The 57,092-nt window shown below is 63.9% G+C and carries 50 protein-coding genes and 1 pseudogene (1 of these 51 running past the window's edge); 15 read left to right on the forward strand and 36 right to left on the reverse strand.

The window, feature by feature from the left end:
- Positions 1-82, reverse strand: a pseudogene (locus U1R88_RS31460) (IS5/IS1182 family transposase); the annotation flags it as partial.
- 582 nt (positions 83-664) lie between these two features.
- Here U1R88_RS31460 and U1R88_RS31465 point away from each other — a divergent pair.
- The 6 genes from U1R88_RS31465 (at position 665) to U1R88_RS31490 (ending at position 8,674) form a co-directional block, all read left to right on the forward strand.
- Entirely contained in the window at positions 665-1,171 is a 507-nt protein-coding gene (locus tag U1R88_RS31465) for an RNA polymerase sigma factor (protein WP_322434846.1), read from the forward strand.
- A gap of 149 nt (positions 1,172-1,320) precedes the next feature.
- The gene (locus U1R88_RS31470) at positions 1,321-2,283 is read left to right on the forward strand and encodes a FecR family protein (protein ID WP_322434847.1); all 963 of its coding nucleotides are present in this window, start codon (positions 1,321-1,323) and stop codon (positions 2,281-2,283) included.
- A 222-nt stretch (positions 2,284-2,505) separates the two neighbouring features.
- Entirely contained in the window at positions 2,506-4,899 is a 2,394-nt protein-coding gene (locus U1R88_RS31475; protein WP_322434848.1) for a TonB-dependent siderophore receptor, read from the forward strand.
- Positions 4,900-4,903: 4 nt separating this feature from the next.
- Complete coding sequence (locus U1R88_RS31480) at positions 4,904-5,839, forward strand: ABC transporter substrate-binding protein (protein WP_322434849.1); 936 nt, start codon at positions 4,904-4,906, stop codon at positions 5,837-5,839.
- Entirely contained in the window at positions 5,832-7,820 is a 1,989-nt protein-coding gene (fhuB, locus tag U1R88_RS31485) for a Fe(3+)-hydroxamate ABC transporter permease FhuB (protein ID WP_322434850.1), read from the forward strand. Before U1R88_RS31480 ends, fhuB begins: the two co-directional genes overlap by 8 nt.
- Complete coding sequence (locus tag U1R88_RS31490; RefSeq protein WP_425545512.1) at positions 7,775-8,674, forward strand: alpha/beta hydrolase; 900 nt, start codon at positions 7,775-7,777, stop codon at positions 8,672-8,674. Before fhuB ends, U1R88_RS31490 begins: the two co-directional genes overlap by 46 nt.
- Here the strand turns inward: U1R88_RS31490 and ccoS are convergent.
- Genes ccoS through ccoN form a run of 8 tightly spaced genes read right to left on the reverse strand, consistent with a single transcriptional unit; the run spans position 8,637 to position 15,629 of the window.
- Positions 8,637-8,891 carry a cbb3-type cytochrome oxidase assembly protein CcoS gene (ccoS, locus tag U1R88_RS35745; protein WP_425545513.1) on the reverse strand — a complete coding sequence of 85 codons (255 nt, stop codon included), beginning with the start codon at positions 8,889-8,891 and terminating at the stop codon, positions 8,637-8,639. The two genes, U1R88_RS31490 and ccoS, sit on opposite strands and share 38 nt — an antisense overlap.
- Positions 8,888-11,137 (reverse strand): cation-translocating P-type ATPase, encoded by a 2,250-nt coding sequence (locus U1R88_RS31500; RefSeq protein WP_322434852.1) that lies wholly within the window; start codon positions 11,135-11,137, stop codon positions 8,888-8,890. The genes ccoS and U1R88_RS31500 overlap by 4 nt, the downstream gene beginning before the upstream one ends.
- Complete coding sequence (locus U1R88_RS31505) at positions 11,134-11,922, reverse strand: DUF2189 domain-containing protein (RefSeq protein WP_322434853.1); 789 nt, start codon at positions 11,920-11,922, stop codon at positions 11,134-11,136. Before U1R88_RS31505 ends, U1R88_RS31500 begins: the two co-directional genes overlap by 4 nt.
- A 10-nt stretch (positions 11,923-11,932) precedes the next feature.
- Positions 11,933-12,154: a hypothetical protein gene (locus U1R88_RS31510; RefSeq protein WP_322434854.1), complete on the reverse strand. Its 222-nt coding sequence runs from the start codon at positions 12,152-12,154 to the stop codon at positions 11,933-11,935.
- Positions 12,151-13,020, reverse strand: coding sequence for a cytochrome-c oxidase, cbb3-type subunit III (gene ccoP, locus U1R88_RS31515; protein WP_322434855.1), 870 nt, complete (start codon positions 13,018-13,020; stop codon positions 12,151-12,153). The genes U1R88_RS31510 and ccoP overlap by 4 nt, the downstream gene beginning before the upstream one ends.
- Before the next feature lie 3 nt (positions 13,021-13,023).
- Positions 13,024-13,194: a CcoQ/FixQ family Cbb3-type cytochrome c oxidase assembly chaperone gene (locus U1R88_RS31520; RefSeq protein ID WP_068281561.1), complete on the reverse strand. Its 171-nt coding sequence runs from the start codon at positions 13,192-13,194 to the stop codon at positions 13,024-13,026.
- 1 nt (position 13,195) lies between these two features.
- On the reverse strand, positions 13,196-13,951 hold the full coding sequence (gene ccoO / locus U1R88_RS31525; RefSeq protein ID WP_322434856.1) for a cytochrome-c oxidase, cbb3-type subunit II: 756 nt from the start codon (positions 13,949-13,951) through the stop codon (positions 13,196-13,198).
- A gap of 4 nt (positions 13,952-13,955) precedes the next feature.
- Positions 13,956-15,629: a cytochrome-c oxidase, cbb3-type subunit I gene (gene ccoN, locus U1R88_RS31530; protein ID WP_322434857.1), complete on the reverse strand. Its 1,674-nt coding sequence runs from the start codon at positions 15,627-15,629 to the stop codon at positions 13,956-13,958.
- Positions 15,630-15,879: 250 nt separating this feature from the next.
- Here ccoN and U1R88_RS31535 point away from each other — a divergent pair, with 250 nt between their 5' ends.
- Positions 15,880-17,967, forward strand: coding sequence for a caspase family protein (locus tag U1R88_RS31535; RefSeq protein ID WP_322434858.1), 2,088 nt, complete (start codon positions 15,880-15,882; stop codon positions 17,965-17,967).
- A 62-nt stretch (positions 17,968-18,029) separates the two neighbouring features.
- On the opposite strand, the gene U1R88_RS31540 is transcribed toward U1R88_RS31535, so the two are convergent.
- The 4 genes from U1R88_RS31540 to U1R88_RS31555 all read right to left on the reverse strand — a co-directional run bounded on the left by U1R88_RS31540 (position 18,030) and on the right by U1R88_RS31555 (position 21,237).
- Positions 18,030-18,827: a phosphodiesterase gene (locus tag U1R88_RS31540; protein ID WP_322434859.1), complete on the reverse strand. Its 798-nt coding sequence runs from the start codon at positions 18,825-18,827 to the stop codon at positions 18,030-18,032.
- A 43-nt stretch (positions 18,828-18,870) separates the two neighbouring features.
- The gene (locus U1R88_RS31545; RefSeq protein ID WP_322434860.1) at positions 18,871-19,695 is read right to left on the reverse strand and encodes an SDR family NAD(P)-dependent oxidoreductase; all 825 of its coding nucleotides are present in this window, start codon (positions 19,693-19,695) and stop codon (positions 18,871-18,873) included.
- Positions 19,692-20,636: a bifunctional helix-turn-helix transcriptional regulator/GNAT family N-acetyltransferase gene (locus U1R88_RS31550; RefSeq protein WP_322434861.1), complete on the reverse strand. Its 945-nt coding sequence runs from the start codon at positions 20,634-20,636 to the stop codon at positions 19,692-19,694. The genes U1R88_RS31545 and U1R88_RS31550 overlap by 4 nt, the downstream gene beginning before the upstream one ends.
- Positions 20,637-20,730: 94 nt before the next feature.
- Entirely contained in the window at positions 20,731-21,237 is a 507-nt protein-coding gene (locus U1R88_RS31555; protein WP_322434862.1) for a DUF2165 family protein, read from the reverse strand.
- 39 nt (positions 21,238-21,276) lie between these two features.
- Here U1R88_RS31555 and U1R88_RS31560 point away from each other — a divergent pair, with 39 nt between their 5' ends.
- On the forward strand, positions 21,277-21,531 hold the full coding sequence (locus tag U1R88_RS31560) for a hypothetical protein (RefSeq protein WP_322434863.1): 255 nt from the start codon (positions 21,277-21,279) through the stop codon (positions 21,529-21,531).
- A gap of 262 nt (positions 21,532-21,793) precedes the next feature.
- On the opposite strand, the gene cuyB is transcribed toward U1R88_RS31560, so the two are convergent.
- Genes cuyB through U1R88_RS31575 form a run of 3 tightly spaced genes read right to left on the reverse strand, consistent with a single transcriptional unit; the run spans position 21,794 to position 24,811 of the window.
- The gene (gene cuyB / locus U1R88_RS31565) at positions 21,794-22,525 is read right to left on the reverse strand and encodes a cysteate racemase (RefSeq protein WP_322434864.1); all 732 of its coding nucleotides are present in this window, start codon (positions 22,523-22,525) and stop codon (positions 21,794-21,796) included.
- Positions 22,522-23,898, reverse strand: a complete 1,377-nt coding sequence (locus U1R88_RS31570; protein ID WP_322434865.1) for a dicarboxylate/amino acid:cation symporter — start codon at positions 23,896-23,898, stop codon at positions 22,522-22,524. Before U1R88_RS31570 ends, cuyB begins: the two co-directional genes overlap by 4 nt.
- A 4-nt stretch (positions 23,899-23,902) precedes the next feature.
- A complete protein-coding gene (locus U1R88_RS31575) occupies positions 23,903-24,811 on the reverse strand; it encodes a substrate-binding periplasmic protein (protein WP_322434866.1) in 909 nt (302 codons plus the stop codon).
- A gap of 783 nt (positions 24,812-25,594) precedes the next feature.
- Between U1R88_RS31575 and U1R88_RS31580 the strand changes: the two genes are divergently transcribed.
- The 4 genes from U1R88_RS31580 (at position 25,595) to U1R88_RS31595 (ending at position 32,342) form a co-directional block, all read left to right on the forward strand.
- Positions 25,595-26,776, forward strand: coding sequence for an efflux RND transporter periplasmic adaptor subunit (locus U1R88_RS31580; protein ID WP_322434867.1), 1,182 nt, complete (start codon positions 25,595-25,597; stop codon positions 26,774-26,776).
- 4 nt (positions 26,777-26,780) lie between these two features.
- A complete protein-coding gene (locus U1R88_RS31585; protein WP_322434868.1) occupies positions 26,781-29,951 on the forward strand; it encodes an efflux RND transporter permease subunit in 3,171 nt (1,056 codons plus the stop codon).
- A 226-nt stretch (positions 29,952-30,177) separates the two neighbouring features.
- Positions 30,178-30,897, forward strand: coding sequence for a response regulator (locus U1R88_RS31590; RefSeq protein WP_322434869.1), 720 nt, complete (start codon positions 30,178-30,180; stop codon positions 30,895-30,897).
- Positions 30,894-32,342 carry a sensor histidine kinase gene (locus U1R88_RS31595; RefSeq protein ID WP_322434870.1) on the forward strand — a complete coding sequence of 483 codons (1,449 nt, stop codon included), beginning with the start codon at positions 30,894-30,896 and terminating at the stop codon, positions 32,340-32,342. The genes U1R88_RS31590 and U1R88_RS31595 overlap by 4 nt, the downstream gene beginning before the upstream one ends.
- Positions 32,343-32,489: 147 nt before the next feature.
- Here U1R88_RS31595 and U1R88_RS31600 read toward each other — a convergent pair whose 3' ends face one another.
- Together U1R88_RS31600 and U1R88_RS31605 are read right to left on the reverse strand one after the other, a co-directional pair.
- Positions 32,490-32,918 (reverse strand): hypothetical protein, encoded by a 429-nt coding sequence (locus tag U1R88_RS31600; protein ID WP_322434871.1) that lies wholly within the window; start codon positions 32,916-32,918, stop codon positions 32,490-32,492.
- A gap of 735 nt (positions 32,919-33,653) precedes the next feature.
- Positions 33,654-34,757, reverse strand: a complete 1,104-nt coding sequence (locus U1R88_RS31605) for an FkbM family methyltransferase (protein WP_322434872.1) — start codon at positions 34,755-34,757, stop codon at positions 33,654-33,656.
- Here U1R88_RS31605 and U1R88_RS31610 point away from each other — a divergent pair.
- From U1R88_RS31610 to U1R88_RS31620, 3 genes are all read left to right on the forward strand, one after another.
- Complete coding sequence (locus U1R88_RS31610; protein ID WP_322434873.1) at positions 34,710-35,687, forward strand: UDP-glucuronic acid decarboxylase family protein; 978 nt, start codon at positions 34,710-34,712, stop codon at positions 35,685-35,687. The genes U1R88_RS31605 and U1R88_RS31610 overlap by 48 nt on opposite strands.
- A gap of 115 nt (positions 35,688-35,802) precedes the next feature.
- Positions 35,803-36,450 (forward strand): carbohydrate binding domain-containing protein, encoded by a 648-nt coding sequence (locus tag U1R88_RS31615; RefSeq protein WP_322434874.1) that lies wholly within the window; start codon positions 35,803-35,805, stop codon positions 36,448-36,450.
- Positions 36,451-36,601: 151 nt separating this feature from the next.
- A complete protein-coding gene (locus tag U1R88_RS31620) occupies positions 36,602-37,447 on the forward strand; it encodes a hypothetical protein (RefSeq protein WP_322434875.1) in 846 nt (281 codons plus the stop codon).
- A gap of 7 nt (positions 37,448-37,454) precedes the next feature.
- Here U1R88_RS31620 and U1R88_RS31625 read toward each other — a convergent pair whose 3' ends face one another.
- The 18 genes in view from U1R88_RS31625 to U1R88_RS31710 are tightly spaced (at most 24 nt apart) and all read right to left on the reverse strand, a layout consistent with a single transcriptional unit that may run on beyond the window.
- Positions 37,455-37,940, reverse strand: a complete 486-nt coding sequence (locus tag U1R88_RS31625; protein WP_322434876.1) for a hypothetical protein — start codon at positions 37,938-37,940, stop codon at positions 37,455-37,457.
- Complete coding sequence (locus tag U1R88_RS31630; protein ID WP_322434905.1) at positions 37,937-38,785, reverse strand: hypothetical protein; 849 nt, start codon at positions 38,783-38,785, stop codon at positions 37,937-37,939. The genes U1R88_RS31625 and U1R88_RS31630 overlap by 4 nt, the downstream gene beginning before the upstream one ends.
- Positions 38,769-40,577, reverse strand: coding sequence for a carbamoyltransferase family protein (locus tag U1R88_RS31635; protein ID WP_322434877.1), 1,809 nt, complete (start codon positions 40,575-40,577; stop codon positions 38,769-38,771). Before U1R88_RS31635 ends, U1R88_RS31630 begins: the two co-directional genes overlap by 17 nt.
- A 16-nt stretch (positions 40,578-40,593) precedes the next feature.
- Entirely contained in the window at positions 40,594-41,367 is a 774-nt protein-coding gene (locus U1R88_RS31640) for a glycosyltransferase family 2 protein (RefSeq protein WP_322434878.1), read from the reverse strand.
- Positions 41,360-42,550, reverse strand: coding sequence for a glycosyltransferase (locus U1R88_RS31645; RefSeq protein WP_322434879.1), 1,191 nt, complete (start codon positions 42,548-42,550; stop codon positions 41,360-41,362). Before U1R88_RS31645 ends, U1R88_RS31640 begins: the two co-directional genes overlap by 8 nt.
- Complete coding sequence (locus U1R88_RS31650; RefSeq protein WP_322434880.1) at positions 42,547-43,494, reverse strand: exostosin domain-containing protein; 948 nt, start codon at positions 43,492-43,494, stop codon at positions 42,547-42,549. Before U1R88_RS31650 ends, U1R88_RS31645 begins: the two co-directional genes overlap by 4 nt.
- A gap of 24 nt (positions 43,495-43,518) precedes the next feature.
- Positions 43,519-44,955: a DUF8712 domain-containing protein gene (locus U1R88_RS31655; RefSeq protein WP_322434881.1), complete on the reverse strand. Its 1,437-nt coding sequence runs from the start codon at positions 44,953-44,955 to the stop codon at positions 43,519-43,521.
- Complete coding sequence (locus tag U1R88_RS31660) at positions 44,955-46,145, reverse strand: glycosyltransferase family 4 protein (RefSeq protein WP_322434882.1); 1,191 nt, start codon at positions 46,143-46,145, stop codon at positions 44,955-44,957. The genes U1R88_RS31655 and U1R88_RS31660 overlap by 1 nt, the downstream gene beginning before the upstream one ends.
- Before the next feature lie 2 nt (positions 46,146-46,147).
- Positions 46,148-47,431, reverse strand: a complete 1,284-nt coding sequence (locus U1R88_RS31665) for a glycosyltransferase (protein WP_322434883.1) — start codon at positions 47,429-47,431, stop codon at positions 46,148-46,150.
- Positions 47,428-48,690: a glycosyltransferase family protein gene (locus U1R88_RS31670; RefSeq protein WP_322434884.1), complete on the reverse strand. Its 1,263-nt coding sequence runs from the start codon at positions 48,688-48,690 to the stop codon at positions 47,428-47,430. Before U1R88_RS31670 ends, U1R88_RS31665 begins: the two co-directional genes overlap by 4 nt.
- Entirely contained in the window at positions 48,687-49,976 is a 1,290-nt protein-coding gene (locus U1R88_RS31675) for a glycosyltransferase family 4 protein (protein ID WP_322434885.1), read from the reverse strand. Before U1R88_RS31675 ends, U1R88_RS31670 begins: the two co-directional genes overlap by 4 nt.
- Positions 49,973-51,013 carry a glycosyltransferase family 4 protein gene (locus U1R88_RS31680; RefSeq protein WP_322434886.1) on the reverse strand — a complete coding sequence of 347 codons (1,041 nt, stop codon included), beginning with the start codon at positions 51,011-51,013 and terminating at the stop codon, positions 49,973-49,975. Before U1R88_RS31680 ends, U1R88_RS31675 begins: the two co-directional genes overlap by 4 nt.
- On the reverse strand, positions 51,010-52,386 hold the full coding sequence (locus tag U1R88_RS31685; RefSeq protein WP_322434887.1) for a glycosyltransferase: 1,377 nt from the start codon (positions 52,384-52,386) through the stop codon (positions 51,010-51,012). The genes U1R88_RS31680 and U1R88_RS31685 overlap by 4 nt, the downstream gene beginning before the upstream one ends.
- A complete protein-coding gene (locus U1R88_RS31690; RefSeq protein WP_322434888.1) occupies positions 52,383-53,315 on the reverse strand; it encodes a glycosyltransferase family 2 protein in 933 nt (310 codons plus the stop codon). Before U1R88_RS31690 ends, U1R88_RS31685 begins: the two co-directional genes overlap by 4 nt.
- Before the next feature lies 1 nt (position 53,316).
- Positions 53,317-54,204, reverse strand: a complete 888-nt coding sequence (locus tag U1R88_RS31695; RefSeq protein ID WP_322434903.1) for a glycosyltransferase family 2 protein — start codon at positions 54,202-54,204, stop codon at positions 53,317-53,319.
- Between the two features lie 5 nt (positions 54,205-54,209).
- Positions 54,210-55,046, reverse strand: a complete 837-nt coding sequence (locus U1R88_RS31700) for an FkbM family methyltransferase (protein ID WP_322434889.1) — start codon at positions 55,044-55,046, stop codon at positions 54,210-54,212.
- Positions 55,043-56,269 carry an ABC transporter ATP-binding protein gene (locus tag U1R88_RS31705; protein WP_322434890.1) on the reverse strand — a complete coding sequence of 409 codons (1,227 nt, stop codon included), beginning with the start codon at positions 56,267-56,269 and terminating at the stop codon, positions 55,043-55,045. Before U1R88_RS31705 ends, U1R88_RS31700 begins: the two co-directional genes overlap by 4 nt.
- A gap of 24 nt (positions 56,270-56,293) precedes the next feature.
- Positions 56,294-57,092, reverse strand: partial view of an ABC transporter permease gene (locus U1R88_RS31710; RefSeq protein WP_322434891.1) — the 3' portion only. Its footprint extends 74 nt past the window's final position; the window shows 799 of its 873 coding nt (coding positions 75-873); its start codon lies beyond the right edge, outside the window; its stop codon occupies positions 56,294-56,296.

The raw sequence follows: 57,092 nt of genomic DNA on the forward strand, positions 1-57,092 counted from the left end.
GCGTCCGCTCGTCACCGATAATATGCGGCGAAATCCGGTCCCACTGATCGTCTCGAAGTATCAGGCGGTCCAAAACACCCATCGCTGCCTCCAAAAGACAGCTTTGAATCACATACCCGCACTCTTGGGAATCCCAAGAGTCCACAGCTCCTAGGGCAAAGCGAGTTCAAGACTGAACGCTTGCTTGCTCTAACTCTTTGGTTCGACGCGTCTTTGCGATTCCAGATGACCCCGTCCAATCGCAAAACGCTGTAGGAGCCTTCCCTGCAGCCGGGAATTCGAGGGGCCCGCACCAGTCTTTGCAAAGATGGACGGCACGACGGGCAAGCCACCAGATCCGCGTTGCCTCGTGGCCGCCCGACGGCATCAAGTCCAGGCATGGCTTGGAAATGGGCCGCGGGTTTGAAGAAGAACATCCCCCCGAATGTAGTTGGCGCACAGTCTAGAATCTGTATAAATTATTGTTATTGCGAGACAATTCAGAGGATGGCAAAGGGAATTGAGTTGTCCTCTTTGATTGGCTGTCGTCGTGCCTCAAGCCCTGCGCTTCTTCCTCCTCCGCTCCAGGACAGCCTGCCGGGATGCATGCAAACGGGTGTCGTCGCCGATCATGCCGCGAGACTGGATCGCAGCCAGGCAATTCGGCCTCGTGGAGGATTGCTAGATGGTGCTGGACATCCACACGTTGTTTCTGCGCCACGCCAAGGAGATCTCCAACACGCTGCGGCGTAGGGGCGTTACGGCCGACAATGCCGCCGACTTGACGCAGGAGACTTTTCTCAGGCTGCTTTCGGCGGACTCACATGCCGAGGTGCATCACGCCAATCCGCGAGCCTTGCTCCATCGCATCGCGCGCAATCTGCGCATCGATCAGCAGCGTCGTGAGCGATTGGTGCTCAAGGACGACCTCGCCGACGAGGCCTTCGCTGCGATCTCGGACGACAAACCGTTACCCGAGACCATCGTCATCGATCGCCAACGCCTTGCGATCGTCACGGCTGCGCTCGCGGACTTGCCGGACCGCACGCGCCAGGCTTTCCAGATGCATCGTCTGGGCGAAAAGACCATCAGTGAGATTGCCCAGGAACTCGGCCTGTCGACAACCAGGACCTGGACGCTGATCCGGGAAGCCTACCTTCATGTTCGGGCTCGGCTGCACGAGAAGGCCTAGGCAAACCAAAAGGCAATGCGGTCGCAACATGTGGCCGGGCGGCCGGCGTGCAGCTTTTTGTGCATTTGGAAAAATGTTTCCGCTCATCCGTTTGATTGATGTAGTCAGGGTGGCTGGCTGGTGCCCGCGCGCCTGCCCAAGGAACGTCAATGAACGAAACTTCCCCCCAGGAAGGTCGGCTGTTCGAAGAGGCGGCCGATCTCATGATCCGTCTGCAGAATGATCCGGGCAACCCGGTGTCCAGGCAGATGGTGAAGCGCTGGCGCGCCAGGGGCCCGGCCTATGAGAGGGCATGGCTCGAGGTTTCGGAAATCCATGGCCTGACAGGCAGGGTTCTTGCTCCAGCCCATCGGGTCGAACCGCGCTCCAAGCCGGGAATGACCCGCCGCAGCGTCGTGGCGGCGGGTGTGGCCGGGGCAGGGGCCTTGGCTGGCGGCTATCTCGCGCTGCCCGGCCTTGTCCTGCGCGCCAGGGCCGACCATCTCACTGGGACAGCCGAAATCCGCCGTATTGCGCTTCCCGACGGCGGTACGGCGACACTGGGCCCGGACAGCGCCATTGGCCTGCACTACGACGACCGCCGGAGAGAGGTTGCCTTGCTGGCAGGCATGGCATTTTTCGAGGTTGCCAAGGATCCCTCGCGCCCCTTCCGGGCCACGACCTCCGAAATGGCCGCGACCGCCCTCGGCACCGCCTTCGATCTCAGCAACGATGCCGGACTTGTTTCGGTTTCCGTGGAACATGGGTTGGTCGAGATAGATGTTCCCGGTTCAGGTCCCGCCGATGGCAACAGGCTGGCGGCCGGGCAATGGGCGACCTTCGACGAAGGCACCCGCCTTACCACGCGCGGCAACCGCGATGCCCGCCAGATCGGCGCCTGGCGCAGCGGCCAGATCCTGGTCGAAAACGAGCCGGTGCGGGCCGTCGTGGCGAAGATCGCGCGCTGGCAGGCGGGGCGCGTGGTGATCGCCGATGCAGGTCTTGCTACCAACCGCATCAGCGGCGTTTTCGATCCCGGCAATCCTTTGCGCGCCCTGGAAGCCGTGGTCCATCCCTTCGGGGGCCGCGTTCGTTCGCTCGGCCCCTACCTCACCGTGATATCGTCGGTCTAAAGCGTTTTCCAGAAAAGTTGATAGACTTTTCGATGAAGAAAACACGTCAAAACAAGGCGCTAGAGCCGAATGACGATTCGGAGCAAAGCCATCTTGCTCTAAAAAGCTTCGCAGAAGGGAGAAATTTCGCGGCCCCCATTCGTCTTCACTCAAGGGGCAGGCTTGCGACGCGGTCGTCGAGCCTTGCAGCCCCCTTGGTGTCGGTGAGTGAGGAGGTTGTCGATGGAATTGGCTCGAGGCTTGCGTGTGGGCCTGTCTGGCTGGGCGTTGAGTTCCGCCCTGATGGCTTCGAGCGTTATCGTCTCCATGCCGCTTCTTGTTCCGGCAAGCGCGCAGGCGGCACAGGTTCAATTCACCATTCCGAAGGGACCACTCAGCCAGGCCCTGGCAGCGTTCGGACGCCAAAGCGGCCTGCAGATAACCTATCTGCCCGCGATCGCACGGGACAAAACCTCACCCGGCATCGCCGGTTCGGCCACGCCGCAACAGGCGCTGTCGCGCCTGTTGCGCGGCACGGGCCTGTCCTACACCTTCACGAATTCGAGCACGGTTGCGATCACGGCGCCTATCGTCCGGGACGGAACGGCCAGCATCTCCGGTGCCATCGAGCTCGATCCTGTCGTGGTCGATGGCAATGGCGACGGCAGCACCGGTTACGTTGCCACGCGCAGCGTGGCAGGCACAAAGACAAACACCCCCCTGATCGAGACCCCGCAGTCGGTGACGGTACTCACCCGCAAGGAGTTGAACGATCGCAATATACAATCCCTGACGCAGGCCGTTGCCTACACCCCCGGCGTGCGCACGGAATCCGCGGGTTTCGACTCCCGTTACGACTCCTTCTCCATCCGTGGCTTCGACGTCACCTATAACGGCATCTATCGCGATGGGTTGCGCTTTCCGGGCGCCAACATGGCGGTCTTCAAGATCGATCCCTACAATGTCGAGAACATCTCGGTGCTGCGCGGTCCGAGTTCGGCTCTCTACGGATTGGGATCGCCCGGCGGACTGGTCGACGTCACCTCCAAGCTTCCCGTCGACAAGTCCTTTGGCGAAGTGGCACTGGAAGGCGGCAACAGGAACCACATCCAAGGCAATTTCGATGTCGGCGGGCCGCTCGATGCCCAGCAAACCTTGCTCTATCGCCTGACCGGAACCCTGCGGGACGGCAAGACGGCCAACGTCCTGGGTGGCGGCGATGACAAGCTGGCCAGCCTGGCGCCAGCCTTCACCTGGCGGCCGAACGACCAGACGACGCTGACCATCCTCGGTGAATATCTCCAGGCCAAGACACCCGCCGCCTTCCCGTATTACGAGTGGTTGGGTTCGCCTTCCAACCAATATTCGCAAAGCGATCCCGATTATAACAGCCTGGAACAGAAGCAATATCGCATCGGATATCAGTTCGAGCACAAATTCAACGACACCTTCACCTTCCGCCAGAAGCTCCGCTATGGCGGCGTCGACACGAAGGTGCGCTTCACCGGCATCAGCGAAATCGATGCAAACGCGATGGTCGCCAAGCGCTACACCGGCTATGTGCATGACAGGCTGAAGGCCCTGGCGGTCGATAACCAGCTGCAGGCCGATTTCTCGACCGGTCCCATCCAGCACAAAACCCTGGTGGGCCTGGATTATTCCAATCTCACGCTACGTAGCGGCCTCGGCTATGGAACGGCGCCCGATCTCGACCTGACCACGGGCGCCTCGCTGGGGGCATTCACCGATCCGCCCTTCAACACCTCCAACATGTCCCAAAGGCAGAACCAGCTCGGGCTCTACGTGCAGGAGCAGGCCAAATACGACAACTGGATCCTGACCCTGACTGGTCGGCAGGACTGGGTCCAGACCAAGACCTATGAGCGTATTGACAATTCCACCCAGCACGCCTCCGACAATGCCTTCACCGGGCGCGTGGGCCTGACCTATCTGTTCGACAATGGCCTCGCTCCCTATGTCAGCTATTCCACCTCCTTCAATCCCAATCTCGGTTCTGCCGATGGCGTTGCATTCAAGCCCACGACCGGCCGGCAGATCGAGGGTGGCGTCAAATACGCCCCCACCTGGTTCGACGGGATGTTCACCGCTTCCATCTTCGACGTCACGCAGGATGGCGGCATCGTGTCGATCCAAAATGTCTCGGTGCAGCGCGGCAAGATCCGCGGGCGCGGTGTCGAATTGGAGGCCGTGGCCAATCTCGGCGCCGGCTTCAGCCTGCGCGGCGCCTATACCTTCCTGGACCTGAAGACCATCACCGGCGATGTCGGCACCGTCGGCAAGGTGCCGACCGCGACGCCGCGCAACAGCTTCTCGACCTGGGTCGACTACCAGGCGCCCGGTGACATTGCCCTGGCAGGCTTCGGCGCCGGCTTCGGCCTGCGCTATATCGGCGAAAGCTACGGCGACGCCAAGAACACCTTCAAGAACGATGCGGTCGCGCTGGTGGACGCCAAGCTCAGTTACGACCTCGGACAGATCCGGCAAGGGTTAAAAGGCTGGGACGTGCAAGCCAATGCCCGCAACCTGTTCGACAAGAAATATGTCACCTGCGAGTCCGGTTTTTGTTACCAGGGCGCTCGTAGGGTGATGACCGCCAGCCTGCGCTATCGCTGGTGACGCCTTGCAGTTCGGCAAGGCTTCCTGTCTCTCGCCCAGCCGGCGGACCTTCCTGACCGGCGGGCTGGCCGCGCTCGCGTCTGGCCTTGGTTCCGCCTCGGCAGCGCCAACGGGTTTGCAATCGGCTCCTTATCCCACGCGCATTGTTTCGCTCGACGATGGCCTGACCGAAACCCTGCTCGGCCTGGGCGTGACGCCGATCGCCATGCCGCAGGTCGAAGCTTGGAACGACTGGGTGGTCGAACCACGCCTGCCGCCCGGCATCGTCGACCTGGGGACCGACCGTGAGCCCAATCTCGAACTTTTGACGCAGCTTGCGCCGGACCTCATCATCACGACGCCCTACCTGGCTGCGATCGAACCCGTGATGGCGCGTATTGCTCCCACACAGACCTTCTCCATCTACGCTCCGCCGGGGGGGCACCCCTATGAACTGAGCATCAAGGAGACACTCCGGCTTGGCGCCTTGCTTGGACGCGACAGCCAGGCACAGGCCCTGATTGCCAGGGGTGCGGCTACAATGACGCAACTGCGCTCCCGTTTTCGCAAGGCTGCCGACAGGCCGGTGCTGATCGTCAACTTCCTCGACGAGGGGCATCTGCGCATCTACGGCCAGCGCAGCCTGTTCCAGGATGTGATCGACCGCTGCGGCCTTGCCAATGGCTGGACGCCGCCGACCAACTATTGGGGCTTTTCCACCATCGGGCTGGAGGATCTGGCCGTCAGTCCTGAAAGCCGATTTTTCTATTTCGAACCGGTCGCCCCGGGCATCCTCCAAAGCCTCGAAACCAACCCCGTGTGGAACAGCCTGCCGTTCGTTCGCGCCGGGCGCATCCATCGTCTGCCTGCCGCATCGGCTTTCGGAATGCTGCCTTCCGCGATGCGCTTCGGCACGTTGCTGAGCAGCCATCTTGCAGATGTCGAAAACACCCATGGTTGAGACTGCACGTCATAGGGGAGCCACCGTTCTCACCGCGAGCCTGCTCGTTGCAGCGGGCGCCTTGAGCTGGTGGCACATTGCCGGATATTTGCCTGTGGGGTTTGGGCTCGACGCCTTGTGGGCAGGAAATCCCGCCGACACCGCACAGATGCTGCTCGCCTATAATTTCCTGCCGCGCCTCGTCGTCAGCCTCCTGTGCGGAGCCACGTTGGGCCTGGCCGGTGCGCTGTGCCAGCTTTCCTTGCGCAACCCCATCGCCTCTCCGACCACGCTCGGTATCGAGGCCGGGGCGAGCCTTGCCCTGAGCGTCGCGATGCTGTGGGCCCCGTGGCTGTTTGCCTTCGGGCGGGTCTGGCCGGCCCTGGCGGGCGGCATGCTGGCGGCGGGAAGCGTACTGGCCCTGTCGTGGCGGCTGGGCCTCGCCCCGATTTCCGTCATTCTGGCCGGGCTTGTGACAGGGCTTTTCTGCGCGGCCCTCGCGGCCATGCTGACCCTGTTCAAGACTGACTATCTCGCCGGGCTCTTCATCTGGGGCAGCGGCTCGCTCAGCCAGCAGGGTTGGACGGTGCCCGCCAAGCTCGCGCCCATCCTGCTGGCGGCCGCGCTGGCCGCCGGTTTGCTCGCGCGTCCCCTGGCGTTGCTGGGATTGGACGATGCCAAGGCACGAAGTCTCGGGCTTTCCGTTGCTACGGCAAGGCTGTGCGCGCTGGCACTTGCCGTCGTGCTCAGCGTCAATGTCGTTAGCGCGGTCGGTGTCATCGGTTTCGTCAGCCTTGCGGCTCCCGTGCTCGCTCGCGCCCTCGGTGCCCGGCGCGCGGGCCATCAACTGGCCTGGTCGACGGCGCTGGGGGCGGGCCTGCTGTGGCTCGTGGACCAGGCCGTGCAGTCGGCGGATGCTTTATCGGGCCTCAGCCTGCCGACGGGAGCCGTCACGGCCCTGCTCGGCGCGCCTCTTCTCATCGTCCTGCTCATGCAGCAAAGGAGCGTTCCGCTGGTGCCCCCGCCTGCCGCGGTGGAAAAGGCCTTGCTGACGTCCACGACCAGGAGCCGTCTCATTGCCCTCGGGCTTCTTTTGGTCATCCTCCTGGCGCTGTCCACGACGGTTGGGCGCGATGGCGATGGATGGCATCTGAGCCTCGGGCAGGAGCTCGACAGGCTTGTGGCGCTGCGCCTGCCGCGCGCGATCGCTGCCCTGGCCGCAGGCGTGATGCTCGGTTTGGCAGGGTGTCTGCTGCAGGGCCTGACAGGCAACCCGATGGCCGGCCCCGAGGTTCTGGGTGTCAGCGCGGGGTCGGCCTTCGGCCTTGCCATTGCGTTGTTCAGCCTGTCCACGGTCGGGCCGGGCATGCAATTGCTTGCAGCCTCGATCGGTGCCTTCGCCGCGCTGGCGGCCATCCTGGCCCTCGATCGCAAGGCGAGCCCCGACAGGGCTTTGATCGCGGGCATTGCGTTCGGCGCCATGTTCGATGCCGTGATCAACGTCCTGATGGCCGGCGGCGATCCGCGTGCGATGCTCCTGTTGAACTGGATGATGGGCTCGACCTATGCGGTGGACGCCACCGCGGCTCTCGTAAGCGTCACGGCGGCGCTGCTGCTCCTTGGCGGACTATTGCTGACCGCGAGAATGCTGGCCATCCTGCCGCTCGGCAGGGGCATGTCGTCGGCCCTCGGTCTCAATCCCACGCACAGCCATATCCTCACCCTGGCCCTGAGCGCCCTCCTTGCAGCCGCGGCGACCCTGATCGTCGGGCCGCTGAGCTTCATCGGGCTGATGGCGCCGCATCTGGCGCGCCGCCTCGGCATGCGCCGCGTCTCCGCGGAGCTGGTGGGGGCTGCCCTCGTCGGCGGGCTGGTGATGGTCGCCGCCGACTGGTTCGGCCGCACCATCGTCTTTCCACGGCAAATTCCTGCCGGATTGGCAGCATCCCTGATCGGATGCCCGTCCCTGATCTGGCTTCTAGCGCGAAGGTCACCATCGTGAGTACAGCAGCCCTTATCGCCGACACGATCCATTTCGATCTGGCTCCTGCGCCGGAAATGCCGCCCTATCGCATTTTCCTGCGCATTCCCAGGGAGGTGCCACCGCCCCAGGGCTGGCCAATCCTCTATTTCCTCGATGCCAATGCCATTGTCGGGACGGCGGTCGATATCATGCGCGTCCAATCGGCCTATCCGCGCGGCACCGGCATCATGCCCGGGGTACTGGTCGGCATCGGCTATCCGACGCCGGAAGCCTATGACAGCGTGCGCCGATCCTGGGACATGGGACCGCCGCCCGGCCAGACCTATCCGCCCCACACCGAGAGCGGCCCCGACGTGCGAACCGGGGGAGCCGACGAGTTCCTGACGTTCATCGAGGACGAACTCAAGCCCGTGATCGCGTCTCGAGCCCCGATCGACGGGAAGAGACAGGCCCTGTTCGGGCATTCCTTCGGCGGCCTGTTCGTCCTGCATGCTTTGTTCCGCAAGCCGGAAGCTTTCTCAGCCTGGATCGCGGCTAGCCCCGCAATCTGGTGGGAAGGAGCAGGGATCGTGGACGAAGCGAAACGTTTCGCGGCGCGGGCGGACGCGAAACCTCCGGGGCGCGTGCTGGTGATGGCCGGCGAGTACGAGCAGCGCCTGGCGCCCTTCCAGATCGGCGCCAGCGACGCGGCCGAGCGCGCGCGGAGCTATGAGGAAAGCCGGATTGTCGACAATGCGCGAGCCATGGCCGAGCGCCTGGCGAGCGTGCCGGGTCTCGCTGCATCCTTCCACCTGCTGGTAGGCGAAAACCACATGTCGGTCCTGCCTGGCTCCGTCAATCAAGCGATCCGCCTGGCGTTCGGTCCATCCTGAGCCCCGCGGAACGTGCAACGGAGCCTTTCGCCTCCAGGCTCCCCAGGCGCAACGGGGCGGAGCCTGCCGCGGGTCTGTCGTCGTCATGGAAGAGAATGCGCTCGCCGGCCCCATCGAGATCGTCGTACTGGTCGCTGCTCATCGACCAGAAGAAAGCGCCCAACGCGGCTGCGCCGAGGATGAGCGCGATCGGGACGAGGAAGACGAGGCTGTTCATTTTGCCGTCACCATGCGCAGGCGTTCGCTGCGCGTCGAGGTCACCTCTTCGACCGTTCGGCCGGTAGGGCGAAGACGAAGCGCGTTGGCAACGACGATGATCGACGAAACGGACATGGCGAGCGCGGCCAGCAAAGGCGTGACATAGCCGGCCATGGCGACAGGGATGGCGAGCGCATTGTAGCCGATGGCGATCGCGAAATTCTGCCGAACCAGGCGGCCGGCCTTGTGCGCGATGTCGAGGGCCGCGGGAATGGCGGCGAGGCTGTCGTAGAGAAAGACGAAATCGGCTGCGCTACGTCCGATGTCCGCCGCGGTCGCGGGGGCCATCGAGACATGAGCGGCCGACAGGGCAGGGGCGTCGTTGAGTCCATCCCCGACCATCAGCGTACGGCGCCCCTCGGCCTTTGCCTGGGCGAGACGGGCCACCTTGTCACCCGGCATCAGGCCGGCTGCGAAATCCTTGATGTCCAGGGCCTTGGCGATGCCGGCAACGGCACTCGATCTGTCCCCGGACAGGATCTCGACGGACAGCCCCGCATGGCACAGGCGCTTCACCGTCTCGACAGCTCCCGGGCGCAAGGTTTCCGCGATCTCGAAGCGGGCAATCTCCTTGCTATTGCATGAGAGAACGGTGCCATCCGGGGCACTCTGCGCATCGAGAGCCCAGCTGGCCCGGCCCAATCTATAGCGTTGGCCGTCGAGAATGGCTTCGAGGCCGAGCCCGGCCTCCTCGCTCACTTCGGAGAGATCGGCTCGCCGTCCCGCGGTGTCCGAGGCCGCGATGGCGATGGCCTGCGACACCGGATGGTTCGAATGCCGGGCCAGCGCGCCCGCGATCTCCAGGGCTCCGGGAGATACGCCGCGAAGATCGATGCGAGGCGTTCCGATGGTCAACGTCCCGGTCTTGTCGAAGCAGACGGCCTCGATCTCGGCGAGGCGTTCGATGGCCGATCCATCCTTCATCATGATGCCGGCGTCGAACAGGCGGCGCGCGGCGACAACCTGGACGATGGGAACGGCGAGGCCGAGGGCGCAGGGGCAGGTGATGATCAGCACGGCAATGGCGATGCTGGTCGCGTTGTGCCAGTCCCCGCTTACGGCCATCCAGCCCAGGAAGGTCAGGAAGGCGGCCAGATGCACCACCGGCGAGTAGAGGCGGGCCGCCCGGTCGGCGATCCTGCGGTAACGCGCCCGCCCGTCTTCGGCGGCCTCCATCAGGCGTGTCATCTCCGCGAGAAAGGAGTCTCGCGCATGGGCCGTGGCGATGAACCTGACGGGAGCACCCAGATTGAGCGCGCCGGCCTGGACGAAGGAGCCGGCTGCCACCGCTACCGGCATGCTTTCTCCTGTCGCCAGGGCACAATCCAGGCTGGAGGTTCCGGACACGATCCGCCCGTCCACCGGTACGCGGTCGCCGACAGCGAGGATGATCGTCATGCCCGGCTCGACCTCGCCGATGGGCAGGTAGTCGCGGCTTCCGTCGGAACGCTCGACGGTCGCGCCGCGGGGAGAGAGCCGCAGCAAGGAACCTATCACGCCCCGCGCGCGCTGGCGCATGGCATGGTCCAGGGTGCGGCCGATCAGCAGGAAGAAGATCAGGCTTGTCGCGGCATCGAAATAGGCCTGGTGGCCATGGTGCAGCGTATCATAGAGGCTGAGCCCGAAGGCAAGCGTGATGCCGATGCTGATCGGCACGTCCATATTGGTGCGGCCATGCCTCAATGCGGCCCAGGCCGAGCGGTAGAAGACGCCGCCGGAATAGAGCAGGGTCGGCAAGGCCAAGGCTGCCGATATCCAATGGAAGGCCTGCCGGGTTTCCGCCTCGGCCCCGGACCAGATCGAGACCGACAGCATCATGATGTTCATGGCCGTAAAGCCCGAGACGGCCAGGGCGCGGATCAGATAGGCCATTTCCGGATCGAAGCTCCGTTCCTCGGCCTCGTCGAGATGCGCCTTGTAGCCTACAGCCGCGAGGGCGCCGATCATATCGGGCGGCGCCGTGCCGCGCCAGGTGACGGCGACGCGGCGGGTGGTCAGGTTGGCGCGGGCGCGTTCGACTTGGGGAAGCCGCGAAAGCGCGTCCTCGACGCTCTGGATGCAGGCGCCGCAATGCATGCCGGGAACGGACAGACTGGTTTGCCGGGATCCGTTGCCCAGATCACGGCTGGCCAGCGCGATCTCGTCCTGGGAACTCGCCCGCCCGATGGCGGCGGTGAGCTCGACGCCATGTGCACAGCAGCTCATTCGATGGCCCGGTAGCTGTGCCAGGTCGCGTGGCCGAGCAATGGGAAGATCACGATCAGCCCCAGCATTCCCGTCGCGAGGCTGGCTAGAAAGAGAGCCAGAACGATGGCACCCCACATCAGCATGACCGGCAGGTTGCGGAACACCATGGAGATCGAGGTGCCCATGGCCGTGAAGGCATCGACGGGCTTGTCGAGCAGCATGGGAATGGAGAAGGTGCTGATGGCGAAAGCGAAGGCGGCGAAGAGGCCGCCGACGGCGGTGCCCGTCAGCAGCATGGCCCAGCCGATGGGCGTGGTGAACAGCATTTCGGCGACATGGTCGAGACCCGGGAAAGGGCGGTAGCCGAAGAACAGGGCGTAGATGATGACGGCCGCCCGCATCCAGACCAGCATGAGCAGGCACAGGATCGCCCCGGTATAGAGCACCTGGCCGCCGGATCGGGCCTTGACGAACATCATGCTGGAGAGCGTGAACGGGCTGCCGGTTTCGATGGCACGGCTCTTCTCATAGAGACCGATGGCCAGCAACGGGCCGAGCACCATGAAGCCGGCCAATGCCGGGAAGAGGATATAGTCGAGCCCGAGTGCGCCGAGTGCCCACACGATGGCGATCGAAACCGCGAAGACGACAAGGCCATAGGCCAGGCTGGGACCGGGCCGACGGGTGAGGTCGCGCCAGCCGGCGGCGAGCCAGCCGAACGCCGCGGATGCCGGCAGATGCCGCCGGCGCCTTTCCGCAGCCGAGGGCAGGATGGTTTCGAGGTGGCCGTTGGAACGTATCATGGAATCCCCCTCAGCATGAGGATTGGGCGGCGCCGAACGAACCCGCATTGCGTGCATCGCCCGTTGCCTTGTCATGGGCGACGCAATCCGGTCGCGAGGCGAAAGCCACGTAGATCAGATGCGCATTGGCACCGACGAATACCGCGACGATCAGCGCGCTCAGCATGATCGCCGCCAGGCGCCAGGGGCGGGCACCAGGGCGGAGCTGCGAGCCGGTCGATCGCCCGGTCATGGCTTGGCCGCCTCGAGCGTCGAGACATAGAGCGCCAGGATCTTGCGATTGGTCTCCGACAGGCGCCCTTCCCACTGCGGCATGTATCCCTGCCGGCCGGCATAGATCGTGGCGTAGAGGGCCTGGCTGTCACCGCCATAGATCCAGAAGTGATCGGTCAGATCCGGAGCCCCCACATCCGTCTTGCCTTTCGCGTTGGCGCCGTGGCACGCGACGCAATTGGCGGCGAACACCTCTTGCCCCGCCTTGATCAGCGCGGCGTTGCCCTGCTTGCCGGAAAGCGACTGCACATAGGCGACGACATCCTCGATCTTTGCCGCATCGAGTACGTGCTGGCGGCCGAAGGCCAGCATCTGGGAAACCCTTGTATCGGGATGGCTCGAATTGATGCCGATGCGAATGGTCTCGGCAATGGTTTCGGGCGAGCCGCCCCACAGCCAGCTCTTCGATGTCAGATTGGGGAAGCCGGGACCGCCGGTCGCCTTGGCGCCGTGGCAGGCCGCGCAATTGTCGCGAAAGAGGGTCTGGCCGGTTTCCCTGACCTTCTGCATCAGCGCGGGATCGGCCTCGATTGCGGCGAAGTCCTTGGAGGCGATCTCCGCCTCCCAACTGCTGCGCTCGACGGCCGCCTGCTTGACCTGGTCGGTCACCAATTGCTGCTGGTCGATTCCAAGCAGGCCCTTGGTATAGGTCGTGACCAGCGGAAAGGCCGGGTAGAGCAGCCAGCAGATTAGCGAAAATGCAAAACCGAGGGCCAGAAAGACGAGCACCACCTTTGGCACCGGGGTGTCTAGTTCCTCGATGCCGTTCCATTCATGGCCGGTCGTCATGCGACCGGTGACGCTATCGCGTTTGCCTTCCTGCATGGCTCACCGTCCCGGCCGATCGGTCGTATCGAGGATGCTGCTTGCGGCCCTGTCGAATTCCGCCTTCTTGCCCGGCCACAGGGCGTAGATCGTGACCGCGATAGAAAGCCCGACGAGGTAGAAAAGGCCCCAGCTTTTGGAAAAGGCGACGACGCTCTGGTGATCGAAATCCATCTCACTTCTCCGCGACGGTCGGCGCCGGCTGCTTCGCGCCAGCCGTCGGCTTGTAGGGAATGTCGGTTTGCCGGCCGAGGATCTGCAGATAGGCGACCAGCGCATCCATTTCGGTCAGCTCGCCCGGATTGCCGTCGAAATCCCGGACATTGGTGGCCTCGCCATAGCGCTCCTTCACGCCGGTGGAGGCGTCGGCATCGGGAGCAGCCTGGCCATAGGCGTCCGCCGTCGCGTTCTTGACCATGGCGTCTGTATAGGGAACGCCGACCTTGCGCTGGGCGGCGAGATTGAGCGAAAGGCCGTCGATCTTCAGGGCGTTGGTTGCCAGCCAGCCATATCTAGGCATGACCGACTCCGGCACCACGGTCCGAGGGTTGATGAGATGGGCCACGTGCCAGGCATCCGAATATTTGCCGCCGAGACGGGCGATATCGGGGCCGGTGCGCTTGGACCCCCACAGCATCGGGTGGTCGTATTTCGACTCCACCGCAAGCGAGTAGGGGCCGTAGCGCTCGACTTCGTCGCGCAAGGTGCGGATCATCTGGGAATGGCAGGCATAGCAGCCTTCGCGGATGTAGATATCGCGCCCTGCCAGTTCCAGCGGTGTGTAGAGGCGCATGTCCGGCGCCTTCTCGACCGTCTGATCGATGGTGAAGAGGGGAGCGATCTCGATGAAGCCGCCGATCGACGAGACGACGAGGATGGCAGCCAGGAAGGCGATGGAGTTGCGCTCGAGCTTGCGGTGAATTTCAGGCATGTCGTTACTCCGCCGGCATCGAGGCAAGGCTGGGCACATCTTGGGCCGGCACGTCTTGGGCCGGCACGTCCTGTTCGCCGCTGCGCCCGGCTTCGGCCTGGCTTGCGCGAATGGTCATCCAGACATTGAGGGAGCCCACCACTGCGCCGGCCAGGAAGAACAGGCCGCCAATGGTGCGTGCGATGTAGTAGGGATGCATCGCGACCAGGCTTTCGATGAAGGAATATTGCAGCGTGCCGCTGTCATTGTAGGTGCGCCACATCAGGCCCTGGATGATGCCCGAATTCCACATGGCGAAGACGTAGATGATGGTGCCGGAGAGGGCGAGCCAGAAATGCAGCTCGATGAGCTTGGGCGACCACATGGCCTCGCGCTTCCACATCCAGGGTACCAGCGCGTAGATCGAGCCGAAGGTGATCATCGCCACCCAGCCCAGCGCCCCGGCATGCACATGGCCGATGGTCCAGTCCGTATAGTGCGACAGCGCGTTGACGGGACGGATCGCCATGAACGAGCCTTCGAAGGTCGACAGGCCGTAGAAGACGGCGGCGACCATCATGAAGCGCAGCGTGGCGTCGTCGCGGACCTTGTGCCAGGCCCCGTTCAGCGTGGCGAGCGCATTGCCGGCAGACGCCCAGGAGGGGACCAGCAGCATCACCGAAAAGGTCATGCCGAGGGTCTGCACCCAGTGGGGAAGGGCGGTGTAATGAAGGTGGTGCGAGCCCGCCCACATATAGAGGAAGGTGATGCCCCAGAAGCTGATGATCGAAAGCCGGTAGGAGAAGATCGGCCGGCCGGCGCGCTTGGGCAGGTAATAATACATCATGCCCAGGAAGCCGGAGGTCAGGAAGAAGGCCACCGCATTGTGGCCGTACCACCACTGCGTCATGGCATCCTGCACGCCCGAGAACAGCGAGTAGCTCTTGGTCGAGCCGAGGGAAAGCGGCACGGCGAGGTTGTTGACGATATGCAGCACCGCCACGACCAGGATGAAGGCCATGTAGTACCAGTTGGCGACGTAGATATGCGGCTCCTTGCGGCGTGCCAGCGTGCGGATGAAGATCGAGAAGTAGACGACCCACACGACGACCAGCCAGAGATCGGCATACCATTCCGGTTCGGCATATTCCTTCGATTGGGTCACGCCCATCAGGTAGCCCGTGGCGGCGACGATGCAGAACAGATTGTAGCCGAGCAGCACGAACCAGGGGCTGACCTGGTCCGGCAACCGGGCGCGCGAGGTGCGCTGCAGGACGTGGAAGGAGGTCGCGATCAGAGCATTGCCGCCGAAGCCGAAGATGACCCCGCTGGTATGGACGGGGCGAAGCCGGCCGAAGCTCGCCCAGGCGGCATCGAAGGTCAGGTCCGGCCAGGCCAGGAGGGCGGCCACCCACACCCCGACGAACATGCCGACGACGGCCCAGATCATGGTGAGGACGATGCCGACCCGGATGGGATCGTCATAATATTCCTCCAGCTGCGAAGCCGGCGGCTCGGGATCGAAGTAATGCCCGATCAACGCGAAGATGAAGCCCAGGGCCGCGACCAGCACGATGAAGCCGTGGACCCCCAGCGGCTCGCCGCGGCCGCCGATCGCCATCGCCAGGCCGAAGACGCCAAGCAGGACTACAATCGCCAGGGAAAGCTGGCGTTCGCTCAAGGTGAGGCGGGAGATCATGCCATCGGCTCCATCGGCCTTCCACTCCGTTGCCGGACCGACGGGTCAGGCTCGAGGATTGACGATTGGCAGATCGCTGGCTGTGCTCCCTTGATGTAGATCAAGGTCGAGGCGGGGAAATGGGCCGGTTCACAGGATTGAAGTTTGATCGCGGCGTTGATCGGTGGTTCGAGAAGGGGCGGCTGGAAGAGGCGGTTCAATTCCGGCTATAGAACGTCGGGGGCCTCACGCCATCGATCGACTGCAGAAAATGCCCAACCTGCTCATCCGCCTCAGCCTGCTTGTATGGATCCTGCTGCAATTCGGTATCATCGAGAGAGCCAGCGCGGCCGCGCCCGAGGCGGGCGTCTGCCGTGAGATTCCGGCGGGTCGCGACAGCGGCGACAAGCGCGTGGCGCTGGTCGTGGGCAATGCGGCCTATCGGCATGGCCTGCCGGCGCTCGCCAACCCCGCCAACGATGCCGCTGCGGTCGCCAGGACATTGAGCAGGCTTGGCTTCGATGTTCTCCTCGTCACGGATGCTTCGGACAGGCAATTGCAGGCCTGCCTGGCGCGCGCCAGTGCCCGGATGTCGCAGGCCGCCATCGGCCTGTTCTATTACTCGGGCCATGGCATCCAGATCGATGACGAGAATTATCTCGTCGCTCTGAATGCGCGGGCGGGAAACCTCAAGACGGGCTTCGTGCCCGTGCAGCCGATCGTCGACGAGATCCAGCGTCGGGCCGCCGCGACACTCGTGTTCCTCGACGCCTGCCGGAACAATCCGCTGGCGCCCAGGGGGCGGGAAGGCCTGTCGGTATCCACGGGCCGCGGCATTCAGGTCGTGGCAAGCAAGGCGCCCGTCCCGAAGCCCGCAGCGCCGCAGGCGCGCGGCCTGATGGTGGCCTATTCGACCTCGCCCAACTCGGTCGCCGTGGATGGCGACGGCGACCTCAGCCCGTTTACGGATGCCTTCATTCGCAAGGTTCTCTCGCCCGGCTATTCGATACAGCGGGTGATGAGCGAGGTGACGAACGCCGTCGGCGAGCAGACGACATGGGCCCAGACTCCTTGGATGAAGTCCTCGCTCACCCGCGAGCTCAAGCTCGACGGTGAGCAGACTTTGGCAGAGGCCCAGGCGGTGTCGCAAAACTGGGCGAACCTGTCGCTGAAGCTCCTCTGGACGCATGAGGGCCGGCAGGCCGCGCTGGTTGCCGCCTTGAAGGGATTGCCGGCCGAGCCCAGCGAGGCGACACTCAGGGCATTTCCTGATGCCTATCTCGCCGTCTTCTCCGCCATGCATGCCAGCATGTCGAAACTGCCCGTGAACGGCTTGCCCCTTGGCGATATCCACGGCGATCAGGTCGCGGTGTTGCGCCTGCTCGAGAACGGTGCCTCGAGCCTGGAGCTCTGGTCCCAGTCACGCCAGGTTCTTCTGCGTCCGGTGCAGCAATATCCCGCAAACGAGGCCCATGGCGCCAGGTTCAGTCCCGACGGCACCCTTCTGCTGAGCTACGGCAACGGAACGGTGGCGGGATGGGACGTGGCCACGGGCGTCAAGCGTTTCGAGACCGTGGTTGCACATGAGGCTGCCGGCGGCCTGCTCGGCCAGCGCAAATGGGTCTTCGATGTCGGCTTCAGTCCCGATGGGTGCTTCTTCTATGTAACGGCCACCGACGAGAAGATCCTGCAGATCCTCGACGCCCGCACGGGCAATGTCGTCGAAGCCTTCGACGGCGCCGCGTTCGCGCCCGTTGCAGACGTCACCCAGTCTCCTGCGGTGAAGTATATAGGCGAAGACAAGTTGCTTCTGCTGCTGACGTCCAGCCAGCAGCCCGAACGGCCGGTGATTGCGACCTATGATCTGAAAGAGCATCGGTTGGCGCTGATCGATCATGTTTCCGCGAAGTCGGTGACACATTTCGGTTATGACCCCGCGGGGCGCTACGTCGCTCTCACGATCATGCCCGACAATGGCTTCAGCGGACAGGCCGACTTCATGGTCTGGGATATCCGTTCCAAGAAGAAGGTCTTGTCCGCCAAGGGCATGGTGATGGACGTCTCCTTCGATCCGACGGGGCGCTTCGTGCTTGCGAGCGCCGGAACGTCATCGACGGTGTATGACCTTTCCGACGGCAAGGAGACCAGTGTGGCGGCAATACCATCCGGGTTTCGGGCTATGCCTGGCTATATTGCCTCGTCCACGGGGCTGTCGCCCGTGGTGATGCCGTCTGGTCCCTGGTTTTCCTGGGATCTGCCCTATGGACGGGCGCTCGTCGACCTGGCCTTTTCGACGCTGCCCGCGGAACAGCAGGCGCGCGTGGCCCAGGAACGGGTTTCATACGTGGGAAATGACTGAGTAAGCGCGTTCGGGCGCGAATAGCCGCTTGTCCTCATTGGTCGGTTCGGTCCGACTTGCGCTCAGAAGAAGGGCAGCGGTCCGGGGAAGTTTCCGATCGGTACCCAATGGGTCAGCAGGCCGTGCCCGGGCCGCCAATGATGCAGCAGGAAAGCCGGCGGCTCGACATAGGAGGCCGGGATGGAGTCTTCCGCGAGGCGGAGCGCGATGGAGGTCGTGGTGCTCGGCGCGGTCACGAGCATGGTTCCGGCGAACCGCACCTGCATGAAACGATGGACATGCCCGCACAGGACGCGTTCGATGTTGACGTGGCGAAGCAGGAGCTCGGCCAGCCGCTCGCCACCAAGGCATTTATAGGCGTCGATGAAATGGATGCCGCTATCGATCGGCGGCTGGTGCATCAGGATGACGGTCGGCTGGTCCGGGCATTTGGTCAGCGCCTGCTCGAGCCAGAAGAGCGCTGCGTCATCGACGTCGCCGTGATGCTGGCCGGGAACGGTGATGTCGAAGCCGATCACACGCACCGGCCATCGCGCGCCCGTATCAAAATGGAGCGGGCCCGCTGCCGTCATATGCCCTGCTTTACGAAAACAGGCCCTGAACGCTTCGCGCTCGTCATGGTTTCCCGGGATCGCATAGACGGGCTGGCGCAGTCTGGCCAGGGCATGCCGGACGGTCTCATATTCCGCTTCGGTGGCTTCATCGACCAGATCGCCGCCGATAATCACGATGTCCGGCTCCGGCCTGAGTGCGCTGAGCGTTTCGATCGCCAGATCGAACATCGAATTGGAGTCCACCAGTCCCTGATAGAGGTGACCTTTTTCCCGCAGGTGGAGATCCGACAAATGGGCGATCAGCACTCTATAACCTCATCAAAAGTCGCGGTACGTCCTATGGCCCTTCTCAGCCGGCCAGGAAGCCACCATCCGCACTGAGCACATGGCCGACGATATAGCCCGCCTCGTCCGAGAGCAGCCAGACGACGGCAGCGGCGATTTCCTCCGGATGGCCCATGCGCCGAAGCGGCAGTCCGGCGGCGACACTCCGCATGTCGGCGATGCCGGAGGACAGCATCATGTCCGTGACCACCCGGCCTGGCGCAATAGCATTGATCCTGATTCCCTTCGGAGCATATTCCATCGCCGCGGCGCGCGTCAGCGCAATGGCGGCTGCCTTGGAGGCCCCATAGAGCGACAGACCGGGATTTGGGTTTCGGATCCCGCTGACGCTGGTGTTGTTGACGATCGCGCCGCCGCCCGAGGCAAGGAGCGATGCAATCTCATGTCGCATGGCGTGGAAGATAGCCCGCACATTGGTATCGAATACCTGGGCGTAGACGCTATCGGTCTGCTCTGCGAGCGGTGCGCGTCTCTCCTGGAAGCCGGCATTGTTGAACACGGTATCGACGCGGCCGAACCGTCGCATCATCTGTTCCATCAGCCTGGCGAGATCGGCTTCTTGCGTGACGTCGGCAGGGATGAACAGACTCTCGACGCCCGAGCACTGCAGTTCTTCCTCGAGCCTGATGCCGAGCTCCTGCCGCCGGCCGGCGACCACCACGGTGGAGGCGCCTTCCCGTGCCATGCGCAGCGCAGTCGCGCGGCCAATGCCGCTGGTCGCACCGACGACGAGGCAGATGCGCCCGGCAAGCCGTTCGGCCGCTGCGTGAATCGGAGGCGGGCCGGCGAGGTCGGTCAGCGCAGCGGGCGTCGTCTCAGTCGACGTCATGGGCGGCGCCTCACGAAACGCTGCTCCAGCACCTCGCTGCCCCATTGCCTGCCGGAGCGCTCTTCGACACAGACGAAACCATGCGCCTCATAGAGATGCCGCGCTGCCGCAAGACCGGCAAAGGTCCATAGATGGGTCTCCTCGAACCGGTTCTCGTCCGCGAAGTCGAGCGCAGCCGAGAGCAGGCGGCGGCCGGTCCCCCCGCCACGCACCGCCCCTTCCACGATGAACCAGCGCAGATGCGCGATGCCGGATCCCAGATCCTCGCCATCAATGGCGATGGAGCCTATGACCCCGTCGTCACGGATGGCGGACCAGACATCGTTGCCGGGTCTGGCGAGGCGGTCACAGAAATCGGCGAGGCCGCCGGCGACGACGGATTCGAAGGCTTGGCCGAAGCCCGATGCGCGCGCGTAGTAAAGCGCGTGCATTTCGGTGATGCGGGCTATCAGCCCAGGCCGATAGCCCGTGACGATGCGAACCGGCGGCACGGGGGCGTACCCGGCCGATTTTGCGGCGAGGGACCCGGCGTAGAGGCGAAGGCCGTCCAGGACAGTGGTACATTGTTCGGGCGACAGACGATGCAAGGCACGTTCGACCTGCTCCCGGGCGAAGGCGTGAATGGCCGCAACGCGCCTTCGGCCCGCGGCGCTCAGGGAGAGTTTCCTTTCCCGCCCGTCCTGGTCCCCCGGCTCCTCGAGGACGTCGCCGGAAAGGATGAGCTTGCGCAGCATGCGACTGACGCTGGACTTCTCCAGACGCAGGATTTCGCTGAGAATCCGCGCGGTGATGCCCTCATGCGCCTCGATTTCCAGCAGGGCGTGGACGGCGGAGGGCGAGAGCTCCGTTCCGGCCAGAGACTCGTTCATGAAGCCGAGTTCGCGGACGAGCTGGCGAGAGGCCTCTCGCACGGGCTCGATGATGGACGAGGGCTCGGACATGATGGTGGGCCTTATTTAGTTGTACGATACAACTGTAATGGCTTTTACCCGTTTGTCGAGCCGGATCAGCTTTGCGAAAAGGAGTGCCGGATCCTCACGCCGTCGGGCGTTCGACATCCTCGTCGGCTTGCATGATGAAGATCAGCACCAGGAGAATGGTGACATAGAAGCGGAAGGCGGGATTCTGGCCATTCCAGGTCGATGACTGCCACATGGCAAACCACTCGCCGCCGATCACCATGAAGCCGAAGAACCAGACGAGAAAACCGATCGTCGACGCCATGACGGCGTAGTTCTTGGCGGCATGAAAGCGTCTTGCCGGCGCGTGGCGGGCACGCCAGAGCGAAGCAGTGGCCGCCAGGTACAAGATGCAGGTCACGGCTTCGCCGACTATGATCAGAATATAGGCGGCATTCCACAGAACGGGATTGCTGATCGACCGGTACATCAGGCTATTGCCCGGAAACGTACTGTCCATGGACAGGACGTGCTTTACGAATTCGTAGTTGGAGCCGTAGTCGGTGAGATTGCCGAAGGTGACGAGAAGGGCAAAAGCCGCGAGGCAGAGGCACATGACGATCTTGGCGTAGCGCGTGGACATAACCTGTATTTCCTCGATTGAGACGGATGGGTCCTCGACTTGAACAATTCTCCAGCCAGCCCGCCTCGGAGCGGCAGGATTGTTCTCACGGCCAGCGCGAAGGCCTTTGCCGACGGGGCGGGGTTGGGGGAGGCTCTTGCCGCCCTGACCCTGCCGCTGGAATGCGCGGTCGGCGATTGGGTGAGTGTCTCCGGTTTTGATTTTGCCGTGATACGCCGCCGCTGGGTCTGCGCGGACGATGTCGCCAGCCTGGAGATCACGCTCGACCATCCCGCGGGGCACGGTCGGCGCTGACAGGGCTTGCCCAGTTGCGGACCATGACCGCCAGAGCAAAGCGCGTTTAGACGGAAACGCTGCATTGCTCTAACTCTTTGGTTCGACGCGTCTTTGCGATTCTTGGTGATTCCACCAAACCGCAAAGCGCTCTAGGGGACACCTGTCGCCGGCCCTGAAGTGAACCAGCCCTGCGGCAGTGCATGCGGAAAGACCTTCGCCCTCCGGCAAGATGGCCTCGTGACCTCGGGTCTCCTTCGGAAACCTTGGACATCCGAACACCTCAGGCGGTATTGCGCATGCGATCTGGATTGCGAAGTCGTCGAACGCAGGTCAGGGCGAGGGCGCGGGAGGCGTCGACCACCAGCGTGCCCTCTGGCGCCACATCCTCTGCCGCGATGGGAAGCTCCGTGCAGGCGAGGATGACCGCTTCCAATCCGTCCTTCCTGCAGTACTCGAAAGCCGCCGCACAGGCGCGTTTCGCCCGCTTCAGGTCACCGAGCTTGACCTGCAGGATCGCATCGTCGACGGCGTGCTGAAAGGCAGGCTCGGTGGGGTTGCAGCAATCGAAACCGGCTTCCTGCAGGCGTTTCTGGTAGAAGCCGGAACGCAAGGTGCCGCGGGTCGCCATCACGGCCACCCTGCTTGCCTTGGACCGGCGGTGCAATTCATCGATGGCCGCGTCCGCGATGTGGACGATCTCGGCCCTGGAAGCCGCGGCGAGGGCATCGTACCAGTGATGGGCCGTATTGCAGGCGATCGCGATGATTTCGACATCGAGGCTGTTGAGCATGTCGATCGCCTCGATCAGCCAGGGAAGAGGCTTGTCGTTGCCCTCGCGGATTGCCCCCGAACGGTCCGGTATCTGCGGCACGCTCAGGATTGCCATGGAGATATGGTCGGCATCGGTCTCGGCCGGCACCGCGTCGATGGTCTTGCGATAGAAATCCGCAGTGGCAAGCGGGCCGAGGCCGCCGACGACGCCGAGACGCGGTCGCAGGAGCCGGCCGGTCATGCCGCTGCTTCCGCCTTGGGGACGTTGAGCGCGAACCCCTCGCTCTCGTCGACCGGATGCTGGGCCGAATCCTTGGGCGCGATCGCGGCCGTCGCCGCGGCGATGGTCGATACGACGGTCAGCGTTCGCATGGTGTCGGTCAGCGCGTCGATGGTGAGAAACAGCACGAAAGGCGCTTCGAAGGGCAGGTTCAGGTGCGCGCACAGGATCACCATCTGCGAGAGCGTGACCGCGCCGCTCATCCCGGCCGTGGTCATGCCCACCAGGATCGAGGCGCCGGCGATGTAGACATAGTCGTTCATGCTCAGCGAACGGCCATAGAGCTGCGCAATGAACAGCGAGCCGCACACGAACAGCATGATCGGCCCGGCGCGCAGCATGGTGACGTGAAGCGGCACCAGCATTTCCACGACGATGCGGTTGAAGCGCAGGCGCTCACCGACGAGGCTGATGATCCAGGGGATGCTCGCCGTGCTGGAGCGGGTCGCGATGGCGATCATGAACAAGGGCTGATGGGCCTTGAAGGTCGCCCACAGGCTCTCGCCGCTGCGAAACCACACCACGAGCAGCGACAGCACCATGATGATGCCGGTTGCGATGGCAAAGGTGGCGATGAAGCCGACCATCAGCATCAGCGGCTCGACGCCGGTCAACGCTGTCTGGCTGGCGATGATCGCGAAGGAGGCGAGAGGCAGCAGGACGTTGAACCATCCCGTCATGATCAGGCAGGCACGGTAGACCGTCTCGAGGGCATTGGCGAAGCTGAGGGAGGTGGCGGCCGGCACCCGGCCGATGCCGATGCCGAACAATATGCAGAAGACCAGCACCTGCATGGTGTTGCCGACCGACAGCGAGTTGAAGATGTTGCTGGGGATCAGCTCCAGCAGGCCTGAGAAAACGCTCTCGTTCGTGGGGGCCTGGCCGGGCGGTGCCAGCGTCATCTGCAGGTCCGTGCCGATGGCTCCCCGGTTGTTGAGCACGGTGCCGAGCTCGATGCGATCCTGCACGTCGGTGATCACCCCCGGCTGCAGCACCAATGTCACGGCTCCCGTGATGGCGACGGCTGCCACGGATACCAATGCGATCGCCATGACGACCCTGGAAAGGTAAGCCGCCGTTTGTGGATCCCGGGTCATCGATTTGATCGCGAAGACCGTCGCCGAGACGATCAGCGGCAGGACCACCATCTTGAGCAGATTGAGATAAGCGTCGCTGATCGGGGCGAGGGACTTTGCGAAATCCGGCAGGTAGGCGCCGCAGAGGGCCCCGAGAACCACCGATGCGATCACCGTCCAGGGCGATTGGGAGATACGCCGCAAGCCTGCATTCCAGGTCGACGATTTGTGCTCGCTCGGAATGGACATGGAGCTCATGGGGTCAGGCCTTGCGCAGATAGCGGTTCACCAGTTCGTCGGCCGTCATGGGCTTGTCGCGCCCCGACAGCTCGAGGAACAGATTGACGAATTCCAGGAGGTGGGGAGCGCCGCGGCGCACGCCGATCGCAATGGTGTCGGTCAGATCGGTTAGGGTAACGGATCGCGCCACGATGGTGAGCGACGGGTCCTCGTGCAGCAGGCGCTTGATTTCCAGATCGTCACGATAGGCCGCGTCTACGTGGCCCTCCCGCACCGCTGCGACCAACTCCTGCCAGGCCAGGAAAGTCCGCACCTTCGCCTTGGTGAAATTGTTTCGCGCGTAATATTCGAACGAGGATCCGGCGATCACGCCCAATTCGCCATCGAAAGAGCGCACGACGTCTTCCGGTTGCCTTCCATTGGCGAGGATCGCGAAACGAACCCGATTGATGATCAGGGCATGGCTCAACTGGGCATAGGGACGCGAATAACTGATGTTTCGTGCCCGACCGAGGGTACGGCTCAGCTTGGCGACGACGATGTCGGCTCGGCCCTGCTCGATCAGCGCGACTGCGCCATCGAAAGTGGGAGAGCTGCGGTCGAGCACCAGCTTCACCCCAAGGGCGTCGGCAAGCTGCTGGCTGGTATCGGCATCCATACCCTGCGGCGTGTCGCTGCTCCCCCCAAAGAAGGGCGGCGATGCAAAGCCGGGCATGGCGACGACCAGCGATTTGCGCGCGAGAATCTCTTCGACATCCCCGACCAACGGCGTTGTTGCGAGAGACTCGTCGGGCTGGGTTGCTGCCACAACGGGCGATACGGCAAGAGCAGGTGCTGCTAGAAAAAGAATTCGCCTGGTGATCATGACGTTGTGCAATCCCGAAAACAAACAAGACTCACATGCAATCCGAATAGGCAGCGCAATCAGCACATGACCTGCAGAACAACGTGCTACCCTTTCGCTCTACACTGCATCCTCGCTCGGAGATCGGACACTTGAGGCGGGTGGGTCATAGGGCTTGCACAATGAATTCCCATCCGGTCAGGTCATACCGGCGAAAAGGTGTCGGCGCCATCTTCCAGGTGCTGATGTCATCCCCTCAATCCGAATTTCTCAAACCTCGGAAACACTGCGGCTGAACGCATTCGGCAAATTTATATCTAGTCTAGCGATAGGTTAGCTTAGATGGTGCCTGGATTTTTACAAGGTGCCGCAGTGGCGAAAATTCCATCAGCTATGGCTATCCATGACCTTTTACAATTTATCCCGGAGATGCACACGTTCACGCTCCTCCATCGTGTCGGCGATGATGGTTTATCGGTACGGTATGGAAGTTTAATGATTTAAATTAAATATATAAAATTCCCATAGTAAATGAATAATTTCAATTATACAAAATAATATTTGGAGATTATTCTTATATGAGTTGGTGTTATCTGCAATAATTTCAAGAAAAATTCATAATTACAAAATTTTTAAGTGGGAAATTACTTCGAATATCCGCGGCTCAGGCTCGAAGGGCGGCGCCGTATAATCCTGGGACAAAAGATATCGACTTTGTCGCAAATTGTGCGGTGCAACAAAATCGTCACATCCTTCGACAATCTCTGCCCTCGACCGGCATACTTTCAGGACAGGCTTCGATCAATCTGGCCCACGACAAGGGCGTTCCGCGGACGGAACGCCGGCAGATGCAAGGCGCGGAGCACGGAATTGAAGAATGCAAAGGCAATCACAGGGCTGGCTGGCCTGACAATCCTGGTGGGCATGAGCGCTGCCGGATGGAGCTTCTATCAGGCACGGGCGGCCGTAACGCAGACACCTGTCCGTCCCGCACCCACGGTCGTCGTCTCCCAGCCCCTGCAAATGCGTGTTGCCGACACGCAGGAATTCGCCGGCCGCTTCCAGGCCAGTGCGATGGTCGAGATCAGAGCACGGGTGCCTGGCTATCTGGATGCCATCAATTTCGAAGACGGACAATTGGTCGAAAAAGGCCGCGTGCTCTTCGTCATCGACCAGCGCACCTATCAGGCCTCGCTCGACATGGCCAACGCACAGCTCAAGAGCGCCAGGGCGCAGGCGGAGCTGGCGGGCCAGGAACTGGACCGCGCCCGTCAACTGGCCGGCACGGCTGCCGTCTCGCGCTCAACGCTCGACCAGCGCCTGCAACAAAAGGCGGCGGCCGATGCGGCGATCGAGACGGCACGGGCCACCCTGCGCCGCGCGGAACTGGATCTCGAATTCGCAACCATCCGGGCCCCGATTGCCGGGCGGGTCTCCAATCGGCGGCTGGATGTCGGCAGCCTCGTCTCCGACAGCGGCACAGTGCTCACCACCATCGTCGCGCTCGATCCGATCGACTTCGTCTTCGACATGAGCGAACAGGATTTCCTGCGCCATGAGCGCGCCATGAAGGCAGGTGCCATGCCGTCCATGCGCGACAAGGGCGTTGCGGTCCAGGCCCGGCCGGATGGCGAGGCGGCCTGGTCCAATGACGGGGTCATCAGTTTCGTCGACAATCGGCTGGAGCCGGGCGCCGGTACCATCCGCGCCCGCGCCACGCTCCCCAATCCGAACCTTTCCATCACACCGGGCCAGTTCGGTCGGATTCGCATGGCCGCCTCCGGAGACTATGCGGCGTTGCTGATCCCGGAAACCGCCATCCTCGCCGACCAGGCAAGCCGCATCGTGCTGAAACTCGGAGCCGACAGCACGCTGCAGGCCACCACCGTCGGGCTGGGTCCCAGCCGGCCGGATGGGTTGCGGGTGGTGACCGGCGGGCTCGGCCCGGACGATCGTATCGTCGTCAACGGCTTGCTGCGCGCCCGGCCCGGCCAGAAGGTCGCGCCCCAGCCGGGCAACATCGCCACGCAGACGGCCGGCCTCTCGGAGTAGACGGATGCGCATCGCCCATCTCTCGATCGATCGCCCGATCCTGGCGACGGTCATGTCCGTCCTCGTCGTGATCATCGGCGTGGCCGCCTATTTCACCCTGCCCTTGGCGCAATACCCTGAGATTGCGCCGCCGACGGTCGTAGTACAGGCCCAATATCCCGGTGCTTCGGCCGAAACGGTGGGCGATACGGTGGCAGTGCCACTCGAACAGGAGATCAACGGTGTCGAGAACATGCTCTACATGTCCTCGCAGGCCACCGGTGACGGCCAGCTCACCCTCACCGTGACCTTCCAGCTCGGTACCGACCTCAACGAAGCCCAGGTGCTGGTGCAGAACCGCGTGGCCGTGGCCGAACCTCGTCTGCCCGAGGAGGTCCGCCGCCTCGGCGTGACCGTGCGCAAGACCTCGCCTGACCTTTTGATGGTCGTGCAGCTCTTCTCCCCGGACGGCTCGCGCGATCCCCTCTACATGGCCAACTATGCCACGCTGCGTATCCGCGATGCCTTGCTGCGCCTGAACGGCGTCGGCGACGTCCGTCTCGTCGCCTCCCGCGATTACGCCATGGTCGTGTGGCTCGATCCGGACAAGGTCTCGGCCCATAATCTTTCGGCGGGCGAGGTGGTGGCGGCCCTTCGGGCTCAGAATGTCCAGGTCTCGGCAGGGGTGATGAACCTGTCGCCGGTTCCGCGCCAGGGGGCCTTCGAACTGAACGTGGAAACGCTCGGGCGGTTGACCGACAAGGAGCAGTTCGAAAACGTCGTCGTGCGCACCGATGCCGAGGGACGCGTCATCCGTATCCGGGACATCGCCCGCGTCGAGCTGACGGCGCAGAGTTTCCGCGGCACGGCCTATCTCAACGGGCAACCGGCCCAGCCGATCCAGATATTCCAGCAGCCCGGATCCAACGCCATCGAGACGGCCGAGCGCGTGACGGCGACGATGAAGCGTCTCGGCGCGGAGATGCCCGGCGGCCTGAGCTACGCCATTCCCTTCAATCCCACCGAATTCGTCGGGGAGTCGGTTCGCGAAGTCTACAAGACGATCTTCGAGGCCGTCGGCTTGGTCGTCCTGGTGGTGCTCCTGTTCCTGCAGACCTGGCGCGCCGCCATCATTCCCATCCTGGCGATCCCGATATCCCTGGTCGGCACCTTCGCCGTGATGGCGGCACTGGGCTATTCCCTCAACAATATCTCCCTGCTGGGCCTGGTGCTCGCGATCGGCATCGTGGTCGACGATGCCATCGTCGTCGTCGAGAATGTCGAGCGCCATCTCGCTGCCGGCCATTCGGCGCGAGAGGCCGCCCACCGCTCCATGGACGAGATCGGCGGCGCGTTGATCGCCATCACCCTGGTCTTGTGCGCCGTCTTCGTGCCCGCCGCCATGATGTCGGGGATCTCGGGGCAATTCTTCCGGCAGTTCGCCGTCGTCGTCGCCGCGGCCACCGCCATTTCCGCCTTCGTTTCGCTGACGCTGAGCCCGGCCCTGTGCGCGCTGCTGCTGAAGCCGCATGCAGCCGAGGGACCGTCGCACCGCCGCTTCCTGCCGATGCGCCTGCTCCACGGCTTCTTCGGCCTCTTCAACCGCGGTTTCGACCGTCTCTCCATCGCCTATGGCAGCATGACAAGGCGGCTCCTGCGTGTCAGCGTTCTCGTCCTTGTCGCCTATGCCGGCCTCGTCGGCTTCTCGGGCTGGCAATTTGCCCGCGCACCAACCGGCTTCGTTCCGGTGATGGACCAGGGCTACATCATCAATGCCGTGCAATTGCCGCCGGGCGCGGCCCTGAGCCGGACCGATGCGGTGATGAAGGAGGTCTCGCGCCGGCTCCTCGCCACGGAGGGGGTGGCGAATGTCGTGGCCATCGCCGGGCTGGATGGCGCCACCTTCACCAACGCGTCCAGCAGCGGCATCGCCTTCACCATCCTCAAGCCCTATGCGGAACGCGAGCGCCAGGGGCTGACCACCGATCGGATCATCGCCTCGCTGCAATCGCGTTTCGCCGATCTCTACGAAGCGCGCATCATCCCGATCAAGCCGCCTTCCGTGCGCGGAATGGGCAATGCCGGCGGCTTCAAGCTGATGGTGCAGGACCGCAACGGCCAGTCGCCCCAGGCGCTGGAAGCAGCAGCGCAGCAGGTGCTGGCCGCCGCGGCGCAGGCGCCCGGAATTGCCAATGCCTTCTCGCCGTTCAACACCGCTACCCCGCGGGTCTATGCCGATGTCGACCGCCTCAAAGCGCAGATGCTGGGGGTATCCGCCGGAAGCATCTTCGAAGCCCTCGAAGTCTATCTGGGCTCGGCCTATGTCAACGACTTCAACATGCTCGGACGAACCTTCCAGGTGCGAGCCCAGGCCGATGGGCGCTACCGCACGGATCTTGCCTCGATCGGCAATTTCAAGATGCGCGGCGACGGGGGAGCGATGGTCCCGCTGAGCGCGGTTGCAACCTTCCAGGAGAAGTCCGGTCCCTATCGCATTCCGCGCTTCAACCAATATCCGGCGGCCGAGATCCAGGGGGCCGCGGCCGTGGGAACCTCGACCGGCGCCGCCCTCGACAGAATGGAGCAGATCGCGCGCGATAACTTGCCCGAGGGCTTCGGCTTCGAATGGACGGAGGTCGCCCTCCAGGAACGGCTAGCCGGCAATACCGGCCTTCTGATCTTCGGCGCGTCCGTCGTCTTCGTCTTTCTCCTGCTGGCAGCCCAATATGAGAGCTGGACGCTGCCGCTTGCCGTCCTGCTGATCGTGCCCGTATGCCTACTCTCGGCCGTGAGCGGCCTGCTGATCTTCGCCATGGACGTCAACATCCTGGCCCAGATCGGCTTCGTCATCCTGATCGGCCTGGCGGCCAAGAATGCCATCCTCATCGTCGAATTCGCCCGCCAGGCCGAAGCGGAGGGACTCGGCCGCGTCGAGGCGGTCGTGCAGGGCGCCCGCATCCGCCTGCGACCGATCCTGATGACCTCGCTCGCCTTCATTCTCGGCGTCCTGCCGCTGTTCCTGGCCACCGGCGCCGGCGCCGAGATGCGGCAATCGCTGGGTACGGCCGTCTTCTTCGGCATGATCGGCGTGACCGCCTTCGGCCTTGTCTGCACACCGGTTTTCTACGTGTTGTGCCGGATGCTCGAAGGGGGAGGCCGTCGGAAACCCGTCACGACCGCGATCGAGGTTTCGTAGCCGGAGTGACAGGGATCAGCAGAATTTGCCAGGCGCAGGAAAAGTGTCACAAGCTATGGCGCGATATAGACCGGATACAATTCGATACAGTTCAAGGCGATCTCCAGGCGTGGCCGGTCTACCCAGTCCGCGACGACGCCATTACAATAGAGCCTGGAACAGGTGGCGATGGGCGCGGCGCGAGGAGCCTGCCTCCTTGAGCCCGCCCTAGGTCGGAGTGTCATGCATGGAATCGGTGCCCCATATCGCGGTGGTCGACGACCACCGCGACATTCGTGACCTCGTCGGCAAATATCTCACCCAGCATGGCTATCGCGTCAGTGTGGCCGAGAACGCGGCCGCCCTGCGGCGCCTGCTGGAGCGCAATGCGCCCGACCTCATCATCCTCGACGTGATGATGCCCGGCGAGGACGGGTTGAGCGTCTGCCGCCACCTGCGCAGTACCACGCTGGTGCCGATCATTTTCCTCACCGCCATGGTCGATGACACCGACAGGATCATCGGTCTCGAAATGGGGGCGGACGACTATCTCACCAAGCCGTTCAATCCACGCGAATTGTTGGCGCGGATCAAGGCGGTGCTGCGCCGGGTCAATAGCCTGCCGCCGCAGCGCGGTACCTTGAAGGCCAAGACCCTGCGCTTCGATCGCTGGCAGCTCAATGTCGGCCGCCGCGAGCTTGCCGGTTCGGATGGTGTCGCCATTCCCCTCAGCACGGCCGAGTTCCGGCTGCTGACGGCCTTCCTCGACCATGCCGGTTTGGTGCTGAGCCGCGATCAATTGCTCGATCTCACGGTTGGCCGGGCCGCCGACACTTTCGACCGCAGCATCGACAACCAGGTCAGCCGGTTGCGCAAGAAGATCGAGTTCGATCCGAAGAATCCCATGCTCATCAAGACCCATTGGGGCGGCGGCTACAGCTTTACCGCGGAGGTTGAACAAGCATGATGGCGTTGTGGCGGCGCAGCCTGGCTGCCCAGATCATCACATTCATGTTGCTGGCCCTGGCGGTGTCGCAGGGTATCGGCTTTCTCGTCTCCTGGGACGAGCGCGGCCAGGCCATGCGCGCGGCGGCCAAGGGGGAGTTCTTCAGCCGCGCCGCTTCACTCGCCTTGTCGTTGAATGCGACGCCGGATGCGGTCCATGGCGACATCCTCGCCGTCAGCGGCACCATCTATTCGCGCTTCTGGTTGTCCACCCAGGAGCCAGTCGACGCGACGGCCTGGGCCAAGGACGCCTGGAAGCGCCTTCATGAGCCCCTCCCGCCCGCCAAAATGCCTGTCCATCCCAAGCCGAACCGTGGCCCGGCGATCGCGGCCGTCCCGGAAATACCAACCGGTGCCGCTTTTGCCAGCGAACCGGCCCGCTGGATGGAGATCGCACCCCAGTCCTGGCTGCTCGCCCGGCCGGCGAAGTTTCAATATCTCGACACCGCGATCGGCATGGGGCTGGCCGTCCAACTTGACCGTGGTATGTGGCTCAATGCCGCCTATGCCAAGAATTATCACAACGCCTTCTGGACCTCGCAATCGGCTGTCTCCCTCGGCATCACCGCCTTGGTCCTGTCGGTCATCGCCATATTGGTGGCGCGGGGCATCGCCCAGCCGATGCGGCGCCTGGCCAGTGCGGCGGAGCTGCTCGGGCGAGGCGAGGCCGTGCCGCCTTTGCCGGAGTCCGGGCCCGACGACATCCGCCAGACCGCCGAAGCCTTCAACCGCATGCAGGCCCGGCTGCAGCGCTTCGTCGAAGACCGCACCCGCATGCTCGCGGCCATCGGGCACGATCTGCGCACGCCGCTGACCTCCTTGCGCCTTCGGGCCGAGTTCGTTTCGGACCCGGAGATCCAGGACAAGATGCTCAAGACCATTGCCGAGATCCAGACCATGACGGAATCGGCGCTGGCTTTTGCGCGCGAGCAGGCAACGGCCGAGACCACCCGTACGGTCGATCTTTCAGCGCTGGTGGAGAGCCTGTGCGATGATCTGGTCGATATCGGCCAGAACGTTGCCTTCCTCGACGGTCCGAAGATCAGCTATCGTTGCCGTCCCGATGCACTGCGCCGGGCCGTCCGTAATCTGGTCGAGAACGCCGTGCGCTATGGCGAGCGTGCCCGGGTCACGCTCTCGCGCACGGCCGAGAGCATCGACATCGTCATCGAGGACGATGGACCGGGCATTCCGGAGAATCTCGGCGACCAGGTGTTCGCTCCCTTCTTCCGCCTCGAGCATTCGCGCAACCGTGAGACAGGCGGGGTCGGTCTTGGTCTCTCGATCGCCCGGGCCATTGCCCGCCATCATGGTGGCGACATCCGGCTCTTCAACCAGGCCAAGGGGTTGCGGGCGGTGATCGGCCTGCCGCTCGTCACCAGCCGTACTGCCCGGGCCCCGGCGTGACGGCAAGGCCGTAGCCAACGCTGCTGCCGCCTCTCATGGCACCCTTGCGGGGGCTCAACGCATGAATGGCGTTGCCAGCCCTTTCGTCCAATAGGATAGGCCGGTCTTGCGGCCATCAAGGCGCCCTTGCGATTTGACGAAGTTCCTTCAAATCGCAAGGGCGCATGGAGCCTTGGCCGCTTCAGTCGATGGCAGACTTATTCGGTGCGGCGGCGACGAAACGGCGGCTGTGGCGACCGAGGTGAAACCTGTCGTGTCTTTGGCATGAGGGGCTGGCGAGACCAGCAGGTTCAAGGCGATGATCGCCGGAATCGAAGCGATGACGAGGATATCGAAAAACACGCCGCCGGCGCGGCGATAGGCGATGGCCGCGGGGCCATCCAGCGTCTCATAGGCCGGGTCGCCGACGAAAGGCACTTCGTCGTCGACGATTTTCGATCGCGTCGAAAAATCAGCAAAGAATGTCATGGCTTTGCCTCCAGTTGCAGGGCGCGACCGTAAGCAGCCTTTGTCGTGGGACTTCGCCGCCAGGGCGGAGATTTGTCGAAAAGCTTGTACCGGCGCGTCCCGTGACATTTGGATACGGTTGAGGCTACCTGCAGGGACGCTCGGCGTGGCAGGATCCGTTGGTGGTATCACTGGCGCTTCAGCGCATGTTCGCGGCAGCCCCGTCGCTTTCACCGTCCGGCATCGCCCGGACCAGAATTCGTTTCAGACGGTGCTTGTTCCCTGAAACCGGCAAAAGCCTGGGACCTTTACTCGCCCTGGTTTCAACGAAGGCCTGTGACAATTTCTTACAAAACAGCCTGCTTCCCGACAAACTTGTGAGGCAGTTGCCGGCTATTCTCAAAACAACGGCGATTAGGAATGTGGCGTTCGGTCGATGATGTTCGAAGATAAGGTCAGGATTGCGCTTTTCTTCAATCTACCGATGCAGATTGACACTGTCTAAATTGCAGGATTACTTTCAACCTCGCTCTTTAGATTTACAGGAAGTTGTGTTTTCGTTGGAGCGAAAATCTATCTGTGAGGTAATATGAGCGATCAGATCATCAACGCCATTCTCCCTGCTGCAAAATATATCTATATCGTTTCTGTATTAACTTTTCTTTCGGTACAGATTTTAATCACCTATCGTTATTATAAAGGTTGAATAAGGTATTATTTCACTCTTCTGGTTGATTTCAGCGGAAGACATTTCTCGGCCCGTATCGGTGATACGGGCCGAGTGTGTTCCTGAAGCTCTCATGCCCATCACCCTTTAGCCATCCTCAAAACACCATCCTTCGAGATGTTTCCCTTGGGGAAGGGTTAGAATCCGTCCGGTTTTGACGGAAGCGTAGCTGCGGCCGGAGGAAGAGCGAAAAGCGCGTTGGAGACACAGAACATCTCGCCTTCGGCGACGATATAATCGTTGTAGGATGCGACGAAGCGATAGCCATGGGGCCGCAGCAGCGTATCGATGGAGATCAGGTCGCCGCCCACCGCGTTCTCCTTGGGCTGCAAATCGTTGAACTCCACATAGATGAATTTGATGGCCCGCCGTTCCAGCAGGGCGCTACTGCCCTCGAGAACCATGCGGTCGAAACCCTCGGTGTCGAGCTTGAGAATGTCTACCGCCTCGAAGCCGTTTTGCTGGCAATAGGCGTCGAGGGTTATCGACCGCACGCTGATCCGCGTGGCGTCCTGAGGGTAGCGCAGTGCATATTGCGCGCAGTCGCTGAGGCTGTTGATCTTGGAAGAGGGGTATTCGAACATGTCGACGGTGCCGGTCTGCGTGCCCAGGGCGGTATTCACGCCGGTAAACCGGTGCTGCCCGCCGAGCCGCTGCATCAGGATTTCGAATGTACCCGGGTGCGGCTCGAAGCCGACGATTCTCGCGCCGGGGAATTTGCGCAGGGCCAGGGCGGCCGTCTCGCCATCATTGGCACCGACATCGAAGACCGTGGCAATGGGATAGCGCCAATCCTCGGCAAGATGCCGAATGTCGGCCCAGGGATCATGGCCGAATTTGGCGCCGGCCCTGATCAGGAGCAGTCCGTGCCGGGCCAGCACCCGTTTCACCAGCCTGGAGATTTGTGCGCGAAGAAAATCCATCGCCGTGCTGCACTCCAAGCTCGCCCGCCTTGACCGCTGGGCGGGCGGGGATGATCGACGAAGGCTTATTAAGTCATTTTGCCCGGCATGGCAGCCCTGTTCCAGCCATTGCGGGGAATGTTCATGAGGCAAGGGAGAAGAGGAGCGCCGACGGGCGGTGGTGCATAGTCTCCCGCGTGATTTGACGACTCCCCAAAAATCGATAGGTTTCTTGGTCATGAAGGTCTTGAATAACGGCATCGCGCTGGCGAGACGAACAGGAATGCGGCTTTGAGCAGCGTCTTGGTGACGGGGGGCGCCGGATTTCTCGGTTCGCATCTGTGCGAGCGCCTGCTGAAAGAAAATAAAGAAGTACTATGCGTCGATAATTTCTTTACCGGATCTCGCCGCAACGTGGACCAACTTGTCGGCAGCGCTTCTTTCAAGCTGCTTGAACACGACATTACAACGCCCCTTCATGTCGAAACCGGCGAGATCTACAATCTGGCCTGCCCGGCCTCGCCGAGGCACTATCAGTTCGATCCGGTCCAGACGACCAAGACGAACGTGCTGGGTGCGATCAATGTGCTCGATCTGGCGCGGCGCCTGAAAATCAAGGTCCTGCAGGCCTCCACCTCCGAGGTCTATGGCGACCCGCATATCCATCCCCAGGTGGAGGACTATTGGGGGAACGTCAATCCAATCGGGGCGCGTTCCTGCTATGACGAGGGCAAGCGCTGCGCCGAAACCTTGTTCTTCGATTATGTCCGCCAGTACCACGTCCCGGCCAAGGTCGTGCGGATCTTCAATACCTATGGTCCGCGCATGCAGCCCGATGATGGGCGCGTGGTGTCGAACTTCATCGTGCAGGCCCTGTGCAACCAGGACATCACGATCTATGGCGATGGCGGGCAGACGCGTTCCTTCTGTTATGTCAACGATTTGATCGAAGCGCTTGTTCGCATGATGGCGACGCCGGCCGATATTCACGGACCGGTCAATATCGGCAATCCGGTGGAGATGACCGTCCGGCACCTCGCCGAACTCATTATCGAGCTGACGGGCTCCTCGTCCCGGCTCCGATTCCGAGCCTTGCCGACGGACGACCCGCGCCAGCGCCAGCCCGATATTTCCAAGGCGCGCGAGCTTCTGGGCTGGGCCCCGTCGGTGAGCCTTGGTGATGGCCTCGCTAGGACGATTGCCTATTTCGAGGATCTGCTGAGATCGGACGAACACAGGGTGCTGCGCAGTCTGAGCCCGGCCCAATGAGTTTTTGAGGCCGACCCTCGGGACTGGCCGCGATCTCAATGCGATTGTTGATTTGCCGGGCTTGGTCTAACTTGCCAAGCTGACCTGACGTGGGGACTGGCGCCGGGAGAGTGGCATGAAATTTCTGCTCAAGGCATGGGGCCCGTTGCTTCTGGCATTCGCCCTCGTTGTTTCGCCAATTCTGCTTGCACAAGCCCGCGCCCAGCTCATTACGAATGGCGGCTTCGAGACGACGACGGGGTGGACTTACGCCGGGGGATCTACGCGCACGCAGGAAGGAACACTGGCTCTCAACCCGCCGGCGCATAGCGGAAGTTTTTATGGCACGATTGCTACGGGTGGCGGCACGATTTCGCAATCTATTAGTATTCCTACCGCCGGTACCTATCAATTGAGCTTCTATCTTGCGCCGCAGCTTTCTCTGTCTCTCGGGACGTTGAATTTCAGCGTGCAGATAGGTGGAACGACTTACAATTTGACCTATAATATAACGATACTTGGTCTGGGTGGGTACAATCTTTATACACTTACGGTCAATTTGCCGGCTGGCGTAACAAATCTGGTCTTCACAAATCTACCTGGCCTTTTAACCTCCCCTTTGCGTCTGGACGACGTCTCCCTGGTGCAGATCCCCGGGCCTGTGCCTGGTACGAGCACAATTTCCTATCTGGTCGTGATGTTCCTGGCCCTGATGCTGGGACGAAGGCAGATGAAGGATGGGCTGAGATGGCTCAGGGGCCTGTTATCGATGCGTGGCTCGTGATCTTCGTCAAAACGGCATCGTGATGCCGGCCATAGGAAGATTCGATTGGGGTTCAGCCGACACAAGTCCGATTGTGAATTGTCATTCCGTTGCGTAATCTCAGCTTTGCAACCGCGCTCCATTTCGACGACATGCGTTAGGGCGAATCCGTATGCCTTCTCCCTCTATCGAGGTTTCACTGGTCGTTTTCGTGATCCTGGTGGGTATCGGTATCGCCGGATTCTTTGCTTCGTCACGGCCCTACAATATTTTTGCCGAAAGCTGGCGGCAGGCCTTCGCGACCATTTTACGCCAGCCGGGGCTCTTCCTTGCAGCCTGGTTGATTTTTGCGATTCAGGAGTTGGTGCCACCCATGTCCTTCCTGGTGGCATGGTCTTCGGGGCTGGTCCAGATCGGCCTGCTGATCGCCTTTCATGCCCTGACGACCTATCTGCTGGCGCGCATCGCGCTACGCCTGCATCGGGGCCTCATTCTTGACGAATGGCGTCCCGTACTGGCCACCGGCGCACGGGCCAGGCGCATGGGTTTTTACGTATTGCTGTGCTGGGCGATCATCGGCCTGCTCAAGCACCCACCCCTGCCCAATCCGCCCGTGCCGCATGAGCAGCTCGTGCGCGCGGCCGTCTTGCTGTCCTATGCGCTCGGTTTCATGGCAACCATTGGCCTCGCACTGGTGGGACCTGCCGCGTCCCTCGACGAGCGTCAACCGATCCGGACCTCTTTGAGGACGGTGCTGCGTGAACCGATATCCATGTTGGTGATCATCATCGGCATCAGCCTGCAGATCGGCCTGGTGATGGAGGGGGCCAATCTGGCCCTCAGCCACTACCCACAAATCGGTGATATGCGCCTGCTCGCAGCACCGATCATCTGGGCGTTCATGGCGCTCGTCCTGTTCATGTCGGAATTCGCGTTGGTGATCTTCCTCACGCGGATGTGGGAGGACCGCTATGAAGAGGACACGCGCAACGCGGCCCACAATTTCAATTGGACCTGAGTGCTCCTCAGGGATTGGTGAGCAGGGCTGACCAGTCGAGGCCGTTGTTCCGGCACTGTCGGGGCGAGAAGACGGCGAGGCCGATTGAGTCCCAGGCGCTCGCCCTGGAAAGGCCGAGCATGACGCCGAGCTTGCGCCGCAACCACGGCCAGGCGAGATCTCGCAGATGCAGGCTTGGCACGGCGGCGCCGCCATAGACGGTGATCAGCTCTTCATCGGCGCCCGACATGTCGGCGAGGAACTGGGTGGCATCGCGGTGGATGGTCTCCGTCAGCACAGCCCGTGTCGGCACGCCACAGCCGGGCCGGGTGAAGGAGAGTTCGGGCCCGAGCGCGGTCTTGCGTTGGGCCGAGAGCGCAAAGCCGGCTTTCGCGAAAGCCGATGCGATCTGGGCTTCCGGAGCAGTTTGGAGGGGAAGACGAGCCTGGCGGATGGCGAGGGCGAGGGAACACGCCACGAGCGCGGCAGCCAGGACATGGAACAGGCGGGTCATGCCGGGGGCCGCATCTGCGCAGGCCTGGCCCGGTGGTAGGCGAGGGCGAGGATCAGGACGGCATAGAACGCCGCCAGGAAGCTCGCACCCGTGCCCTCATGCCAGACCAGATAGCCCTCCTTCGAGGCGCAGATCAGCACCAGCCGCAGCCAGTTCAAGGCGAAGGTGATGCCGATGATGAGCAGAAATGCCGGGCGGTCGGAACGGCGGAGCGGCCCCCCGAAGCCGACGGCGATGATGGCATAGGCCGTGAGGTTCTGGACCAAAGTGGTCGAGGTGGCGCAGCCCCACATCACGTCGAAGCCGATATTGTCGGCGGGGCGGAGGATATAGGTGCCATAGCCCGAGACGTTCTGCCCTACCATCTGGAGCGCGGCTCGGGCGACCGTGGCATCGAGCAGGCCGACGACATTGTGAAGGATGAGGAAGGGCCAGCCCAGAAGCACGAACTGGGCAATGAAGGCCAGCAGCGCAAGGGCGGAGGCGCGGCAGGAAGGGCACTTTCGCAGCCGCCACGCCGCAAGGATGGCGAGCGCCAGCGCGGCCGCGAGTGGTATTTGGCGCAGCACGAGCACGCAGGTGGCCATCGCTGCGAGAGTGAAGGCGGCCTCACCGGCCCGGAAAGGGGTATCGCGCTGCTCGCGACCGATCAGGCGGACGATCATCGCGATCTCGATCACTTCCAGGACCGAGATCACATTGGGCAGGTCGCCGATCTGCCGCAAAGGCTGCTGGGCCAGCCGATAATACAGCCATTCCAGGCAGACGAGGACGAGGCACCAGCCATAGACGGCCTGGCAGGAAACGGTACGCAAGGGCGCTTTGGCTTCAGGAACCGGCGACATGCTTATCGGCGGCGTGCCGGCTGTCGGGCATGGCGGCAGGCGCTACGTCCTGTCGGCGCCGGATCATCACGTGCCCGAGCACCAGAATGTCCATGCGCGTGCGCAGGAAGCAGTCGAGCGCCTCGCGCGGGGTGCAGACGATGGGCTCGTTCTCGTTGAAGGAGGTGTTGAGCACCATGGGAACGCCGGTCTGCTCGAAGAAGGTGGAAATCAGCGCATGATAGGTCGGGTTGGCCTTTTGCTGCACCGTCTGGGGCCGCCCCGTGCCATCCACATGGGTGATGGCGGGCACGAGGGCACGCTTGTCGGGCCGGACCGGGAGGACCTCGGTCATGAACGGCACCTCGTCGATGCCCTCGAACCAATCGGCGGCATGCTCGGCGAGAATAGAGGGCGCGAACGGCCGGAACGACTCGCGGCGCTTTATCTTGTGGTTGAGAAGCTGCTTGATGTCGGCCCGCCGGGGATCGCACAGGATGGAGCGGCTGCCGAGCGCGCGCGGTCCCCATTCCATGCGCCCGTCGAACCAGCCGACGACATGGCCGGCCGCGATGGCTGAGGCCGTCTCGCGGCAAAGCTCGCCATCATCGCCAAAATGCCGGATGTCACAGCCCATGGCGGCCAGATTGGCGGTTTCAGCCGTCAGCAACTGATTGATGTCATCGGGGGCATAGGCCGGCCCCCAATAGGCATGGTCCATCGCGGCTGTGCGCCTGCCCCCCGTTTGGTGCCACAGAGCCAGGGCGGCGCCGAGAGCACCGCCGGCATCACCGGCTGCGGGCTGCACATAGAGATGCCGGAAGGCGGTGGTTTGCCGGATCTTGCCGTTGGCCACCGAATTGAGGGCGCAGCCGCCGGCCAAAGCGAGGTTCGGCAGGCGATATTTGTCCCAGACGGCCTGCAGGATGTGGTCGAGGACCTCCTCATAAAGGGCCTGGACCGAGGACGCGATGTCGTGATGGCGTTCGGTCAGTGCCTCGTTCGGCGCTCTCGCCGGGCCGAGCAGGCCCTCCAGGGCAGCCGAGTAGAGCGGGGCGAAGACCGGGGCACCGCCCTGCCAGTCGAAGGCGATCTTCTCGCGATGGTGCCGGAAATAGCAAAGATCGAGAGCGAAAGTTCCCGCCGCTTCAAGCCTGACGACGCGCCGCAGCCTGTCGAGGAAGGTGGGCCTGCCATAGGGCGCCAGGCCCATGACCTTGTATTCGTCGCCATAATGCGGAAAGCCGAGATATTGGGTGAGCGCCTGGTAGAACAGGCCGATGGAATGGGGAAACAGCACCCGTTTTTCGATGGCGATCGCACTGCCATGCCCGCTGCCCCACGCCGTGGAGGAAAAGTCGCCGAAGCCGTCGAGCGAGAGGACGGCTGCCTCCTCGAAAGGGGAGGCGAAAAAGGCCGATGCCAGATGGGCGAGGTGATGCCCGACCCGATGCACCGCACCCTTGAAACGCTGGCCGGGAAAGGCGGTAGCCAGCTCATCGGCGACGGAGAGGCGCTTGCGCCGATTGCCGAAGCGATCGAGCACGAGGGCGAGATCGGGCCTGTGACGTACGAGATGGGCCAGGCGCTCGAGGCGATGCACCTTCGGGTCGCTGTTGACGGCGACATGGTCGACATCCCCAAGCCCGATACCGGCCTCCTGCAGGCAATAGGCGATGGCCCGGCTGGGAAACCCCGCCCAATGCTTGATGCGGCGAAAGCGCTCCTCCTCGGCGGCGGCGACGATCTGCCCGTTCCTGAGAAGGCAGGCCGCGGCATCGGCGTGGTAGGCATTGAGGCCGAGGATGATCAAGCCGGAACCCTTCCCGTCATTTTGCCAGGCGCCGATCGATCAGGGCCAAGGCAATCAGGCATTCGGCGATCACGCGTTGCAGGGTGTAGTACCAGCCCGCCCAGCCATCGAGGAAGGCACCTTTCCGGAACAAGGTGTAGAAGAACACCAGGAGCGGTGCCGGCCATGCCCGCAGTCTGAGACGGTCGACCCGGCTCAGCGCCTCGTTCGGGCTGGCAAGCAGGTGGTCCGCCTCGATCTGCGCATAGCGCTTCTGGGAATCGACCCATCTGAGAAGGGGCTTGCGGTCGTCGTGATAGAGGGGGGCCGCCAGGGTGCCGACCTCGCCCGCCACGCTCACGCGATGGCCATGGCCCTCGTCGCGGTAGTGCGCCGCCTGCCGGCGATAGAGCACGGTGCGGGGCGGATAGAGCGTCCCGCGCAGGGGCCTGCCGTGGATGCGATAGACGAACGCCGCCGAATAGCCCTGCGCGGTTCCTTCGCGGAGGGACTGGATTTCGTGAACGAGATCCTGGCTCAATTCATAGTCGGCATCGAGCGAGAGCACCCAGGGGGTGTCGATGAGGCCAAGGCCGAAATTGCACTGACCGGCGAAACTGTCGAAGGGGCGGTGCACCACATCGACATTGGCATATCGGCCCGCGATCTCGAGGGTCTCGTCCGTGCTGCCGCTGTCCACCAGCAGGATGCGCGGCGCCCAGCCGAGCCTGTCGAGGCAGCGGGCCAGGTTGGGAGCTTCGTTGAAGCTCAGGACGAGGACGGTCGTCTGCGGTGCGATCAACTCAGACATGCAAGGGGCTTCCGGCGAGAGCGGCTTGTCCCGCCCGGGCGAGGATGGCCTCCTGGTAGACATCGAGCATGGCCCTTGCAATGCCCGGCCAGGAGAATTGCTCGCGTGCCGTCTTTTCGCCGGCCTGTCCCAGTCGTGCGGCCAGATCCGGGTCTGCCAGAAGCGAGGAAAGCGCGGCGCCGAGCGCCGCAGCAGAGCCTTCGACCACAAGGCCGCAGCCGGCGTCTGCAACCGCATCGGCCAGCCCGACTTCGGGGGTGACGATGACGGGGCGGGCGCAGGCCATCGCCTCCAGGACGGCGTTGCCGAAATTCTCCGAATGGGAGGCCAGCGCGAAGGCGGCGCAGTTGCGCAGCAGGGACCATTTCTCCTCGCCATGCACGGGGCCGACGAAGCGGATGCGGGTATCGAGCCCCAACGCCGCCGCGCGTGCCTTCAGCCGGGCAGTTTCGCCCTCGTCATCATTGCCGGCGATGACGAGATCGGCATCGCCAACGAATTGCATGGCGTCGATCAGGCGCTCGATGCCCTTCTTCCAGCTGATCCTACCCAAAAACAGGGCATAGGGCCGGGCCTGATCTGGTAGGAGGAGATCGGTACCGGCAGGTGGCATGTCGATGCCGTTGGGTACCAGGGCGAAAGCCCGGGCCGGCAGCCCCAGTTTCTCGATTTCAAGGCGTTCGGATCGGCTGGTCACGTGAACGGCCGCAGCCCCGGCGAGGTTGGCCCGGTCGAAGGCCTGGATCCAGGCCGATTTCAGCAGCCGGCTCTTGCGCCGGATCAGGGGGCCAACCAGCATTCCCCGCGGGGCGAGCAGATAGGGAATGGCGTGGCGTCGCGCGAGCCTGGCCGCGGCGGTGGTCGGCCACAGGAACACCGAATGGAGATGCACGACATCGAAGGATGCGATGTTCTGCGCCAGCGCGCGTCCCATGGCGGGCGAGCGATAGAGGCGCCGTCCCAGCCCGGCCGGAAAGTAGTGGACATTCACCCCGTCGAGCTGCACTGGCCTGTCGGTCGGAACGGGCAGGACGTCGTCGCCGTCGACATTGGTGGTGTAGACCTGCACGTCGCAGCCCTGGCCTGCCAAGGCGCGGCACAGACCGTGCACGGCATGGATAGGCCCGCCATAGCGCAGTGCCGGCAGATAGGTCGGCACCACATGGAGACAGCGCAGGGTCAAGACCTCGTCCCCGCCGCGGTGCGGAACCGGGTCTTGACCCGATGCGCCAGCGAATAGCCCTCGCGCCAGCCCAGTGCCCTCCAGGCGCGCCCGGCCATCGCGGCGCTGCCCGTTTGGTGGGGGAGGGTGACCAGCATGGCCAGCAGGCGGTCGAAGAAGACGTCCGGTGCGAAATGCGCCGCGAAGACCTCGCGCGCGCGTTTGCCCATGGCGGCGGCCTCCCCGCGAGCCTCGTTCAGGAGGTGCGGTATGCGCATGACGTCCTTCTCGGCGACGAACAGGCTGAAGTCCCGCCAGGCAATATCGGGAGGCGGCAGCCAGTCATCGGCGATGATCACCGGTGCGCGGCCGAGGGCCATCGCCTCGAAAAGCCGGATGCTGGCGGCGCCGAAGCCGCGCGGGCAAAGGGCGAATTGCGAGCCGAGCAGCAGTTCGCGATAAGTCCTGTCGTAATCGAAATCCGTAAAGCGGCCCGGCGCCGCTGCGAGATCGAGGCAGGGCGTATCCGGGTTGTCGAGGGCCAGGAGGCGCTCTCGGATCGGATGGGTGCCGGTCCGGCCCAGAAAGGAGAAGAGATGGGCCTGCTCCTTGGGTGGCAGGGGAGCTGCCGGGACGGAGTGGTCGGGGTCGGGCAGATAGCTCCAGCTCCGCGCCCAGGGCAAGACCCTGGTGAGGGATGGATAGGCTCCTGGCAGCACGGCGTAGGGCCAGTCCGATTCTGAGAACAGGAAGTGCCTGGCCGCAGGATGGGCCCTGATCCGGCGCCGCAATTGCGGCAGGTCGACGAGGCCGACATAGCCGTTGTCGAGGTGCAACACGATGTCGGGGACCTCGTTGCGGGTGGCGATCCGGAAAGCCGAGGGCGGATGCCGTGCTGCCAGCCTGCGGGCTTTCGAGAGAGCGGGGTTTTCGCGCAGGGCCGTCAGGAGAACGCAAGGGAGCATGGCGTCGCGTCGGGATCCGTCTTGTCAATGTCCTGCCGGCCTGGCCTCCAGCCAGGAACGCATGCGTGGCGCCACCAGCCGGATGAACAGGGCGGTGAGGAGGACCGACACCATCACGCCGCCGACCAGTTTCGCCAGGCTGACTTCCAGCAAAGCGGCCTGGGCCAGGATGGCGCAAGCCGAGGTAAAGCCGAGCAGCGGTCCGGCTCGCGGAGAATGCACCAGCCAGCGGTAGATACGACCATAGAGCCAGCCGAAGAGCAGGATGACGGCCATCATCAGCAGGGGGCCGAAATCGATATAGAGCTCGGCCATGTAGCCCAGGCTGATCGAGGTGCCGCGATAGGTGCCCGACAGGCCGCCCGTGTAATAGTTGGTACGGCGGGTGTCGTCGACCTGGCTCTTCTCGGCAAATAGGATGCGCGGCATGAAGGGGCGGCTTGCCGCATCCAGGAGGAGCCCGCCCTTTTCATGGGGAATGGTCTGTGGCACGCGGGCGAGAACCACCGCAAACAACTCGACATAGGAGATGCGGTGAAGCATCTTCCCGGTCGCCTCCGACATCGAGGCGCCGTCGAGTCTGCCGAGGAGCTGGGCTATGGTGCCCAGCCGGTCGCCGAGGTCGAGCGTGACGGCCTGCGAGGCCGAGCCGCCGGAGGCGGCATTGCGATAGTCTTCCTTGATGGCCGTCCACAGGATCCCGCTGACGACGATCAGGCAGATCAGGATCGCGCCGCCCGCAATGTGAAGGCCGCGCAGGCGCGTACCGGCCATGGCCGTGGCAAAGAGGGTGAAGAACATCACCGTCTTGAAATCGGAGAAATACCCACCCGTGCTCATGGCCAGTTCGGCAAGAAAGGCACAGGAAAACAGGGGGTTGCCCAGCTGGTTTCGCACGAAGGATGCATAGGCGAACATCATGAAGAACGCCCATTTCAACCCGGCCAAAGCCAGGAGCGGCTGCGCAAGCCCGGGACTGAGCGCGGCGGCCTGGAGGGCGCCGATCGCGACGATCGAAGCCGCGACATAGAGGAAGAACCAGGTGGCGAGGGGCCGGGCCAGCACGGCTTCCCGCGCTTGCCGGCTCGCAGCCCTGTCGGGCGGGCCGCTGCCGAGCCGCATGCCCAGCGCCAGGAAGAGCAAGCCGGCCAGGGTCAGCAGGATCGCCGACTTGTTGTCCCCGCCATAGATCGTATAGGCGCTGACATCGATGCCGAGCCAATTGGCATGGAAGGCCGATATCGATGCCTGCAGCCATTGATAGGCGAAGATGAAAAGCCCGATCGGCGGCTCCCCCGGCCGCCACAGCACGGCGACGCCGGCCACGAGGACGACCAGGCTGAAGGTGGTGAGCAGGGCGTTCTCGCCCGGCAGGTTCAGGATGGCGAGCAGCACTGCGCCGACGATCACGGCTCCGGGCAGCGGCACTGACGAGCGCGGGGAAGTGGCCGACATCGGCATCAGGTCGGGACCTCCGATGTCCGGCGATGGAAGGAGGCTCTCTCGAGGCAGGAAGACAGGGCCGCCTCGATACCCTCGGCGGCGGCATCCAGGCTGTAGCGGCGAACCAGCGACGCAAGGGCCTTCTGAGCGGCAGCGCCCGCCGGCAGGTCGGCAAGGGCAGCGGCAAATGCCTCGATATTGCCGGTTTCGAAGACGCGTCCGGTGTCGCGGTCGGCGGTGAGATCAGGCGCGCAGCCGCACTGGTCCGATACGATGACGGGTCGCCCGCAGGCCTGGGCTTCATTGGCCACGAGGCCCCAGGTTTCCTGTCCGGACGAGGGCAGCGCCAGGCCGTCGCAGGCCGCATAGACGGCCGGCATTTCGCTCTGGTTGCGAAAGCCGAGGAAATGCAGCGGCACGCCGGTCTGCGCGGCCCGTGCCAGCACCGCCTCGCGCATCGGGCCGTCGCCGGCAATCATCACCTCGATCTCGCATCCTTCGGCGCGGCATTGCGCGGCGGCCTCTATGAGGTCGAGGGGCCGCTTGCGCGCGACCAGTTTGCCAGCAAACGCGATGGCCCGGCTTGCCTCGGCAATGGAGAGGTCGGCGCGCAGGGCCTGGCGAGCCTGCGGCGTCGCGCGCGCGGCAAACCAGTGCGTGTCGACGCAATGGGGTGAAAAATGCAGCCGCTCGGACGGATAGCCATAGTGACGGTAATAGGCCAGGGAGTTCTGCCCGACATAGAGCGCCGCATCGAAGAAGCGCAGTAGGCGGGGATAGGTCGCCTGCTTGGCCCAGGCCTTCAGCCGCCGACGTGGTGTCAGCAGATGGCTGTCCCCCCTGACCAGGACGGGCATGGCTAGGCGCCGGGCGGCGGCAACACCCTGGAGATAGGATTTCAGCGCCCAGCCGCAGACGAGGAGGGCATCGAAGCCGCCTTCCTGCAACGCCTGGGCGATGGCCGGCGTATCGCAGCCGAAGAAGTGGTCCACGCTTGGATTCCTGGCCTTGTTGGCGAGGAAGCGGTTGGGATAGCCGGCGAGGAGGTCGATATCCCAGTCGAATGCAACCTCGAAGCCGGCATCGGCCTGCTGCCGGGGCGTGGGGCGGTGGGCGAAGAACACCTCCAGATCCAGGCGCCTGGCGAGCTCCCGGAAGATCGGGGCCTGGTACTGGATGGGATGGGAGGTGAGAACAGCCAGGCGCATGGTCAGCGCAGCCCGTCGAAGATGGCGCCATAGCGGCCGGCGATCGCCCGGGCCGAGAAGGGTTCCAGGCAATCCTGCCGGACCTGACCGAGGCCGGTGGGGTCGAGAGCCAGGCGCTCCAATCCGGCGGCGATCTCCGGCGACAGGCCGGCCAGACCGTCCGCATCGGCGAAGGAGAGATTGATGCCCCCGCCAGCGGCCGCGAGAAGGGCATGGGCGCTGGACAGGCGATGAAACAGCGACAAATAGGGGCGCCTTGTCAGCAAGGCGGGATAGATCTTGGAGGCAGTGTAGTGGGCCTCGTCCGAGCCGACCAGAAGGACGCCGTGCGACCCGGCCATCAGTTGGAGTGCTTCGGCATAGGCGAGGCGCTGTGGTGTCTCGATGACGAGATCGGCGACCCCTTCCGCGTCGGCAAGTGGAAGGATGGAGAACCTATCGCTGCCATCGGCCTGGTTGCTGGTGCCGATGAAATGCAGGCGCAGGCGCGCGGCAAGAGCCGGCTGGCGTCCTCTTACTTCGGCAAGCCCCTTGAGAAGGGCGCGGAAAAGTCCCCGCGATCGCGGCAAGGCGGTGCCGACATAGCTCAGATTGATCATCGCCGGATCGAGCCGGTTCTGGCGGATGCCCGGCATGGCCCGGAGGAGGTCGAGATCGCCGGGATCCCCGCCGATGGGCAGCGCCGCCATGCGTGAGGCGTCGAGCCAGGAATGGCGCGCCGCCAGTTCCTCGTTCTGGCGTGCGGAGACCGATGTCACGAAGCGGGCCTTGCGCAGAGCCGGTCCTTCGAGGCGAAGCGCGAGCTGGTGGGATAGTCCGGCCTTGCTCAACCAATTTTGGTCCGCGCCCCAGGCCGAAACCCACGGGTCCTGGAAATCAAGCACCACCGGCACGCCGAATTTCGGCTCGATCCAGCGCGACATCAGCATGGGGTAGAATGGTGATCCCGTGATCAGCACGGCGTCGATCCGCCTGGTGGAGAGCAGGTCGGCCGCGCGGCCGGAAAGGGCCGACCAGGCCCGCAGGCTGAGATCCCCGACACCGAAACGGCGCGTCATGCGGGCCTGCAGGGCGGGAACCTTGACGATCTCCAGCTCTGGTGAGACCAGGCTGCCGAGCAGGGGATCGGGTTCCTGTTCGTAGAAGCGGTCGTCCACGCAGAGGACGACAGGGGTCCAGCCCGCCGCCGGCAGGTGATTGGCCAGGTGCCGAGCCCGATGCACGCAGGCGAGATTGGACGGCGGAAAATAGGGGGAGACGATCAGGACGGTGCGCGAGACGGTCATGCCCGTCTCCGCGACGAACCGTCCAGGGCTTGGCGCGCCAGACCGACCACGATCGTGCTTTCCCGGTCCCAATTATAGGTTTTCTGCGCGAGATTGAAGGCGTTCTCACGCGCCTGCGCCAGGCGTGCCGAATCCTGCAGCAGGCTGTCGAGGCTTGCCGCCAGGCTCACGGCATCGCCGGCGGTGAAGAGTGTGGTGGCTAGCGGGTGTGAGCTCGCGAATGCGCTCTGGGCCGGCGTATCGGAGAGAACCGCGGGGAGCCCGGCCATGAGATAGGTGAACAGCTTGTTGGAGAGGGCGAACGCATTGTTGGCCGTGTGCCCCGGTTCGGCGCACAGGCCGAGATCATGGCTGGCTGCCAGCCGGACGAGCTCGCCGGGCAGCGCGGAGGGCAGGAAATGCAGGCGTTCCGGCACGCCCTCCCGTTGCGCGAGGCTCCGCAACTGGCCTGCATATGGTTCGTCCACATGGCCGCGCAGATAGAGGTGCGGTCTTGAAGCGGCCCTCGCAATCGCCCTGATTGCGCATTCGAGGCCGCGATCCGGGCCGATCACTTGCGAGAACCAGTAAAGGGACGGACCCGGCGCCGCCATGCCCCTGGCGGTTGGATGATCCGGAGCCTCGGATAGCGGAAAGCTGTTTAGCACGATGTGCGGGAGGGACATTGCGTAGGCCTGGGCATAGGCTTGCGCAATCTCGGGCGAGGCGGCGGTGATATAGCGGCACCCTGGCAGAGCGGCCGCCTCGATGGCGCGCAGATGCGAGCGGTTCGCCTCGGCTGCCGGGCCGTCGCGCCATTCGCCGAGATGGAAGTCCTCGGCGTCGTAGGCATAGCCTGCCCCGAAGCGTTGGGCGGCGGCCCTGGCGGCCGGTAGGGCCGGCGGATAATGGGCGATGTAGAGATCCGCCGCGATGCGGCTGGCTGCGGCCATCAAAGGAGGCGTGAATACGCTGAATGCCCGGGAGTTGAAAAGGCGCCTGCCGCTCGCCGCGTGCACCGCCCCCGCGAGCTCCTGGCCGAGCCGGCGCAGGCGCCAGCCCGTCCGCGAGCGCAGGTCGAGGCGCTCGATCCGGAACGGCGCTCCTCTCAGGATGGATTGGTCGCGCGGCTCCACGCCCTCCAGCATGCGGGTGGCGACCACGGTGACGGTAAAGCCCGCCTCGTGCAGGGCATGCGCCTCCTTGACCACGCGCGGATTGGATCCGAGCTGGCCCGGGGTGAGGATACAGATATGAGATCCCGGGTGGGGGCGTGTCATGTCCGCTCCATCTGGGGCATCGGGGACCCCTGACCGGAATCATCCAGGCGCTGCCTGAGCCCGCCGGCTAGGGCGGCGCGATAGGCCGGCCATTGATGATGGCGGGCCGTCTCGAGGGCGCCCTCGCGCATGGCCTGTAGGCGCGGGCGGTTGTCGAGGCACCAGGCAAGGGCCTGCGTCAAAGCCTCTGCATCGGCGGAGGGAATGACGAGCCCGTTCTCGGGCGTGACGAGATCGGCAGCCCCCGTCATCTCCGTGACGATCACTGGCAGGCTCTGGGCCATCGCCTCGGCGACGACCATGCCGAAACCATCGGCAAGGCTTGGAAACACCAGGACATCGGCCTGTTCGAAGGCCTGGAACAGTTCGGCGCGCGGCCTGGCTCCATGAAAGCGGATGGTGTCATCCGCTGGGGCAAGAAGGTCGGCAGGCAGCCCGATCCGGCCATAGATATCCAGCTTGGCATGATCAGTGGCCGGCAATCGACGCCAGGCTTCGAGCAGATAGGGCACGCCCTTGCCCAGCGTGACGTTGCCGGCATAAACAACCTTCAAAGCGCCCGTCTCGTTGCCGCGCGGGGGCCGGGCCCGATCGGGTACCGGGGGAGCGCCGAGGGGAACGATGAGGATCTTGGCCGGATCCGCGCCGCCGGCGATATGGGAGCGGGCGGTGAGGGCGGAATTGGTGACGATGAGATCGGCGAGCCCGATCTCCGCGTCGCGCCGTGCCTGCCTTCGGGCAAAGCGTTCCGAGAAATAGGCGGCATTGGCATCATCGAGCTGCTTCCAGCGTGCCAGTTCGCGCCGGCGGATGCTCTCGAATTGCCGGCTGCTCAGGGAGGGCAAATGTAGGATGCGCGCCGCTCCTTCCTGCGTCGCACGCTGGAAGCTCGCCAGCGCCGTATATTCGAAGGCATGGATGGCGTCGGCGCCGGGCACGTGGCCGCTGGCGACGGCGGCGTCGAAGCGGTGGCTCATCAGGTCCCAGAGCCGGTCGACGGTCACCGGTCCCGCACCGCCCTTGGCCGCGATGCTGCGCAGGATCTCCCAGGCCGGGTAGGCCTGCACGAGGCTGTGTGGAACCGTCCTGATCGAACGGCGCAGCAATTGCTCCCTCAGCGTGGCCGCCTGCCTCGATGGCAGGGCGCGGAGCAGACGATCGCCCCAGCCTTGCGCGGAATAATGGAAAGAGGTCACGAAGGTCTTCAGCCAATCCTGTTCATGCAGCGCCAGGGCGATCTGCTGGGCATGCGGCATGGTGCCGGGATAGCTCAGCACCGATTTCATGCAGAAGCCCTCGGAGCCCGCCCTGCGATCATGGCCTCGTAGATCTCAAGATAGCGGTCGGTGACCGCATCCTCGCTATAGAGCGTCTCGACCCGCTGCCGGCATGCGATCCGGTCGATCGCCTCCAGCCTGACAATGGCCGCCGTCATTTCCTCGACGGTATCGACGACATAGCCGGTGCGGCCATGCTCGACCACTTCGGGAACGGCGCCGCGCCTGAAGCCGATGACCGGCGTGCCGCATGCCATCGCCTCGGCCATCACGATGCCGAATGGCTCTTCCCACAGGATCGGCATCAGCAGTGCGGCCGCACCGCCGAGCAACTCGTCCTTCTGCCGGTCATCGACGGGCCCGACATAGTCGATATCGCCATCATGCAGATGCGGAGCGACATGGGTCTCGAACCAGGCCCGGTGTTCCCCGGCCAGATTGCCGGCGATGACCAGCCGCCGCCCGGCCAACCGCGCCGCCGCGATGGCCAGATGCGGTCCCTTGATTTCCTCCACGCGCCCCAGGAACACCAGTGGCGCGTCGTCCGGGACCTGCCTGCGGAAAGTGTAGGTCTCGCTCGGCACGCCATTGGGAACGATGTGCCAGGTGCCGATATGCCTGACATGGCGCAGCATATGCTCGCTGATGGCCGAGAATTGCAGCGTGCCGCGCGACAGGCGCTGCGCCAGCCCGGTGGTGCGCGGGCTGATCTCGCGCTGGTAGGTCATCAGCTTGGGGATCGTGCGCGGCAGGAGCGGCGCCAGATAGGCCAATCGGGAGAAGCTGTGGATGATGTCGAAACGTTGGCCGGCGATCGCCCTTGCCAGTTCGCCGGCATTCCTGAGCGTATCGAAACGCGAAAGACTGCTCGCGCCGGGCCAGGCCCGTTTTGGCACCGGGCATTGCGAGGAAGGATGCGCGAACAGGGTCAATTCATGGCCGCGTGCCACCAGGCGCCGCGCCAGCATGTCGACCACGCGTTCGATGCCACCATAGAATTGCGGCGGCACCGGCAGCTCGGGATCGCAGGTCAGGGCAATCCTCATGGCGCGATCTGCACGAGCCGGTGTTCCGGGGCGAGGGCGGGCGGCAGCGATCGGTAGAGGCGGATCATGTCGTCCGCGACATCGGCCTGGCTGCGCAGATGGCCCTGGAATTTCGGGAGGGGACTCTGGGATTTGCGAGCGACGAGCCGCCCGATTGCCTTGGCCCAGTCCGGCACGGAGCCCGGCCGGAGCAATTCGCCGGCATCCGTCCCCGCCAGGAGTTCGGCGATGCCGCCGAGATCCGATCCCAGCACGTAGAGGCCGGCTGCCTGCGCTTCCAGCACGACCAGCGGACCGGTTTCCAGCCAGAGCGAAGGCACGACAAGAACATCGTTCGCGGCCAGGGTATCGGCGATCTCCGCATGAGGCCGGGGCGGGTGGAACCGGATGCGCGGATCGCCCGCGGCCAGGGCCCGCACTTCGGCCTCATAGCCATCGTCCTGAGCCGTGCCGATGGCGTGGACGGCGAGTTCGACCGGCGTCTCCGCCGGCAGGCTGCGGAGGGCGGCGACCGCGACATGAATGCCCTTGGCCCTGTCCCATCGCCCGAGATAGAGGAGCCGCAGCCCGGTACCCTCGGATCTCTTTCGAGCTGACGCCTGCTGGGCCTCCGCCAGATAGGATGCGGCGAGGCCATGGCGGCTGAGCGCGAGCTTGTCGGGTGGTGCGCCATTGCGCGTCAGCGTGTCGGCAAGCCACCGGCAGACGGCGACAAGCTGGTCACTCAGCCCGAAGGCTTCGTCCAGCTCCTGCCCCTTCCCGATGGCGAGCGCCCTTGCCGACAATGCGGTGGCCAAGCGCGTACGGCCTTGCAGGGCCCTGGCGGCAAGGGCGCGGGGCAGCCGGCCGACCGCCCAGGCAGCAACGCGGGGTGCGCCGCGGCTCTCGGCCCAGCAGGCGCCGCAGCGGATCTCCTCGACGAGGCCGTCGCAAGGCGCCTCTCCAAAGCGCAGCAAGGTACCGCGCAGGCACACGGTTCCGGCGACGTGAAAAGTCAGGACGGTTCTCAACCCCTGTGCGCGGGCGGCGCGCAGGTGGTCGAGACCGCATCCGGTCGTCCAGGAATGCTGGTGATAGATGGCGTGCGGGTTCCGCCTCAGCAGGGCTTCGAAAACGTCGAATTGACCATGCCTGCGCGTGCCTGGTCCCGGCTGTCTCGTCTCGGGCAGCTCGACCGGATAGGTCCACACCGTTGTGCCGCCGTGTTCGTAGCGGTCTGGCGCGCCGGCGGCTCGCGGCACGAGCACGACGCATTTTAGGCCCCTGAGGGAGAGTTCTTGCACCAGCCCTTCCAGATAGACTTCGGTGCCGCCGAGATCATAGGGCGGATACCAGGCGGTCGCCATGACGACATCGGCTGGCTTCTCGCTCATGGCCGCCCCATCATCGACAGCAGGCCATGCGCGGCGCGCAGCCCCAGCAGGCGGGCGAGCGGCGTTGCGATACGCGTATGCCGCGATTGGCGAAGGCCGAGCGTACGGCTTGCGGCGCTCGCTTCGAAAAAGCCCTGGTCCCGGCAGCGCAGCAGGCCACGCCCGGCATTGTCGTAGAGGTCGCACAACGTGGCAATGCGGTCTGCAGTGAGGGTGCCGCGCTCGCGCCACAGCGCCTCGATCTGCCGCCCATTGCGGAGTACGTCGCGCCAGAAGCGCACCGGCTCGCGCCGCGACAGGCTCTGTGCCGTGATCCGGTAGCGGGCGCCAATATGGGCGCTGGGCACGAAACGTGCTCCATGAAAGGCCGCATCGAACATGAAGCGAGCGTCCTGGATCACCGGCAGATCGGGGCGAAAGCCGCCGATCGCCTCGACCAGTCGGCGGCGATAGAGCAGGGCGCCCGTGGTGATCCAGACATGGCTGGCGATCGCTCTTTCCGCGTCCTGGCGCAGCGCTGGCCAGTCGATGCCGCGGGCCTGCGAGAGGGTGGGAGTGCCCCGCTCGTCCGTGCTCAAGTCCTGATAGTCGCAGGCGACGACATCGGCCTCCTCGGCGACGGCAATGCGCCGTTCGATGGTGCCGGGCGTGAGCAGATCGTCTGCATCGAGGAACAGCAGCCATTCGGAGGAGGTTTCGGCGATGCCGCGATTGCGCGCCGCCGAGACACCGCGATTGGGCCCCTCGATGACGCGATCGGCAGGCAGATAGAGCCGGGCGATCCCGGCCGAGCCGTCGCTCGAGCCATCGTCGACGACGACGAGTTCGGCGAGGCCGAGCTGGTCGATGACGCTTTCGAGCGTCTGCGCCAAGGTGCGGCTGGCATTGTAGCAGGGGATGACGACGGCAACGCCTGGCAGGGGCGGCATGTCAGCCCGCTCTTCCGCTGGAGGATGGCGCATGGGCGAGGAGGGGGGAGCGTGCTGCGTAGATCAGCGCCGCGGGAAGCGACACGCTCAGGGCCGCGGCTCTTGAGAGTTGCGAGCCGCCACGCAGATGGCCGGGCCGGCGCGTCTCGCTGGCGATCACGCGCAGCAAGGCGAGAAGCACGTCTGGCCAGCCTCGCCCGGTCTTGCGGCGGAAATACGCCGTCTGCCGCATCAGGCGCGCGGCCGCTTCCATCAGCGAACGGGAATACCAGGTGCCGTTTTCCTGCCGGTCGTGGTGTTGAGCCTGCAGATCAGGATGACGGACGAGGCGCAGCCCCTGTCGCTTGAGGCGATGGGATAATTCGGCATCCTCGAAATTACGGTCGAGCCGTTCGTCGAACCCGCCCGCTGCCAGGAAATCCCGCCTGTGCATGGCCAGTGCGCAGGTGGGCAGGAAGATCAAAGGGTCATCGCCACGCCCGGTCAACGGCCTGCCGTCCGCCCGGCCTATCACGCCCTGACTGGGCCAAACCGCGCCAAATACATCCAGGGGCATCTCGCGCATCAGCGAGAGCACACGCGGAATGTAGGATCTTTCAAGTTCCATGTCGTCATCAAGGAACAGCAGGATGTCGCAGGACGCTGCTTTTGCGCCGATATTCCGGGCCCTGGAGACATTGGCCCCAGCGAGGCTGATGAACCGCAGGCAGGCGAAATGCTCGGAAAAGCCCTGCAGCGTCGAAAGGTCGGCTCCCGGCGTCTGGTCGACGATGATTACATCGAGATCGCGGGCCTGGTCGATCACCGACAGTCTTGCGAGCAGGGGGGGCAGCCGTTCGACGCGGCGGAAGGTCGGCACCACCACGGAGACGAGCGCCGCTCGGGGCATCCGCTTCAAGCCGATATCCGCCGAGCCCAAAGGTTCTCCTCCGGCACGTCCTGCTCGGGCGTATAGGCAATGCCGTCGATCGTCAGCAGTTCGTATCCGAAGTCTGCAAAATACGCCGTCAGATGGGGGGCCGCGATCGCGTAGTCGAAGCGGGAGGGAAGATACTCGAACAGGATATGCCGCGGCCGAAGGATGGAACTACGGAACATGTCGTCGATGATGGAGAGGTCTTGGCCCTCGATATCGATCTTCATCACGGCAATGGCGTCGATCTCCAACCGTTCGGCGAGTTCTCGGATTCTGACGCCCATGGTGAGGAGGCGCCGCGTTTCATCCGGTCTCCTCGGCCTCATGGTGCCAAGCGCTCCGGCTTCCGGAAGGCCGAATTCGATGAAGCCGATCGTACCGGCAAGCGGGGAGGTGACCGGCAGGACCCGATCCTGGACCTTGCTCAGCCGGATATTGTCGAGGAGCCGGGCACAAACGCCCGGATGGGGCTCGATGGCAATGACACGTCCGGCCGGTCCCACCATGCGTGCGGCTGCAACAGTGTATTGGCCGACATTGGCGCCGAGGTCGATCACCGTTTCACCGCTGCCTATCAGGGATTGAAACACGGCGAGGCTCTTTGGTTCGTAGGAGCCGTGCAGGAACATGGCATGCTGCACATAGTCGACGAGATCCAGCTTGAACGTCCCGAAGGCAAAGCGGGCCGTGACATGGCGGAAGGGGCGGCTGGCGCGCAGCCAGTCGTAAAGCCGCAGTTTCATCGGATGGTCCGGCATGTGCCAGTAGCAGCGTAGGAGCCGGGCGTGCGGCGGCATCGAGGGGGCCGTGGTCATTCCTGCCTTTCAAAGGTGATCGGCACGGCCACGCATCCGCGTTCATAGGATTGCTGGAAATCGAAGCCCACGCGCCCCGGATCGGACTGCACGACATCGAAGCAGATGGGTTGGGACAGGCGATGAAACTCCTCGACCCAGGGTTTGGACAGCCACAGGTGAAGCTCATAGCTTCCCCGCGCCAGCGGCAGGGCGCCAATCTCCAGCATCAAGCGGTTGGCGCCGGGGTAAATGTCGAATTCCTGGCCATGCATGGGGGCCGTCGATGAATAGATCAGCTTGCGGCCCAGCCCGTCATGGATTTCGACCTCGATCGCGGCGCGGCGGCGGTCCGGGGACTGGATCATGCAGGAGACGGCAAGCTTCTCGCCGAAGAGGATCTGGTTGGTGGCCAAGGTTGCGCTGGCAATATGCGGCCCCGAGGGGGGCCTGTCCTCGACCACGACACCATCGTCGCCCCGGAAAAGACCGGAATAATGTGCGATGGTGTCCGCGGCGGCGCCGTGGTGGAGAATGCGTCCGCCGTCCAGCAGGATGGCATTCTGGCACAGGGCGCCGATCGCGCTGAGATTGTGGCTGACGAGCAGGACCGTCCGGCCCTGGCCGGCGATCTCGTTCATCTTGCCCAGGCATTTCTTCTGGAATTCCGCATCGCCGACGGCAAGGACCTCGTCCACGATCAGGATTTCCGGCTCGAGATGGGCCGCGACGGCGAAGGCCAGGCGCGTATACATCCCGCTGGAATAGTGTTTGATCGGCGTATCGATGAATTTCTCCACCTCCGAAAAGGCGACGATTCGATCGAACTTGCGGGCGACCTCGCTGGTCGTCATGCCGATGATGGCGCCGTTCAGCCGGATATTTTCCCGTCCCGTCAGCTCGGGATGAAAGCCGGTGCCAACCTCAAGGAGGCTGGCAATCCGGCCTCTCACTTCGATACGGCCCGCCGTCGGCGCCGTGATGCGCGAGAGGATCTTGAGGAGCGTGGATTTTCCGGCCCCGTTCCGTCCGATGATCCCCATCACTTCGCCGGGATGGACGTCGAACGAGACGTCGGACAAAGCGAGGAAGCGATCGTCCCTGGGGGCCGGCCTTGCCGAGGGGCGAAAACGCCCGGTGATGGCCCCGACCAGTGCCTCTCGAAAGGTACGCAGGGATGGGTTATGGCCGCCCCTGACATATTCCTTGCTGACCCCGAAGGCCCGGATGCTCGGCGCACTCATCGTGAGCGAGCTCTTCGTTCGGCCTCAGAGGATATCCGCAAAGCGCCTCTCCACTCGTTCAAAATACCACACGCCGAGGACGAAGAGCCCGAGCGACAGGAGCAGCGAGAGGCTGATCGACAGCCAATCGAAAGGATGCCCGAGAAACGCAGAGCGAAAACCTTCCACCAGCCCGGCCATGGGATTGAGGAACAAGAGCCAGCGCCAGGGTTCGGGCACCAGGCTGGCCGGATACACGACCGGGGTGGCGAACATCCAGAACTGCAGCAGGAAGGGCACGACAAAGCGGAAATCACGATAGGTTGCCGTGAGAGCCGAAAGCCCGATGCCGATGCCCAGCGCGCAGAGGATGACTCCGGCCATCAGAAGAGGGGCCGCAAGAAGGTTGATGCTCCAGCCGACGCCGTAGATCAGCATCATCACCAGCAATATGGCTGTGGTGACCAGGAAGTCGACCAGGCCAGCCCCCGTGGAAGCGAGCGGGATGATCAGGCGCGGGAAATAGACCTTGCTGATCAGGTTGACGGAACCGACCAGCGATCCGGCTGCCGCGGCCAGGGCGTTGGAGAAGAAGACCCAAGGCAGAAGGCCGGCATAGACGAAGATCGGATAAGGCGAGCCATCGGTGGGGATCTTGGCGAGATGCCCGAACAGCACCGAAAAGATCAGCATCAGCAAAACGGGCTGGATGATCGCCCAGGCGAAGCCCAGCACGGTCTGCTTGTAGCGGACTTTGATATCGCGCTCCGTCAGCACCCAGGCGAGGTCACGATAGCGCCAGATCTCGTAGAGGTCGGTAAAGCTCCACAGCCGGTCCGGGCCG

The organism is Labrys sedimenti, assembly GCF_034424805.1.
Taxonomy (GTDB): Bacteria; Pseudomonadota; Alphaproteobacteria; order Rhizobiales; family Labraceae; genus Labrys; species Labrys sedimenti.

What these genes read in the sequence shown, in the direction of transcription:
- U1R88_RS31465 (WP_322434846.1), top strand. Translation starts at nt 665, where the DNA reads ATGGTGCTGGACATCCACACGTTGTTTCTGCGCCACGCCAAGGAGATC.
- U1R88_RS31470 (WP_322434847.1), top strand. Translation starts at nt 1,321, where the DNA reads ATGAACGAAACTTCCCCCCAGGAAGGTCGGCTGTTCGAAGAGGCGGCC.
- U1R88_RS31475 (WP_322434848.1), top strand. Translation starts at nt 2,506, where the DNA reads ATGGAATTGGCTCGAGGCTTGCGTGTGGGCCTGTCTGGCTGGGCGTTG.
- fhuB (WP_322434850.1), top strand. Translation starts at nt 5,832, where the DNA reads ATGGTTGAGACTGCACGTCATAGGGGAGCCACCGTTCTCACCGCGAGC.
- U1R88_RS31490 (WP_425545512.1), top strand. Translation starts at nt 7,775, where the DNA reads ATGCCCGTCCCTGATCTGGCTTCTAGCGCGAAGGTCACCATCGTGAGT.
- ccoS (WP_425545513.1), bottom strand. Translation starts at nt 8,891, where the DNA reads ATGAACAGCCTCGTCTTCCTCGTCCCGATCGCGCTCATCCTCGGCGCA.
- U1R88_RS31500 (WP_322434852.1), bottom strand. Translation starts at nt 11,137, where the DNA reads ATGAGCTGCTGTGCACATGGCGTCGAGCTCACCGCCGCCATCGGGCGG.
- U1R88_RS31505 (WP_322434853.1), bottom strand. Translation starts at nt 11,922, where the DNA reads ATGATACGTTCCAACGGCCACCTCGAAACCATCCTGCCCTCGGCTGCG.
- U1R88_RS31510 (WP_322434854.1), bottom strand. Translation starts at nt 12,154, where the DNA reads ATGACCGGGCGATCGACCGGCTCGCAGCTCCGCCCTGGTGCCCGCCCC.
- ccoP (WP_322434855.1), bottom strand. Translation starts at nt 13,020, where the DNA reads ATGCAGGAAGGCAAACGCGATAGCGTCACCGGTCGCATGACGACCGGC.
- U1R88_RS31520 (WP_068281561.1), bottom strand. Translation starts at nt 13,194, where the DNA reads ATGGATTTCGATCACCAGAGCGTCGTCGCCTTTTCCAAAAGCTGGGGC.
- ccoO (WP_322434856.1), bottom strand. Translation starts at nt 13,951, where the DNA reads ATGCCTGAAATTCACCGCAAGCTCGAGCGCAACTCCATCGCCTTCCTG.
- ccoN (WP_322434857.1), bottom strand. Translation starts at nt 15,629, where the DNA reads ATGATCTCCCGCCTCACCTTGAGCGAACGCCAGCTTTCCCTGGCGATT.
- U1R88_RS31535 (WP_322434858.1), top strand. Translation starts at nt 15,880, where the DNA reads ATGCCCAACCTGCTCATCCGCCTCAGCCTGCTTGTATGGATCCTGCTG.
- U1R88_RS31545 (WP_322434860.1), bottom strand. Translation starts at nt 19,695, where the DNA reads ATGACGTCGACTGAGACGACGCCCGCTGCGCTGACCGACCTCGCCGGC.
- U1R88_RS31550 (WP_322434861.1), bottom strand. Translation starts at nt 20,636, where the DNA reads ATGTCCGAGCCCTCGTCCATCATCGAGCCCGTGCGAGAGGCCTCTCGC.
- U1R88_RS31555 (WP_322434862.1), bottom strand. Translation starts at nt 21,237, where the DNA reads ATGTCCACGCGCTACGCCAAGATCGTCATGTGCCTCTGCCTCGCGGCT.
- cuyB (WP_322434864.1), bottom strand. Translation starts at nt 22,525, where the DNA reads ATGACCGGCCGGCTCCTGCGACCGCGTCTCGGCGTCGTCGGCGGCCTC.
- U1R88_RS31570 (WP_322434865.1), bottom strand. Translation starts at nt 23,898, where the DNA reads ATGAGCTCCATGTCCATTCCGAGCGAGCACAAATCGTCGACCTGGAAT.
- U1R88_RS31585 (WP_322434868.1), top strand. Translation starts at nt 26,781, where the DNA reads ATGCGCATCGCCCATCTCTCGATCGATCGCCCGATCCTGGCGACGGTC.
- U1R88_RS31590 (WP_322434869.1), top strand. Translation starts at nt 30,178, where the DNA reads ATGGAATCGGTGCCCCATATCGCGGTGGTCGACGACCACCGCGACATT.
- U1R88_RS31595 (WP_322434870.1), top strand. Translation starts at nt 30,894, where the DNA reads ATGATGGCGTTGTGGCGGCGCAGCCTGGCTGCCCAGATCATCACATTC.
- U1R88_RS31600 (WP_322434871.1), bottom strand. Translation starts at nt 32,918, where the DNA reads ATGTCACGGGACGCGCCGGTACAAGCTTTTCGACAAATCTCCGCCCTG.
- U1R88_RS31605 (WP_322434872.1), bottom strand. Translation starts at nt 34,757, where the DNA reads ATGCGAACCGAGAAATCCGGCGCCCCCCGTCACCAAGACGCTGCTCAA.
- U1R88_RS31615 (WP_322434874.1), top strand. Translation starts at nt 35,803, where the DNA reads ATGAAATTTCTGCTCAAGGCATGGGGCCCGTTGCTTCTGGCATTCGCC.
- U1R88_RS31620 (WP_322434875.1), top strand. Translation starts at nt 36,602, where the DNA reads ATGCCTTCTCCCTCTATCGAGGTTTCACTGGTCGTTTTCGTGATCCTG.
- U1R88_RS31625 (WP_322434876.1), bottom strand. Translation starts at nt 37,940, where the DNA reads ATGACCCGCCTGTTCCATGTCCTGGCTGCCGCGCTCGTGGCGTGTTCC.
- U1R88_RS31630 (WP_322434905.1), bottom strand. Translation starts at nt 38,785, where the DNA reads ATGTCGCCGGTTCCTGAAGCCAAAGCGCCCTTGCGTACCGTTTCCTGC.
- U1R88_RS31640 (WP_322434878.1), bottom strand. Translation starts at nt 41,367, where the DNA reads ATGTCTGAGTTGATCGCACCGCAGACGACCGTCCTCGTCCTGAGCTTC.
- U1R88_RS31650 (WP_322434880.1), bottom strand. Translation starts at nt 43,494, where the DNA reads ATGCTCCCTTGCGTTCTCCTGACGGCCCTGCGCGAAAACCCCGCTCTC.
- U1R88_RS31655 (WP_322434881.1), bottom strand. Translation starts at nt 44,955, where the DNA reads ATGCCGATGTCGGCCACTTCCCCGCGCTCGTCAGTGCCGCTGCCCGGA.
- U1R88_RS31660 (WP_322434882.1), bottom strand. Translation starts at nt 46,145, where the DNA reads ATGCGCCTGGCTGTTCTCACCTCCCATCCCATCCAGTACCAGGCCCCG.
- U1R88_RS31665 (WP_322434883.1), bottom strand. Translation starts at nt 47,431, where the DNA reads ATGACCGTCTCGCGCACCGTCCTGATCGTCTCCCCCTATTTTCCGCCG.
- U1R88_RS31670 (WP_322434884.1), bottom strand. Translation starts at nt 48,690, where the DNA reads ATGACACGCCCCCACCCGGGATCTCATATCTGTATCCTCACCCCGGGC.
- U1R88_RS31675 (WP_322434885.1), bottom strand. Translation starts at nt 49,976, where the DNA reads ATGAAATCGGTGCTGAGCTATCCCGGCACCATGCCGCATGCCCAGCAG.
- U1R88_RS31680 (WP_322434886.1), bottom strand. Translation starts at nt 51,013, where the DNA reads ATGAGGATTGCCCTGACCTGCGATCCCGAGCTGCCGGTGCCGCCGCAA.
- U1R88_RS31685 (WP_322434887.1), bottom strand. Translation starts at nt 52,386, where the DNA reads ATGAGCGAGAAGCCAGCCGATGTCGTCATGGCGACCGCCTGGTATCCG.
- U1R88_RS31690 (WP_322434888.1), bottom strand. Translation starts at nt 53,315, where the DNA reads ATGCCGCCCCTGCCAGGCGTTGCCGTCGTCATCCCCTGCTACAATGCC.
- U1R88_RS31695 (WP_322434903.1), bottom strand. Translation starts at nt 54,204, where the DNA reads ATGCCCCGAGCGGCGCTCGTCTCCGTGGTGGTGCCGACCTTCCGCCGC.
- U1R88_RS31700 (WP_322434889.1), bottom strand. Translation starts at nt 55,046, where the DNA reads ATGACCACGGCCCCCTCGATGCCGCCGCACGCCCGGCTCCTACGCTGC.
- U1R88_RS31705 (WP_322434890.1), bottom strand. Translation starts at nt 56,269, where the DNA reads ATGAGTGCGCCGAGCATCCGGGCCTTCGGGGTCAGCAAGGAATATGTC.